This is a genomic window from Hansschlegelia plantiphila (assembly GCF_027922265.1).
GTDB lineage: Bacteria > Pseudomonadota > Alphaproteobacteria > Rhizobiales > Methylopilaceae > Methylopila > Methylopila plantiphila.
Genome location: NZ_BSFI01000008.1, coordinates 362,587 through 417,519, shown reverse-complemented (window position 1 = coordinate 417,519; position 54,933 = coordinate 362,587). Strand labels below are relative to the sequence as shown.

General features: G+C 67.9%; 56 protein-coding genes (2 of these 56 cut by a window edge). 23 read left to right on the top strand and 33 right to left on the bottom strand.

All coding sequences use genetic code 11. The annotated features are described in order from the left end of the window. Positions 1-333, top strand: partial view of a polyhydroxyalkanoate synthesis repressor PhaR gene (gene phaR, locus PKE75_RS11800; RefSeq protein ID WP_271168922.1) — the 3' portion only. The gene continues 255 nt to the left of window position 1, outside the view; the window shows 333 of its 588 coding nt (coding positions 256-588); its start codon lies beyond the left edge, outside the window; it ends in the stop codon at positions 331-333. A gap of 58 nt (positions 334-391) precedes the next feature. On the opposite strand, the gene PKE75_RS11795 is transcribed toward phaR, so the two are convergent. The 10 genes from PKE75_RS11795 to tesB form a co-directional block, all read right to left on the bottom strand. Further along, complete coding sequence (locus PKE75_RS11795) at positions 392-1,321, bottom strand: polyprenyl synthetase family protein (protein ID WP_271168921.1); 930 nt, start codon at positions 1,319-1,321, stop codon at positions 392-394. Positions 1,322-1,329: 8 nt separating this feature from the next. Further along, entirely contained in the window at positions 1,330-2,133 is an 804-nt protein-coding gene (locus tag PKE75_RS11790; protein ID WP_271168920.1) for an exodeoxyribonuclease III, read from the bottom strand. A gap of 280 nt (positions 2,134-2,413) precedes the next feature. Beyond that, on the bottom strand, positions 2,414-3,127 hold the full coding sequence (locus PKE75_RS11785; protein WP_271168919.1) for an outer-membrane lipoprotein carrier protein LolA: 714 nt from the start codon (positions 3,125-3,127) through the stop codon (positions 2,414-2,416). Positions 3,128-4,069: 942 nt separating this feature from the next. Then, positions 4,070-5,899, bottom strand: coding sequence for a hypothetical protein (locus PKE75_RS11780; RefSeq protein ID WP_271168918.1), 1,830 nt, complete (start codon positions 5,897-5,899; stop codon positions 4,070-4,072). Positions 5,900-5,901: 2 nt separating this feature from the next. Then, positions 5,902-6,399, bottom strand: a complete 498-nt coding sequence (locus PKE75_RS11775; RefSeq protein WP_309298813.1) for an ABC-three component system middle component 2 — start codon at positions 6,397-6,399, stop codon at positions 5,902-5,904. After that, positions 6,399-7,397: an ABC-three component system protein gene (locus PKE75_RS11770; protein WP_271168916.1), complete on the bottom strand. Its 999-nt coding sequence runs from the start codon at positions 7,395-7,397 to the stop codon at positions 6,399-6,401. Before PKE75_RS11770 ends, PKE75_RS11775 begins: the two co-directional genes overlap by 1 nt. A gap of 179 nt (positions 7,398-7,576) precedes the next feature. Beyond that, on the bottom strand, positions 7,577-10,156 hold the full coding sequence (locus tag PKE75_RS11765; RefSeq protein ID WP_271169186.1) for a DNA translocase FtsK: 2,580 nt from the start codon (positions 10,154-10,156) through the stop codon (positions 7,577-7,579). Between the two features lie 306 nt (positions 10,157-10,462). Further along, positions 10,463-11,815 (bottom strand): ammonium transporter, encoded by a 1,353-nt coding sequence (locus PKE75_RS11760; RefSeq protein WP_271168915.1) that lies wholly within the window; start codon positions 11,813-11,815, stop codon positions 10,463-10,465. Positions 11,816-11,864: 49 nt separating this feature from the next. Beyond that, positions 11,865-12,203: a P-II family nitrogen regulator gene (locus PKE75_RS11755; RefSeq protein WP_271168914.1), complete on the bottom strand. Its 339-nt coding sequence runs from the start codon at positions 12,201-12,203 to the stop codon at positions 11,865-11,867. 308 nt (positions 12,204-12,511) lie between these two features. Further along, on the bottom strand, positions 12,512-13,369 hold the full coding sequence (gene tesB / locus PKE75_RS11750) for an acyl-CoA thioesterase II (RefSeq protein WP_271168913.1): 858 nt from the start codon (positions 13,367-13,369) through the stop codon (positions 12,512-12,514). A gap of 166 nt (positions 13,370-13,535) precedes the next feature. Here tesB and PKE75_RS11745 point away from each other — a divergent pair, with 166 nt between their 5' ends. Continuing rightward, positions 13,536-13,718 (top strand): hypothetical protein, encoded by a 183-nt coding sequence (locus tag PKE75_RS11745; protein WP_271168912.1) that lies wholly within the window; start codon positions 13,536-13,538, stop codon positions 13,716-13,718. Positions 13,719-13,752: 34 nt separating this feature from the next. Continuing rightward, positions 13,753-14,931 carry an FAD-dependent monooxygenase gene (locus PKE75_RS11740; protein ID WP_271168911.1) on the top strand — a complete coding sequence of 393 codons (1,179 nt, stop codon included), beginning with the start codon at positions 13,753-13,755 and terminating at the stop codon, positions 14,929-14,931. Between the two features lie 3 nt (positions 14,932-14,934). Here PKE75_RS11740 and PKE75_RS11735 read toward each other — a convergent pair whose 3' ends face one another. Genes PKE75_RS11735 through trxA form a run of 3 tightly spaced genes read right to left on the bottom strand, consistent with a single transcriptional unit; the run spans position 14,935 to position 16,719 of the window. Beyond that, positions 14,935-15,141 (bottom strand): Trm112 family protein, encoded by a 207-nt coding sequence (locus tag PKE75_RS11735; RefSeq protein ID WP_271168910.1) that lies wholly within the window; start codon positions 15,139-15,141, stop codon positions 14,935-14,937. Then, a complete protein-coding gene (locus PKE75_RS11730) occupies positions 15,138-15,809 on the bottom strand; it encodes an LON peptidase substrate-binding domain-containing protein (protein WP_271168909.1) in 672 nt (223 codons plus the stop codon). The genes PKE75_RS11735 and PKE75_RS11730 overlap by 4 nt, the downstream gene beginning before the upstream one ends. Positions 15,810-15,819: 10 nt before the next feature. Then, on the bottom strand, positions 15,820-16,719 hold the full coding sequence (gene trxA / locus PKE75_RS11725; RefSeq protein WP_271168908.1) for a thioredoxin: 900 nt from the start codon (positions 16,717-16,719) through the stop codon (positions 15,820-15,822). A 256-nt stretch (positions 16,720-16,975) separates the two neighbouring features. Here trxA and PKE75_RS11720 point away from each other — a divergent pair, with 256 nt between their 5' ends. After that, on the top strand, positions 16,976-18,244 hold the full coding sequence (locus PKE75_RS11720; RefSeq protein WP_271168907.1) for an NAD(P)/FAD-dependent oxidoreductase: 1,269 nt from the start codon (positions 16,976-16,978) through the stop codon (positions 18,242-18,244). 277 nt (positions 18,245-18,521) lie between these two features. On the opposite strand, the gene PKE75_RS11715 is transcribed toward PKE75_RS11720, so the two are convergent. Both PKE75_RS11715 and PKE75_RS11710 read right to left on the bottom strand, forming a co-directional pair. Next, the gene (locus PKE75_RS11715; RefSeq protein ID WP_271168906.1) at positions 18,522-21,140 is read right to left on the bottom strand and encodes an ABC transporter permease; all 2,619 of its coding nucleotides are present in this window, start codon (positions 21,138-21,140) and stop codon (positions 18,522-18,524) included. An 80-nt stretch (positions 21,141-21,220) separates the two neighbouring features. Next, entirely contained in the window at positions 21,221-21,904 is a 684-nt protein-coding gene (locus PKE75_RS11710) for an ABC transporter ATP-binding protein (protein WP_271168905.1), read from the bottom strand. Between PKE75_RS11710 and PKE75_RS11705 the strand changes: the two genes are divergently transcribed. Together PKE75_RS11705 and thpR are read left to right on the top strand one after the other, a co-directional pair. Then, positions 21,903-22,628 (top strand): arylesterase, encoded by a 726-nt coding sequence (locus PKE75_RS11705; RefSeq protein WP_428979135.1) that lies wholly within the window; start codon positions 21,903-21,905, stop codon positions 22,626-22,628. The two genes, PKE75_RS11710 and PKE75_RS11705, sit on opposite strands and share 2 nt — an antisense overlap. Before the next feature lie 141 nt (positions 22,629-22,769). Continuing rightward, positions 22,770-23,303, top strand: a complete 534-nt coding sequence (gene thpR / locus PKE75_RS11700; RefSeq protein ID WP_271168904.1) for an RNA 2',3'-cyclic phosphodiesterase — start codon at positions 22,770-22,772, stop codon at positions 23,301-23,303. Positions 23,304-23,307: 4 nt separating this feature from the next. Here the strand turns inward: thpR and PKE75_RS11695 are convergent, their stop codons facing one another. Next, positions 23,308-24,039, bottom strand: a complete 732-nt coding sequence (locus tag PKE75_RS11695) for a sulfotransferase family protein (RefSeq protein WP_271168903.1) — start codon at positions 24,037-24,039, stop codon at positions 23,308-23,310. Between the two features lie 120 nt (positions 24,040-24,159). Between PKE75_RS11695 and leuD the strand changes: the two genes are divergently transcribed. Further along, positions 24,160-24,765 carry a 3-isopropylmalate dehydratase small subunit gene (gene leuD / locus PKE75_RS11690; protein ID WP_271168902.1) on the top strand — a complete coding sequence of 202 codons (606 nt, stop codon included), beginning with the start codon at positions 24,160-24,162 and terminating at the stop codon, positions 24,763-24,765. Between the two features lie 13 nt (positions 24,766-24,778). On the opposite strand, the gene PKE75_RS11685 is transcribed toward leuD, so the two are convergent. The 4 genes from PKE75_RS11685 to acnA all read right to left on the bottom strand — a co-directional run bounded on the left by PKE75_RS11685 (position 24,779) and on the right by acnA (position 29,779). Further along, entirely contained in the window at positions 24,779-25,147 is a 369-nt protein-coding gene (locus PKE75_RS11685) for a DUF2794 domain-containing protein (RefSeq protein ID WP_271168901.1), read from the bottom strand. 60 nt (positions 25,148-25,207) lie between these two features. Continuing rightward, positions 25,208-26,215: an alpha/beta fold hydrolase gene (locus PKE75_RS11680; protein ID WP_428979134.1), complete on the bottom strand. Its 1,008-nt coding sequence runs from the start codon at positions 26,213-26,215 to the stop codon at positions 25,208-25,210. Then, entirely contained in the window at positions 26,212-26,997 is a 786-nt protein-coding gene (locus tag PKE75_RS11675) for a DUF1223 domain-containing protein (RefSeq protein ID WP_271168900.1), read from the bottom strand. The genes PKE75_RS11680 and PKE75_RS11675 overlap by 4 nt, the downstream gene beginning before the upstream one ends. A 97-nt stretch (positions 26,998-27,094) precedes the next feature. After that, positions 27,095-29,779, bottom strand: coding sequence for an aconitate hydratase AcnA (gene acnA / locus PKE75_RS11670; protein WP_271168899.1), 2,685 nt, complete (start codon positions 29,777-29,779; stop codon positions 27,095-27,097). Positions 29,780-29,962: 183 nt separating this feature from the next. Between acnA and ccmA the strand changes: the two genes are divergently transcribed. The 5 genes from ccmA to PKE75_RS11645 all read left to right on the top strand — a co-directional run bounded on the left by ccmA (position 29,963) and on the right by PKE75_RS11645 (position 32,833). After that, positions 29,963-30,565 carry a heme ABC exporter ATP-binding protein CcmA gene (gene ccmA / locus PKE75_RS11665; protein ID WP_271168898.1) on the top strand — a complete coding sequence of 201 codons (603 nt, stop codon included), beginning with the start codon at positions 29,963-29,965 and terminating at the stop codon, positions 30,563-30,565. A gap of 17 nt (positions 30,566-30,582) precedes the next feature. Next, positions 30,583-31,215, top strand: coding sequence for a heme exporter protein CcmB (gene ccmB / locus PKE75_RS11660; RefSeq protein WP_271169183.1), 633 nt, complete (start codon positions 30,583-30,585; stop codon positions 31,213-31,215). Positions 31,216-31,341: 126 nt separating this feature from the next. After that, entirely contained in the window at positions 31,342-32,109 is a 768-nt protein-coding gene (locus PKE75_RS11655) for a heme ABC transporter permease (RefSeq protein ID WP_271168897.1), read from the top strand. Continuing rightward, positions 32,106-32,264, top strand: coding sequence for a heme exporter protein CcmD (gene ccmD, locus PKE75_RS11650; RefSeq protein WP_271168896.1), 159 nt, complete (start codon positions 32,106-32,108; stop codon positions 32,262-32,264). The genes PKE75_RS11655 and ccmD overlap by 4 nt, the downstream gene beginning before the upstream one ends. Next, on the top strand, positions 32,261-32,833 hold the full coding sequence (locus PKE75_RS11645; RefSeq protein WP_271168895.1) for a DsbE family thiol:disulfide interchange protein: 573 nt from the start codon (positions 32,261-32,263) through the stop codon (positions 32,831-32,833). The genes ccmD and PKE75_RS11645 overlap by 4 nt, the downstream gene beginning before the upstream one ends. 53 nt (positions 32,834-32,886) lie before the next feature. Here PKE75_RS11645 and ribB read toward each other — a convergent pair whose 3' ends face one another. The 4 genes from ribB to PKE75_RS11625 all read right to left on the bottom strand — a co-directional run bounded on the left by ribB (position 32,887) and on the right by PKE75_RS11625 (position 39,365). Continuing rightward, entirely contained in the window at positions 32,887-33,999 is a 1,113-nt protein-coding gene (gene ribB / locus PKE75_RS11640; RefSeq protein ID WP_271168894.1) for a 3,4-dihydroxy-2-butanone-4-phosphate synthase, read from the bottom strand. A gap of 67 nt (positions 34,000-34,066) precedes the next feature. Then, positions 34,067-36,520 carry a response regulator gene (locus PKE75_RS11635; RefSeq protein WP_271168893.1) on the bottom strand — a complete coding sequence of 818 codons (2,454 nt, stop codon included), beginning with the start codon at positions 36,518-36,520 and terminating at the stop codon, positions 34,067-34,069. Positions 36,521-36,664: 144 nt separating this feature from the next. Continuing rightward, on the bottom strand, positions 36,665-39,052 hold the full coding sequence (locus PKE75_RS11630) for a mechanosensitive ion channel domain-containing protein (RefSeq protein ID WP_271169182.1): 2,388 nt from the start codon (positions 39,050-39,052) through the stop codon (positions 36,665-36,667). Positions 39,053-39,146: 94 nt separating this feature from the next. Then, positions 39,147-39,365 (bottom strand): hypervirulence associated TUDOR domain-containing protein, encoded by a 219-nt coding sequence (locus PKE75_RS11625; protein WP_271168892.1) that lies wholly within the window; start codon positions 39,363-39,365, stop codon positions 39,147-39,149. A gap of 129 nt (positions 39,366-39,494) precedes the next feature. Between PKE75_RS11625 and argE the strand changes: the two genes are divergently transcribed. Then, positions 39,495-40,652, top strand: coding sequence for an acetylornithine deacetylase (argE, locus tag PKE75_RS11620; protein ID WP_271168891.1), 1,158 nt, complete (start codon positions 39,495-39,497; stop codon positions 40,650-40,652). 40 nt (positions 40,653-40,692) lie between these two features. On the opposite strand, the gene PKE75_RS11615 is transcribed toward argE, so the two are convergent. Next, positions 40,693-41,661: a diacylglycerol/lipid kinase family protein gene (locus PKE75_RS11615; RefSeq protein ID WP_271168890.1), complete on the bottom strand. Its 969-nt coding sequence runs from the start codon at positions 41,659-41,661 to the stop codon at positions 40,693-40,695. 57 nt (positions 41,662-41,718) lie between these two features. Then, on the bottom strand, positions 41,719-42,450 hold the full coding sequence (locus PKE75_RS11610; RefSeq protein ID WP_271168889.1) for an RluA family pseudouridine synthase: 732 nt from the start codon (positions 42,448-42,450) through the stop codon (positions 41,719-41,721). A 60-nt stretch (positions 42,451-42,510) separates the two neighbouring features. Here PKE75_RS11610 and PKE75_RS11605 point away from each other — a divergent pair, with 60 nt between their 5' ends. The 4 genes from PKE75_RS11605 (at position 42,511) to PKE75_RS11590 (ending at position 44,792) form a co-directional block, all read left to right on the top strand. Continuing rightward, positions 42,511-42,795 carry an antibiotic biosynthesis monooxygenase gene (locus tag PKE75_RS11605; protein WP_271168888.1) on the top strand — a complete coding sequence of 95 codons (285 nt, stop codon included), beginning with the start codon at positions 42,511-42,513 and terminating at the stop codon, positions 42,793-42,795. After that, a complete protein-coding gene (glk, locus tag PKE75_RS11600; protein ID WP_271168887.1) occupies positions 42,795-43,736 on the top strand; it encodes a glucokinase in 942 nt (313 codons plus the stop codon). Before PKE75_RS11605 ends, glk begins: the two co-directional genes overlap by 1 nt. 122 nt (positions 43,737-43,858) lie before the next feature. Next, complete coding sequence (locus PKE75_RS11595) at positions 43,859-44,149, top strand: hypothetical protein (protein ID WP_271168886.1); 291 nt, start codon at positions 43,859-43,861, stop codon at positions 44,147-44,149. A gap of 331 nt (positions 44,150-44,480) precedes the next feature. Further along, on the top strand, positions 44,481-44,792 hold the full coding sequence (locus tag PKE75_RS11590; RefSeq protein WP_271168885.1) for a hypothetical protein: 312 nt from the start codon (positions 44,481-44,483) through the stop codon (positions 44,790-44,792). 62 nt (positions 44,793-44,854) lie between these two features. Here the strand turns inward: PKE75_RS11590 and PKE75_RS11585 are convergent, their stop codons facing one another. Then, on the bottom strand, positions 44,855-45,637 hold the full coding sequence (locus PKE75_RS11585) for a 3-hydroxybutyrate dehydrogenase (RefSeq protein WP_271168884.1): 783 nt from the start codon (positions 45,635-45,637) through the stop codon (positions 44,855-44,857). Between the two features lie 80 nt (positions 45,638-45,717). On the opposite strand from PKE75_RS11585, the gene PKE75_RS11580 reads away from it, so the two are divergent. Both PKE75_RS11580 and ispG read left to right on the top strand, forming a co-directional pair. Further along, a complete protein-coding gene (locus tag PKE75_RS11580) occupies positions 45,718-46,260 on the top strand; it encodes a transcriptional repressor (RefSeq protein ID WP_271168883.1) in 543 nt (180 codons plus the stop codon). Then, entirely contained in the window at positions 46,244-47,530 is a 1,287-nt protein-coding gene (gene ispG, locus PKE75_RS11575; RefSeq protein WP_271168882.1) for a flavodoxin-dependent (E)-4-hydroxy-3-methylbut-2-enyl-diphosphate synthase, read from the top strand. The genes PKE75_RS11580 and ispG overlap by 17 nt, the downstream gene beginning before the upstream one ends. A gap of 63 nt (positions 47,531-47,593) precedes the next feature. Here ispG and PKE75_RS11570 read toward each other — a convergent pair whose 3' ends face one another. Then, complete coding sequence (locus PKE75_RS11570) at positions 47,594-49,300, bottom strand: GGDEF domain-containing protein (RefSeq protein WP_271168881.1); 1,707 nt, start codon at positions 49,298-49,300, stop codon at positions 47,594-47,596. Between the two features lie 263 nt (positions 49,301-49,563). Here PKE75_RS11570 and PKE75_RS11565 point away from each other — a divergent pair, with 263 nt between their 5' ends. Further along, positions 49,564-49,848 carry a hypothetical protein gene (locus PKE75_RS11565; RefSeq protein ID WP_271168880.1) on the top strand — a complete coding sequence of 95 codons (285 nt, stop codon included), beginning with the start codon at positions 49,564-49,566 and terminating at the stop codon, positions 49,846-49,848. A gap of 127 nt (positions 49,849-49,975) precedes the next feature. Here the strand turns inward: PKE75_RS11565 and rpmF are convergent, their stop codons facing one another. From rpmF to PKE75_RS11545, 4 genes are all read right to left on the bottom strand, one after another. Then, positions 49,976-50,161 (bottom strand): 50S ribosomal protein L32, encoded by a 186-nt coding sequence (gene rpmF / locus PKE75_RS11560; RefSeq protein WP_271168879.1) that lies wholly within the window; start codon positions 50,159-50,161, stop codon positions 49,976-49,978. A 132-nt stretch (positions 50,162-50,293) separates the two neighbouring features. Further along, a complete protein-coding gene (mtgA, locus tag PKE75_RS11555; RefSeq protein ID WP_271168878.1) occupies positions 50,294-51,007 on the bottom strand; it encodes a monofunctional biosynthetic peptidoglycan transglycosylase in 714 nt (237 codons plus the stop codon). A 77-nt stretch (positions 51,008-51,084) separates the two neighbouring features. Next, the gene (locus PKE75_RS11550) at positions 51,085-51,525 is read right to left on the bottom strand and encodes a cyclic nucleotide-binding domain-containing protein (RefSeq protein ID WP_271168877.1); all 441 of its coding nucleotides are present in this window, start codon (positions 51,523-51,525) and stop codon (positions 51,085-51,087) included. A 31-nt stretch (positions 51,526-51,556) separates the two neighbouring features. Further along, positions 51,557-52,243 (bottom strand): response regulator transcription factor, encoded by a 687-nt coding sequence (locus PKE75_RS11545; RefSeq protein WP_271168876.1) that lies wholly within the window; start codon positions 52,241-52,243, stop codon positions 51,557-51,559. Between the two features lie 115 nt (positions 52,244-52,358). Between PKE75_RS11545 and PKE75_RS11540 the strand changes: the two genes are divergently transcribed. The 3 genes from PKE75_RS11540 (at position 52,359) to PKE75_RS11530 (ending at position 54,386) form a co-directional block, all read left to right on the top strand. After that, complete coding sequence (locus PKE75_RS11540; protein WP_271168875.1) at positions 52,359-52,919, top strand: L,D-transpeptidase family protein; 561 nt, start codon at positions 52,359-52,361, stop codon at positions 52,917-52,919. A 149-nt stretch (positions 52,920-53,068) separates the two neighbouring features. Continuing rightward, positions 53,069-53,851, top strand: a complete 783-nt coding sequence (locus PKE75_RS11535; RefSeq protein WP_271168874.1) for a Bax inhibitor-1/YccA family protein — start codon at positions 53,069-53,071, stop codon at positions 53,849-53,851. A 139-nt stretch (positions 53,852-53,990) separates the two neighbouring features. Beyond that, positions 53,991-54,386: a VOC family protein gene (locus tag PKE75_RS11530; RefSeq protein ID WP_271168873.1), complete on the top strand. Its 396-nt coding sequence runs from the start codon at positions 53,991-53,993 to the stop codon at positions 54,384-54,386. 6 nt (positions 54,387-54,392) lie between these two features. Here PKE75_RS11530 and PKE75_RS11525 read toward each other — a convergent pair whose 3' ends face one another. Next, positions 54,393-54,933: the 3' portion of a hypothetical protein gene (locus tag PKE75_RS11525; protein WP_271168872.1), read on the bottom strand. Its footprint extends 47 nt past the window's final position; only the last 541 of its 588 coding nucleotides appear in the window; its start codon lies beyond the right edge, outside the window; the stop codon is at positions 54,393-54,395.

Sequence of the window (54,933 nt, the reverse complement as noted above, 5' to 3'; positions counted from 1 at the left end):
GGCGACAGCATCCAGAGCTTCGTGCCGAAGTATCTCGAGCTCTCGATGGGGGCGCTCGCCCGCGAGCAGGACAAGGTTCGCGGCGGCATGGCGAAGACCTTCAGCCCCGTCCCGCTCCATCCCGCTGTGGAGGAGCAGATGCGCAACAACGTCGCGATGATGGAGCGCGCGTTCCGGATGTTCACGATGTTCCCCGGCGGCGAAGCTCCGGACGAGGAGGCCGCGGCCGCCCCCGCCGCGTCGCCCCAGAAGTCCGAGGACCTCGACGATCTGCGCCGCGAGATGGCGGAGATGCGCGCGCGCCTCGACAAGGTCGCACCGTCGAAAGGCTGAGCCGGGGGCTTGAGGCTCCCGCGAGAAGGGCGCTTTTCGGATTGAGCCGGAAGCCGGCTCAGCGATCCCGCATCGCGACGAAGCGAGCGGCGCCGCGGAGCGGTTCCGCGGCCTCGCCGAACGGGGCGAGCGCGACGAGCGCGTCGTCGGTGAGCTGCTCCAGCCGCAGCCGAGCGCCCTCGACGCCGCGGATTCCGACCAGCGTCGCCTTGCCCGCCACGGCGTCCTTGCCCGTGGCCTTCCCGACCGTGCCGGCCGCGCCCTCGACGTCGAGAAGGTCGTCCGCCACCTGGAACGCCGCGCCGAGCGCTTTGGCGTAAGCCTTCAGCGCGGTCCGGGCCGCCGGATCGGCGCGACCAAGGATCGCGCCCATCTCGACGGACGCTTCGAGCAGCGCTCCGGTCTTCATCGCCTGCAACTGCGCTACGTCGTGCTCGGCCATGAGGCCCGCAGCGCCGCCGCCGAAGCGGCCCTCCGCCGCGAGATCCAGCAACTGGCCGCCGGCCATGCCGCCCACCCCGGCTGCGCGGGCGAGCGTCGCGACCAGCGCGATGCGGACGGCGGCGTCGGAATGCGTCCGCTCGTCCGCCAGCACGTCGAAGGCCAGAGTCTGCAGCGCGTCGCCGGCGAGAATCGCTGTCGCCTCGTCGAAGGCGCGGTGAACGGTCGGGCGGCCGCGACGGAGGTCGTCGTCGTCCATCGCCGGCAGGTCGTCGTGGACCAGGCTGTAGCCATGGACGCATTCGATCGCCAGTCCGGCGCGGAGCGGGCCTTCGCCGTCGACCCCGAACAGCCGCGCGGCGGCCGCGACGAGAGCGGGACGCAGGCGCTTGCCGCCGCCGAGCATCGCATGCCGCATCGCCTCGAGCAGCCGGCCGGGCCGCACGGTTTCGCCAGCGGCGGCCTCGGGCGAGAGCAGGAGGTCGAGCGCCGACTCCGTCGCGACGGCGGTTTGAGCGAGCTGGTCCTGAAAGCCGGTCTCCGCCATCGCCGGGATCAGTCGATCGTCACGATCACGGGGACATGGTCGGACGGCCGCTGCCAGCCGCGCGCCTCGCGCAGCACCGCGACCCCGGTGGTGCGGGCCGCCACGTCGGCGCTCGCCCATATGTGGTCGAGCCGGCGGCCGCGGTCGGCCAGCGTCCAGTCCGCGGCCCGGTAGCTCCACCAGGAATAGAGCTTTTCGGGATAGGGGACGTGGGCCCGCACCGCGTCCACCCAGCGCCCGGCCTGGCGCATGGCCTCCATCCCTTCGGTTTCGACCGGCGTGTGGCTCACCACCTTGAGCAGCTGCTTGTGGCTCCACACGTCGTCCGGATGGGGGGCGATGTTGAGGTCGCCGACCATGATGCGCCCGCCGGTGTCCGCGATGCGGGTCGACCACGACGTCAACTCGTCGAGGAACTGGAGCTTGTGCGCGAATTTCGGATTGATCGCGGGGTCGGGCTCGTCGCCGCCGGCCGGCACGTAGAAGTTGTGCAGCGTGACGCCTTCGAGCGGCCCCGCCGCGAAGGTCGTCGCGAGGTGGCGGGCGTCGTCCTTGTCGGCCCAGCGCTCGCGCGCCGTGGTGACGAAGGGCAGCCGCGAGAAGGTGGCCACGCCGTGATAGCCCTTCTGGCCGTGGATCGCGACGTGGCTGTAGCCGAGCTTGCGGACGTCGCCCATTGGGAAACTGTCGTCCGCGCACTTCGTCTCCTGCAGGCAAAGAACATCGGGCGAATGCTCTTCTACGAGCTTCGCGACGAGGCCGATGCGCAAGCGCACGGAATTGATGTTCCAGGTGGCGAGGCGGATCGACATGGATGGCGCTGGGAAACGTCCGAGGGGCGGCCCGCTTTAGGGCATCGGGGGCCCAGACGCAAAGACGCCCGGCCTCCGGGGGAAAGGCCGGGCGTCTGGCGCTTCAGCGCTCCGCCGATCCGAGGAACGGCGGAAACGAGACGCGCACTCCAACGGCTGCGACGGGGGGGACACAGCGCTTGTCGGGGCGACGCCTCGCTCGAGGATGGAGATGGGAATTGGGCTTCCGGCAGTCAAGCGCACGACTGCGTGAGCCATGCAAGGCCGCCATGCGCTGGGCTCAGGGCCGACGTGGGCCGCCCTGGAAGCTCTGGGCCTGGATCCTGAAAAGGTTGGCGTCGAGCTTCGCCTGCGCGTTGACGTCGGTAAGCACGACGGAGGTGTCCATGCCCTGCGCGTCCGTCACCGTCCATTGTTTCAGCTCGTAGTTCTGCCCGCTGAACAGCAGCTGGATCTGCGCGGAGCCGCCGATCGCGTTCTTCTGGACCAGCACGACCGAGACCATCTCAGGCTCCTGATAGACGCCGATCACGTCGGTGTCCCGGAGCAGGTCGATCTTGTCGGCGAGCAGCACGCGCAGCGGCGTCTGGCTGAGCGGATAGATCTCCTGCGTCGAGAGCTTGCGGTTCTTCACGACGACCGAACTGCCGTTGGAGACGATCTCGAGCGGGCTCGGCGGAGCGTACTGGAAGCGGATCTTGCCGGGCCGCGACAGATAGAGCTTGCCGACGCTGCGCGAGCCGTCCGGACCCGTCTGCTCGAAGCTCGCGGTCATGTCCTGGATCGAGTTGAAATAGGCGTTCACCCGCGTGAGCGTCGCGCGCTGGACGGGGTCGAGTTTCGAGACCGGCACGCCCTTGTTGGTCGCCGCAAGCTGGACCTGCGGCGGAGGCGGCACGTCGGCCGGCGTTCCCGAGGCGGACTGGGCCGCCGCGGGCGCGGCGGCGAGCGCTGACAGGATCGCGAAGGCGGCGGCGGAACGGCGAAGCGTCATGACGGGATTTTCGACCTTCCGGAACTCTAAACGGGAACAGGGACCGTAACGCGGCCCCGTGGCCGATTTAAGGGCCTCGCCGCGATTTGCGAGCCCTTCCGACTCGTTAGAAGCTTCGCAAGACGCTCCGCCGTAACCGCCATCCTCCACCGTCATTCCGGGCTTGTCCCGGGATCCATTTGCCGCCGCGCGTTGAGAACAGACCGCCGCGCGCCCGCTCACTCCCCCGCCGTCGCGTTTATGGATCCCGGGACAAGCCCGGGATGACGGCGGCGGGAGGTCTTGCGGACGCGCGAAATTCTCCGGCGAGGTCCGGATCGGCTCAGGCCCGCTTTGGTCAAAGAGCCCCGGCGAAACCTCTTTGGTTTCGCCGCATCGGATGGAAGCGCGGGAGCGCCGGGCCACCGTCAGGAGTCGTTCGGAACGCCGACCGCCCGGCGCTCCACGCGCGACGTCCCGTCTGGCTGCGGACGAAGTCTCGGACATCAATGGTTTCCCGCGGATTTTCGCGTCCGCTTCGGGCGGGTCCCGGGCCGATCCGGCCTTTGGGGCCGGAATCCGGCACCATGCGCCCTTACGTCACAAAAGGCGCGCCCGTCCTAGTGCGGGCGGTTCTCTTCCCCGACAGAAGCCTGCGCGCCCTTGTTCAAGGAACGCGCGAGCCGCGCCGACGCCGCACAGACGCCCCGGGGCCGACACTTCCGGTCATGTCCGCCGCAGGCGCCGCACCTCCCCCGCATGGCCGGCCGGTCCGGACACGGCTTCCGACGGGGAAGGATGTGCGGAAGAGAGCATTGAGAGAGGGCGGGATGTCAAGGATTTTATTCCTTGCAACAGCATTGGGTGGGCATCCGGCGGGTTGTGACCGATTGGCGAAGTTGCCAACGACCGCTTCGGGGCAGGAAGTGTACGATCGAGATCGCGGACTTCGGCAACATCTAGCTACTTCGGAAACAATCCCGCTCGGCCCGTAGAGCTGCTGCCCGTAAAATGCGTAACCTGCGGCTGTCCCACCAGCCAGTCCGGTACATCGACATTCTCGAGAATGATCAGCTGCAGATCGTCGGGGAGCATAGAGAACGCGCGGAAAGCGCGATCCTTAAGCGGTGTGCTCGCGATCGCCGTATCCTCATCATCGGAGGGGTCGCGATAGGTGATGAATAGCGAGTCGAGGATCAGAAAGCCCGGATGGGGGCGGGCACGACCCTTGCAGAACTTCATCAAGCTCAAAGAGAAAGCGCCGTGAAGCAGCGCACGGACACCCTTTCCGTTGGCGCTGCGCGACTTACCTGCGACCGAAATATCCATTTTCGGTAGCTCGAAGAACACGCGCCTAGCTTCAGGGAACTCCCACGCTTGCAGTTCGGCTTCAATAATCTGGCTGAAGGCGTCCAGCGTCGCGCCGTCCAATTGCTGCTGCGCAACGATCGTGCTGCTGTCATACCCCGGACTGACCCCGAGTTCCGCGCGCTGAGCGACCAGACCGTTCCGCCGGCGGACCAGTTCTAGGCTCTTCTGAATCGTCAGCTTCCGGGCGATGACATTGCTGGTTTGCGTACGGATGGTCTGCACGGTGGGCACCTCGCGCAGAATGTTCGCCTGAAGCAAATCTAGTTTCGGAAGCAGCTCGCGCGCCCGGGAGGCAAGCGTCGCTCGCTCCTCTGTTAGGCCGCCGATGGTGACCTGAAGTTCCATGGCGCGCTCGCGCACCCCGACGATTTCGGCTTCAGCCGCTGCCATAATCTCCGAGACGCTTCCCTCGCAAGCATCATCAGGTCGATGATGCTCGGGTGCAGCGCCGCACACCGGGCAGACTGCAGCATCCTCCAACAAAAAGAACGACCCCGCCTCCGCAATTGAGGCCAATCGCTCCTCATCGGACCGATAGTGTTCAGCCAATAGCGCGAAGCGCGCCTTCAGACTGTCAATTTCCCCCATGCGGTCTTGCACCGCTTCATACTCGCGACGCAGTTCCAGCCGGCTCGAGGTAAGCTCCCGGTAGCTCGACTCCGCTGTTTCTTGAACGACGAACGAGCGACTGAGTTCTTCGTCCAGTGCCGAATCCAGCTTGATAAGTTCATCGTGATCCTGATCGGCATCGGCGATCTCGCGCTCGGTGTCTCGGATCTGCCGGTCGAGGAGTTCCAACTGCGCCGCTTGCCTCATCGGTTGTGCAAGGTCGGGCTTCGCGACGTCCAAGGCGGAGTCGTCGACACCGGTCAGCATATATTTGAAGACCGACGTCTCAGCGGTCTTAGTCACGAACTGACCCGAAAGCACCGGGGACGATCCGTCTTGGATTTTGGTCTCGTTCACCAGCGAGTGCCGCTCGAGATCGCGAAAGCTTAGATCGCGAGTCTTTCCGGAGGCATCAACGCGGACGCGCGCGTTTGCTGCCCCGACTTGCGCGAGAAGCAGGCGTGACAACGAGTTCTGAGCGCTATGCTGCGCCGACACGGACACTCCAAGCGCATGGGTGGGCCGATCTCGTATCAGCCCCTCAAGCACCTTGATGTTCCCTCCCTGAAGGGCGCGAACAAAGGTTCGCTCGGAGCCGTCGTCTAATACCGCCCCGAGATGCGCGAGGTCGTACCCAGCTTGCTCGACGATCGGCTCCGGCGGAAATTTCGCTCCGAGCACAAAGTCTATCAGTCGCAAAACATGCGATTTGCCCGTGTTTGACCCGCCATAGATCACGTTCAGACCTGGCCCGAACTCGACGGCCGCCGGTGGGCTGTTTGGGCCCGTTATCAAGAGGAAACGGAGCTGCATGGCTACGTCGAAACGCCGTAGTCGCTCTGGAACTCTGTCGCCCAGCGATCCATCCGATCTTTTACCAGAGCGTCAATCTCGTCATCGGCGAGCGGTACAATAACCGCCGCAAGCCACGCCGCGCGTTCCTTCAACTTGCTTGTATACTCGCTCCGCAAGAGGTCGACGAACGAGCCGGCTTCCTCGCCAGCCTCAAAACGAAAGCCATCGGGCGTTGCGTATCGGATGATCAGCTGCTTCGTTCCCATTAGAGACAAGCCTGCGCTAACAAGTCCGCGGCGCACTAGAAGCTCGGCGGTTCGCGACTCCTCCTGCGGATGCAGGCTCGCGGGCCCATCGACGTCGGCTGTGTGTACCACGAGGTGATCGAGCACGACCAAGCGCCTCAGACCTAACCGGGCGGGGTAACAGGCGGTGAGCAGCACGAGCGATCGTAGACCGCTTTCGAAAGCGGTATTGAAAATGCGCGGCCGAAGCCTCTTTGGCGCTAAGCTGACCATCACAGCTTCCACGTCAATCGATCGTCATTGGCCAACTGGTGACAGACACCCTGCTTGACGCGGACCTTGGCGCGCGGTGCAAGTACGCTGGCGGGCGCAGCTTGGCCAGCCACTGACAGCGCCGCCGTCAATCGAGGATGAGCGCCAACTTCGGCGGCCATGGCGGGATCGATCGCGTCGAAAATCTGATCAGCGAAGTCCTCGATCGTTCCCGGCTCGGTCTGGTCGCGGTAATGCGCCATGAATGCTTCCGCGTCATAAAACCTGACCCTGTGCTTTTGCAGATCCTCCCGCCAGTTGGCGTGCGCCGCCAAGTCGGCGGGCGAGTTCAGGGGGATTCCCGATACTTCAGAATAAACCTCGAGAAGTTTGCCGACATAGACTGTCTCTTTCGGCACTATATCCTTAGGCGCTACACCCGCTGGGGCTGGAGGCAGAGCGCCGTTGAACCGCGCCGCCCAATATGCGGTTCGTCGGTGATCGTCTAGAATCTCATCTAGGGTTGCGTAGCGAAAACTTGTGAAGTCATATGCCTCGACATAGGCAAGCAGTTTTCCAGTCAGATCGTGCTTTTGCCCTGCAATCACCCGCCCGGATACGCGCGTATTCCAAGTGGCGATCACCGAGGCCCGAAACTTAGCTGGGTTCAGCAGCAGATCTCGAAGCTCGGTTGTTGGCCCGCGAGGGGCTACGAAACAACAGGCCCGCGGTGCAGCGAACTCGCCCCGGAAGGCATGGAAGATTATCTTGCCAGCATCCTCGCACGCTTTGGCCGTCGACAGCGGCACCTCGTAGTGCTTGCACTGATAATTGTCCCAGACGCCTTGGCAGGCTTCAGGCCCGCATAGGCCGACGACGTCCCGACCGTGATCACCCGCCCCGCCGAGCCTCTTGACGGAAGCGTAGCCCTGGAGCCCTTTTTGCCATTCGGAGATGAAAATCTCCCACTCCGTGGCGTCATATGCCCGCACGAGCTTAACTATCGGAGCGATGTTCACTGGTTGTCCTGTGTCGCGCCGCGAGCCGCTATCGCGTGTAGCGAGGCCGACCGTTCGCCGACGATCGAAGCACCGTACATGAAGGACGATTGGACCTGAAGGCCGCTTCCCGAAGGGATGCAAACGTCCGCCCGTGGCGCTAACCGGCGGGCAGCCGACTTCCGCTTACCTTGTCACCCTCAAGCCGCGTCCTCGTCCCGCTCGCCGCCTTCCAGTAGGATCTCGCGCTTGCCCGCGTGGTTCGCGGGGCCCACCACGCCTTCCTTCTCCATGCGCTCGACCAGCGACGCGGCGCGGTTGTAGCCGATCTGGAGGCGGCGCTGGATGTAGGAGGTCGAGCACTTCTTGTCGCGTAAGACCACGGCCACCGCCTGGTCGTAGACGTCGGCGTTCTCGTCGCCGAACGAGCCCTTGTCGAACACCGCGCCGTCCTCGGCCGCTTCGCTTTCGTCGTCTTCCGCCAGCACCGCGTCGAGATAGGACGGGCGTCCCTGCTTCTTGAGGTGAGCGACGACGGCCTCGACCTCCTGATCGGAGCAGAACGGCCCGTGCACGCGGGAGATGCGGCCGCCGCCCTGCATGTGCAGCATGTCGCCCTGGCCGAGCAGCTGCTCGGCGCCCATTTCGCCGAGAATGGTGCGGCTGTCGATCTTGGACGTGACCTGGAAGGAGATGCGGGTCGGGAAGTTCGCCTTGATGGTGCCGGTGATGACGTCGACCGAGGGACGTTGCGTCGCCATGATGATGTGGATGCCGGCGGCGCGGGCCATCTGGGCGAGGCGCTGGATCGCGCCCTCGATCTCCTTGCCGGCGACGAGCATCAGATCCGCCATCTCGTCGACGATCACGACGATGTACGGCAGCTTGCCGATCTCCATCACCTCCTGCTCGTAGATCGCCTCGCCGGTTTCGCGATCGAAGCCGGTCTGCACCGTGCGGGTGATCGCTTCGCCCTTCTCGAGCGCTTGGCTGGCGCGGGCGTTGAAGCCGTCGATGTTGCGGACGCCGAGCTTCGACATCTTGCGGTAGCGGTCCTCCATCTCGCGGACCGCCCATTTCAGCGCCACCACAGCCTTCTTCGGGTCGGTGACGACGGGAGTCAGCAGATGCGGGATCTCGTCATAGACCGAAAGCTCGAGCATCTTCGGGTCGATCATGATCAGCCGGCAGTCCTCCGGCTTCAGCCGGTAGAGCAGCGACAGGATCATGGTGTTGATCGCGACCGACTTGCCCGAGCCTGTGGTGCCGGCGATCAGCAGATGCGGCATGCGGGCGAGCTCGGCGATGACCGGTTCGCCGCCGATCGTCTTGCCGAGGCAGAGCGGCAGCCGCATCTTGGCCTTCTCGAAGTCGGCGGAGGCCAGCAGCTCACGCAGGTAGACGGTCTCGCGGCGGGCGTTCGGCAGCTCGATGCCGATCGCGTTGCGGCCGGGGATCACCGCGACGCGGGCGGCGACCGCGCTCATCGAGCGGGCGATGTCGTCGGCGAGGCCGATCACGCGCGATGACTTGATGCCTGGGGCGGGTTCGAGCTCATAGAGCGTGACGACCGGGCCGGGCCGAACATTGATGATCGAACCGCGGACGCCGTAATCCTCGAGCACGCCTTCCAGGAGCCGGGCGTTCTGTTCAAGCGCGTCCTGGCTGACGACCGGGCTCGCGCCCTTCCGCGGCTCGGCCAGCAGCGCGAGCGGCGGCAGCTCGTAGGCGTCCCGATCGAGCAGCGAAGGCTGCGCCTCGCGGGCGGCGCGGCGGCCTGCCCGCAGCGCGCCGGGAACGGGCGCCACGCGGGCGGACGCAGGCTCCGACGGCTCGCCGCGGCCGCCGACGCGAAGCACCGGGTCGCCGTCGAGATTGACATCGTCGCCTGCGCGGAACCCAGGTTCGCGCCGGGCGGGGGGGCGAAAATCATCCGGCTCGCCGCTCGCACGGGCGAGGATCTTCGACAGCGCGCGTTCATCCTCCGGTTCGCCGTCGCGGCTGCGGAACAGCGTCCGAGAAACCGCCGCCTTGGCCGACAGCGCCCAGTGCGTCAGCAGGCCGAGCGAGACCAGCCGGCGGTCGTCGTCCTCCTCCTCATAATCCGGAACCTCCGGGGCCACAGCGGCGGGGGCCGTTCCGCGCGACGCGGCGATGGCGGGTTCGCGCCTGGCCGAGGGCCGGGGCGCCTGAGGGTCGCGTTCGCTCGGCGCGATCGCGCCGATAGAAAGTCCGAACGCGACGAGGCCGAGCAGACCGATCGAAGCGCCCGCGACGCCGCCGCCGACTGCGCCCGTCAGGCCCACCGCCCCGGCCGCGACTGAAAAAAGGTCCCCGAGGACGCCGCCGAGGCCGGTCGGCAGCGGCCAGGAAGCGGGGGCGGGAAACACCCCGGCGACGCCTGCGAGCAGGATAGCGGCGATCGGCCAGGCGATGACCTTCAACTTCTCGCGTTCGACGGCGCGGCGCGTCATGAGCGTCCAGCCCCACACGGCGATCGGCAGGACGAAGCTGCAGGCCGCGAGCCCAAAGGCCTGGGTGAGGACATCGGCGATCACCGCGCCCGGCGCGCCAAGGAGATTGTGCACGGGGCCGTCGGTGGCGTGACTGAGGCTCGGATCCTGCACCGACCACGTCGCGAGCGCGACGCCGGCGAGCGCAGAGAGGCCGACAAGCGCCAAGCCGCCCAGTTCGGTCGCGCGGCGGATCAGCATGGCGCGGACCGCGTCGGGCAGGACGGCGGGCTGAAATCCGCGCGGGCGAGGCCTGATGGCGCGCATGGTCATCGGATACTCCCGGCCGGATCAACGCGGCCGTAACGGCGAACGGCGAACGCGGGGGCGTCCTGGGTTCCGCTCGGTACCTGCATCTGCGACGCCAATCCCTGGTGAGCGCTCGATCGACTCGAGAACGATCGTTGCGAAACCTAGGCGGAAGAGGGTTAAGGCGGGCTTACCCCCGGCGCGAAAGAGTGTCGGTCCGGTGTTTGGCCACCTCGTCGCCGGCTCGCGGAAACGAAAAAGGGCCCCGACATGATCGGGGCCCTCGTCGTTCGCCGGCCGCTCGCGCGGCCGGCGCGTAGCCGTTCAGCTGGCGTGGTAGGCCTGCTCGCCGTGCGAGATGATGTCGAGGCCTTCCTGCTCGGCGTCGACCGTGACCCTGAGACCGACGAGAACGTCGACGATCTTGAACAGGATCAGGCTGCCGACGCCGGTCCAGACGACGGTCACGGCGACCGCCTTGATCTGGGTCAGCACCTGGCCCGCCATCGTGTAGTCGGCGACGCCGACGCCGCCGAGATCGGGGCTGACGACGATGCCGGTGCCGATGGCGCCGATGATGCCGCCGATGCCGTGGATGCCGAAGACGTCGAGGCTGTCGTCATAGCCGAGCGCGTTCTTGACGCTCGTGCAGAAGATGAAGCACACGACCGCCGCGACGCCGCCCAGCACCATCGCGCCCATCGGGCCGGACAGGCCGGCGGCGGGCGTGATGGCGACGAGGCCGGCGACGACGCCGGAGGCCAGGCCAAGCATGCTCGGCTTGCCCTTGGCGCCCCACTCAACGAACATCCAGACGAGGCCGGCGGCCGCAGTGGCGACGAAGGTGTTGAGCAGCGCCAGGGTGGTGACGCCGTTCGCCTCGAGGTTCGAGCCTGCGTTGAAGCCGAACCAGCCGACCCACAGCAGACCGGCGCCGATCAGGGTCATCGGCAGGTTGTGCGGGGCGATGATGTCCTTGCCATAGCCGGTGCGCTTGCCGAGCAGGATCGCGCCGACCAGCGCGGCTACGCCCGAATTGATGTGCACCACGGTGCCGCCGGCGAAGTCGAGGCCGCCCCAGCCGAACACCATTCCGTTCGCCGACCAGACCATGTGGGCGACGGGGAAGTAGACGAAGGTGCCCCAGAGCACGGCGAACAGGATCGCCGCCGAGAACTTGATGCGCTCGGCGAAGCCGCCGATGATCAGGCCCGGGGTGATCGCCGCGAAGGTCATCTGGAAGCAGACGAACACGTATTCCGGGATCGCGACGCCCTTCGTGAAGGTCGCTGAGGTCGAGTCAGGCGTGATGCCCGCCAGGAAGACCTTGGAGAAGTCACCGATGAAGGCGCCGCCGTCGCCGAAGGCGAGGCTGTAGCCGTAGATCACCCAGACGACCATCATCAAACAGGCGATGGTGGAGACCTGCATCAGCACCGACAGCATGTTCTTGGCGCGGACGAGGCCGCCGTAGAACAGCGCGAGGCCAGGAATGGTCATCAGCAGCACGAGCACGCTGGAAATCATCATCCAGGTCGTGTCGCCCTTGTTGACCGTCGGAGCGGCTTCGGCGGCTGCGGCCGGCGCGGCCGCGTCCTGCGCGTAGGCGGTGGCCGCGATCAGGAGGCCTGCGGCCAGGGCCGGCGCTCCCCAGCGTAGTACGGAACCCAGTTTCATCGAGTGAACTCCCGAGGACTTCTAAAGGGAAAAGGGCGTCGGCCGCGCCTTACAGCGCGTCGTTGTCGGTCTCGCCGGTGCGAATGCGAACCGCCTGATCGATGGCGTAGACAAAAATCTTGCCGTCGCCGATCTGGCCGGTCTTGGCCGCGGAGGCGATGGCCTCGATCACGCTGTCGACCGCGCTCGCGACGACCGCGACCTCGATCTTCAGCTTGGGAAGGAAGCTCACCGCGTATTCGGCCCCGCGGTAAATTTCGGTGTGACCCTTCTGGCGACCGTAGCCCTTCACTTCGGTGACGGTCAGGCCGTGGACGCCGATTCCCGTGAGGGCGTCGCGCACCTCGTCCAGCTTGAATGGCTTGATGATGGCCATCACGAGTTTCATGCGTCGGTTTCCCCGTTGGACCACCGCCCGCTCGAAACGCCCGCGCGGACAGTCGACAGTTGACGAAGACAGGAACGCGCCGCTCGGCGGACGCGTCGTGCCGGCGCGCTGCAATCAAGCGCCGTGCCAAGCGTGCAAAGCGTCGCTAAGCCGTTGATTTTGTGGCGGCCGCGTGGCGATGCCTGATGGAGAAACCGGCCATCGATCGGCTTGAGATGAAAAAATAGGCGAAGAGTCTAAAAAAGGCGCAATACCCATCAATGGCCGGCGAGGCGCCTAGAATATGGCGGCTAATTCGGCGGCGCCCGTCACTTTGTGCGGCGCCGGATGAGCCCCTCCTGTGCGACGGACGCCACAAGTTCGCCGCTTTCCGCATAGATCCGGCCCCGCGTGAAACCGCGCGCCCCGCCCGCGAATGGGCTGTCCTGGGTGTAGAGCAGCCAGCCGTCTGCTCGAAACGGTCTGTGGAACCACAGGGCGTGGTCGAGGCTCGCAGCCTGGATGTCGGCTGAGAAAACGCTCTCTCCATGCGCCACGAGCGCCGCGTCGAGCAGAGTCATGTCGGAGGCGTACGCCAGCACGCATTGATGGATCGCTGGGTCGTCCGGCAGCGGGCCGGTCGTCCTGATCCACACGCTCTGGTGCGGATCGCGCGGCTTGCCGTCGATGTAGCGCATCGGATCGACGTGCCGGAGCTCGATGGGCCGCTCCTGCTCGAAATAGCTGCGGATCGCCCGCGGCATCGTCGGCATCAGCGTTTCCTTGAGCGCCTGTTCGGTCGGCAACTGGTCCGGCTGGGGCACGTCCGGCATGTCCATCTGATGCTCGTAGCCCTCCTCGTCGCGGTGGAACGAGGCCGACATCGAGAAGATCGCATGACCGTGCTGGATTGCGACCACCCGGCGGGTGACGAAGCTGCGGCCGTCGCGGATGCGGTCGACCTCATAGATGATCGGCGCCGCCGGATCGCCGGGCCGCATGAAATAGCCGTGCAGCGAATGCGGCGGCGGCCCGTCGACCGTGCGGGTCGCCGCGACCAGAGCCTGGCCCACGACCTGTCCGCCGAACACGCGCTGCCATCCGGTCTGAGGGCTCCGGCCGCGGAAGAGGTTCACCTCGAGCTGCTCGAGCGCGAGAACGCCGAGAAGATTCTCCACGGCCGACATGACGTCTCCTCGAAGCGCTGCGGATCGACGGATTCGCGCCGCGCGGCGGAGGATCGCCGCTGCGCATGCGCCGTCAACCCCGGCCGCCTGTCGAATGGCCGCGCGCGGGTGATCCGCTGTGGCAAAAGGCGCGAAGACAGCGGATCAAGCGGCCGGGAAGCGATCGATGCTGTTCGCCATCGTCATGAACGTCTGTCTGCAAGCCGACGCGGCGCAGTGCCGGCAGGAGCGGATCGAGATCGCGGGTCAGGCCCTCGCCTGCCTCGTAAACGGTCAGCCGGCCGTGGTGGAGTGGGGCCAGGACCACCCGGGCTGGATCGTAAAGTCGTGGAAGTGCCGGCCGGCCTGACCGGCGCGCCGCTTTCCGTGCTAGTCAGGCGGGCATGAGCGGATCGATCTCCCCGGACTTGCTCGACGTCGCCGTGGCCGGCGCAGGCCCGACGGGCCTCGCGCTCGCGCTCGCGCTGAGGCGCGAACTGGGCCCCTCCCTCAGGGTCGCGGTTTTCGACCCGGCTCTCCGCCATCCCGCCCGCTCCGAACCCCGCGCGTCCATGATCGCGGCCGACGGGCGACGTCTGCTGGAGAGTATCGGCGCCTGGCCCGACGATGCGACGCCGGTCGCAGGACTGAGGATTACCGACAGCCGGCTCGACGACGCGATACGCCCGACCTTTCTCGAACTTGCGGAGCCCGCGTCGGACGAACCCTTCGCGCACATGGCGCCCGACGCGGATCTGCGGGCGGCGCTCCGCGATCGCGCGGAGCGTGAAGGCGTAAATCTCGTCGCCGACGCCATCGAGCGCCATGAGCCGCTCGCCGGCCGGGCGGCGCTCACCCTGCGCTCAGGCGCGAACGTCGAGACGCGGCTGCTGGCGGCGGCCGACGGCGCGCGCTCGCCGATCCGGGGCCGCGCGGGGATCGCGACCAGCGAATTCGCCTATGATCAGATCGCGCTCGTGGCGACCGTGTCCCACGAGGCGCCGCATGCCGGCGTCGCCGTCCAGCACTTCCTGCCCGGCGGACCCTTCGCAATGCTGCCGCTCGGAGGCGACAGGTCGTCGCTCGTCTGGAGCGAGAAGCGCGCAGTCGCAGAAGAGATCATCCGCCTCGACGACGCCGCCTTCGTCGCCGAGGTCGCGCGGCGGGCGGGGCCGGACTATGGCGCGATCGGGCTTGTCGGGCCGCGCGGGTCGTTCCCGCTCCGCTTCCTGCTCGCAAGGAGCTTCGTCGCGCCGCGCGTCGTCCTCGTCGGGGACGCCGGTCACGTCGTGCATCCCCTTGCAGGACAGGGCTTCAACGCGGCGCTGCGCGACGTCGCCGCGCTGTCCGCGATCCTCGCGGACGCCGCCCGACGCGGCGAGGATATCGGATCGCAGACGACGCTCGCGACCTATGAGCGGGCGCGCCGCTTCGACGTCGCCAGCCTCGCCGCGACGACGGACGCGCTCTATCGGCTGTTCAGGCCCGAGGCCGCCCGGACCCTGCGCGATGTCGGAATGGGGCTTGTCGACCGGACTCCCGGCCTGAAGCGCAGGATCGTGGCCGCGGCGTCCGGCGGATAACCCTCAGTCCTCGAGCGCGCGCGCCTCGTCCGGCAGCATGATCGGGATGCCGTCGCGGATGGGGTAGGCGAGCTTGGCGGGCTTCGAGATCAGCTCCTGCCGCTCGGCGTCATAGACCAGCGTCGCCTTTGTCAAAGGGCAGACGAGAATCTCGAGAAGCTTGGGGTCCACGCCGCCCGAGCGGCGGCCGTCTTCGGATGAATCTGTCATTGCAGCGACGAACTCGCGTCTCCCTTGGCGCGGGCCAGATCCATTTCAGTCACCGCGACCAGGATCTCGGCTCGTGATTTCAGGTCGGCCGCCTCGAGCAGCGCCTGCTTCTCGCGGGGTCCGAACGGGCTCATCATCGCCAGCGCGTTGACGAGCGCCTCGTTGGGCGCGCGGCGGATGCCGTCCCAGTCCGCCTCCAGATTGTTGGCGGCGAGATAGTCCTTCAGCGTCTTGAGCAGCGCCTCTCGGTCGACGTCGTCCTGGCCCTCGCCGGGCGCGAGGTCCGCGATGAAGTCGTCGAAGGCGGCCCGGACCTGCCGGTAGGGGGTGATCACCGACAGCTCCTCGACCACGCGGAACCGTGCGACGCCCGTCAGCGTCACGAGATAGCGGCCGTCTCCGGTCTCGGCGAAGGCGGTCAGGCGTCCCGCGCAGCCGATACGCACCAGCGCCGGGCGTTCTTCATCCTCGCCGGATTCGGGGTCGGGCTGGATCATGCCGACGATCCGCTGGTTGCGGATCGCGTCGTCGATCAGCGCGAGATAGCGAGGTTCGAAGACGTTGAGCGGCATTTCTCCGCGCGGCAGCAGCAGGGCGGCTCGCAGCGGAAACACCGGGATGACGCCGGGAAGCTCTTCGATCTTATGATAGACGACGTTCGAAGCCATGAGCGTCAGATCACGCGAACAGCAGTGACGACAGCCGCTTGCGGCCGGCCACGGTGTTCTCGTCCTTAGGGCCCCAGGCCTCGAACAGCTTCACGAGCTCCTTGCGGGCGCCGTCGTCGTTCCAGCCCCGGTCGCGGCGAACGATTTCGAGCATATGGCCGACGGCCTCCTTCTTCAGCCCCGCGGCGGCGAGGCCGACGGCGAGGTCGAAGCGGGTCTGGTGATCGGACGGATCGTTCGCGACCTTCGCTTCGAGGGGCGCGAGATCACCGACGGCGGCTGCGCGCTCGGCGATCTCGATTTGCGCCTTGACCGCGGCGATCGCGGCCTCTCCCGCAGGAGCGGAGGCCAGGATTTCCTTGGCGCCCTCCACATCGCCGGCTGCAAGCCGTGTGCGGGCGAGGCCCGCGAGCGCGGGAGCCGATTCGGGCTCCTCGGCGAGCAGCGCGGTGTAGAGGTCCGCTGCGCCTGCGACGTCGCCGGCTTCGAGCGCCGCGTCGGCGTCGGCCAGCAGGTCGCCTGCCTCGTCGGCGATCGGTTCGCCGAGGATTCGCTCCAGGAACGCCTGCACCTGCGCCTCGGGCAGCGCGCCCATGAAGCCGTCGACAGGCTGTCCGCGCGTGAAGGCGATCACCGCCGGAATCGACTGGATGCCGAGCTGACCTGCGATCTCCGGATGCTCGTCGATGTTCATGGTCGCGAGCCTCACCTTACCGCCGGCGGCCTTGACCACCTTCTCGAGGATCGGCGTGAGCTGTTTGCACGGACCGCACCACGGCGCCCAGAAGTCGACGAGCACCGGAGTCGACGACGACGGCTGCACGACGTCCGCCATGAACGTCTTGGTTGTGGTCGCCACGATCAGCCCGTCGGACGCGGCTGCGGCAGGCGTGGTCCCGGCGGCGAGCATGCAGCGTCTCCTGTTGAGCACGCGCGTTCAGGCGCGCCTTTTTCGTCCGGGTCCACACATGGGGGAAGCTGTTGGCGAATGCAATTGCGGCGCCCGGCCGGCGCTGTTCGGTCACAACGCCGCCGCGCGCAAGGGTGGTCTTCCCCTTCAGCCGCTCTTAATGAAAGACGTTCAAGGATAAGGTAACGGAACGCCGCCTGCGCGCGCCTCCTTCTCTGCTGCATGGCGGCGCCTCAGGTCGAAGGAGCCGGAACAGATGGACTTCGCAGCGTCGGGCCGCCCGAAAGTGGTCATCGTCGGGGGAGGCTTCGGCGGTTTGACCGTCGCCATGAAGCTCGCCAAGGCGGATGTCGACGTCACGGTGCTCGATCGCCACAACTATCACTGTTTCCAGCCGCTGCTGTATCAGGTCGCGACAGCCGAGCTGTCGCCCGGCGACATCGCCTGGCCGATACGCCACGTGTTGCGCAAACAGAAGAACGCCCGCGTGCTGCTCGGCAAGGTCACCGAAATCGACGTCGCGGCGAGGAAGGTGATCGCCGACAGCGTGACGCTCGATTACGACGAGCTCGTCCTCGCGACCGGCGCGACGCATTCCTATTTCGGCCATGACGAATGGGAAAAGTCGGCGCCGGGCCTCAAGCGCGTGGAGGACGCCACGATCATCCGCCGCCGCCTGCTGCTCGCCTTCGAGCGCGCGGAGCTCGCGCAGGACGACGCCGAGCGCGAACGGCTGCTGACCTTCGCGATCGTCGGCGCCGGCCCGACCGGGGTCGAGCTCGCCGGATCGATCATCGAGGTCGCGCGGCAGGTCATGCCCTCGGAGTTCCGCTGCATCGACGCCCGCACCACCCGGGTCATCCTGATCGAGGCTGGTCCGCGCGTGCTGCCGTCGTTCCCGCCGCATCTGTCGGACTACACCCAGAAGTCGCTGGAGCGCATGGGCGTCGAGGTTCTCACCAGCACCCGCGTGACGAACTGCGACGACGAGGGGGTCGATCTCGAAAGCGGCCGGCTGCAGGCTGCGACCGTGATCTGGGCTGCGGGCGTCGTTGCGTCGGAAGCCGGGCAGTGGATCGGGGCGGCCTGCGACAACGCCGGGCGGGTCGTCGTCAACGACGACCTCAGCGTGCCAGGGCATCCGGAGATCTTCGTCATCGGCGACACCGCTTCGGCGAAGCGGCCGGACGGCAAACCGGTGCCCGGCATCGCCCCGGCCGCGAAGCAGATGGGGGCGCATGTCGCCGACGTCATCGCGTCGCGCGCCCGCGGCGCCGTCCCGCCACGCGCGTTCCGCTACCGTCACCAGGGCGATTTCGCGACCATCGGCCGTCGATCGGCGGTGATGAAGATGCCCTATCTCGAGATGTCCGGCCTGATGGCCTGGCTCATCTGGTGCGTGGCGCACATCTACTTCCTGATCGGCGCCCGCCACCGACTGATGGTGGCGTTCAAGTGGGTGTGGGATTTCGCGACCTTCCAGCGCGGCGCCCGTCTCATCACCGACCAGCGCGACCAGCTCTGAAGGCTCTGACATACCCGATGGACGCCCTCGCCATTTTTCGCGATCACGGCCGCGCGATCGGAACCCTTTCCTAGGCACAGCGTTGAGTCGCCGATGAAAATGGGAGGCGACTGATGCTTAAGGGTGGACTTCTCTGGCTGATCGGCATTCCGCTGCCGATCATTCTGGTTCTCTGGCTGCTCGGCGTCTTCCACTAAGCCGACTTCGCAGCTCGGAAAACAAAGGCGGCGCGTCGGTATCTTCGGCGCGGCGCCTTTTTACTTGTCCGGCCGACGGCTCACATGCTCCGCAGGTGACGGGCGGGCTTCTCGCCCAGCACCCGCCAGGTGCCGACCAGCCCGAGCGCTATGGTGAGCGCGAGCGCGCCGAGGGCCGCGATTCCTGCGCCGACCGGGTCGAACGCGAAATCGATCCCCATGATCCCGACCGTCACGCCCCAGGCGGCGACCGAGCCGACGGCGAGGCCGAAGACCGCAGTGATGGCGCCGAGCAGCGCGTACTCTGCGGCGAACGCGGCGAGAAGCCGCTTCCGCGTGGCGCCGAGCGTCTTCAGAATCACCGCCTCGTAGACACGCCGACGGTGGCCGGCGGCGAGCGCGCCGGCCAGCACCAGCACGCTCGCGACCAGCGTCACGCCGCTTGCGACCCGGATCGCGATGGCGAGGTTGCCGACCACCGCGCTGATCGATGTCAGCGCGTCCTTCACCCGGATAGCGGTGATCGAGGGAAACGCCTTGGTGGCGTCGCGCATCAGTGCGAACTCCTGCGCATCCCCGCCTCCGCCCGGGAATGTGACAGTGGCGAGGTTCATGTACGGTGCGCCGGCGAAGGTGTTCGGGGAGAACACCATGAAGAAATTGATGCCGATGGTCTCCCAGGCGATCTCGCGGAAGTTCGCCACCTTCGCGGTTATGGTGCGGCCGAGCACGTTGACGCCGATCTCGTCGCCGATCGAAAGCCCCAGCGCCTTGCCCAGCTTGCGGTCGAACGACACCAGAGGGGCGCCGGCGTAATCCGGCGTCCACCATTCTCCCTCGACCACCCGTGAGCCTTCCGGCACGGCGTCCGCGAAGGTCACGCCGCGGTCACCCTTCAGCGCCCATCGCGACTCCGGATTGATCGACGCCTCGTCCGGCGGAGCGCCCTTGATCGACACGAACGACCCCCGGAGCATCGGAACGCTTTCGAGCTTGGCCTCCGGCGCTTTCGAGCGGATGAGGCCGGCGAACGCCTCGCGGTCGGCCCTCGGGATGTCGAGGAAGAAGAACGAGGGCGCGCGCGCCGGCAGCTCGTTCGAAAGCTGCTGGCGGATCGACGAATCGATCAGCGTCAGCGTGACCATCAGAACGAGCCCCAAGCCGAGCGACAGGACGACGGACGGCGTCAGCGCGCCTGGCCGATGGACGTTGGCGAGAGCCAACCGCAATTCGGTCCGGCGCGGCCGGGGCGCGCGGGCGGCGAGCTTCATGATGGCCCAGGCGACAAGGCGCAACGCCACGAAGGTGGCGAGCGTCGCGCCGACGAAGATCGTCGCGATCCGCCGATCGTAGGCCGCGAATACGGCGAGACCTGCGAGCCCCGCCGCCAGCGCCGCGGTCGCCGCGATATAGCCGAACCGCGGCAGACGCCGCTCCGGCGCGACATGCTCGCGGAACAGCGCCGCGACCGGCACGTCATGCGCCCGGCCGAGCGGCCAGAACGCGAAGGCGAGCGCCGCGAGGGCGCCGTAAGCCGCGGCGAGGCCAAGCTCGCGCGGATAGATCGACGGCGCGAGCGGCAGCGGCACGACATCCTTCAGCGCGGCGATCGCGACGAAGGGCAGCGACGCGCCGACGACGAGCCCGACGGCGATGCCAAGCGCCCCGAGCGCCGCGACTTGCGCGAGATGGATGAGAAATACGGTTCCGCCCGACGCGCCGAGGCTCTTCAGCACGGCGATCGTCTCGCGCTTGCGGTCCACGAAGGCGGAGACGGCGTTCGCGACGCCGACGCCTCCCACCACGAGAGCCGCGAGGCCGATGATGGTCAGGAACTGCGTGAAGCGGCCGACATTGCGCTCGAGCTGCGGCGCCGCGTTCAGCCGCGAGCGCGCGTCGAAAGCTGAGTCCGGCGCCTCGCGCTCGACGGCCGCGATTGTGTCCGCAACCGCCGCGTCGCCGCGCGCGCCGTCGGGCAGGACGAGCCGGTAGGTCCACTTCACCAGGCTGCCGGGCTGCACGAGGCCGGAGGCGCGCAACGCCGCCTCGCCGATCACCACGCGTGGACCGAAGCCGACGCCTTCCGAAAGTCGGTCGGGCTCGGCGGTGAGCCTGGCGCGGGCCTCGAACTGGAGCGAGCCGATCCTGAAGCGGTCGCCGAGCTTGAGGTCGAGCCGCGCGAGCAAAGCGGGGTCCGCCACGGCGCCCCAGACGCCGTCTTTCTCTGCAAGCGCGTCTCCCAGCGACAAAGCCGGATCGAGCGTCGCTGCGCCCACCAGCGGCCAGGCGCCGTCGACCGCCTTAAGCTCGACCAGCGCCGCGTCGCCGGAGGCTGCGCGCGCCATCGAACGCAATGTCGCGACCTCCGAGACGCGGCCCTTGGCGTCGAGCGTCGCGCGCGCGGCGGGCGTCGCTTCGTTCGGCGTCAGGGAAAAGGCGGCGTCTCCGCCGAGGATGGTGCGACCCTCGCGGGCGAGGCCTTCGGTCAGTCCGCGCGCAAGCGAGCCCACTCCCGCAATCGCCGCGACCCCGAGAGCAAGGCAGAGCAGGAACACGGTGAAGCCCCGCCCGCCCGCCCGCAGTTCGCGGGCGGCGAGGCGCAGGATGACGCGTCCGCCGGATGGAGCGCCTATCGGTTTAGGTGTGGCCGCCCCTGCATGGGGCAGAGACGAGGACGCTGGAACGCGAGGAGACGCCAATGCTCAGACGCTCCCGATCGAGGCGGCGTCAGCCATTGCGGATAAGAGAGGCCGCCGGCGAGGGGGCGTGCGCGAAGCCGTCACGCCGCAGCTTCCGTCGTGGTCTCGATGCGGCCCGACCGCAACCGGATGGTGCGGCCGCAACGGGCCGCCAGGCTGGGGTCGTGGGTCACGATCACCAGCGTGGCGCCTCGCTCAGCGCTCTTGGCGAACAGCAGATCGGCGATCTGCTTGCCCGTCGCCTCGTCGAGATTTCCGGTCGGCTCGTCGGCGACCAGGATTTCAGGCCGCGCGACCAGCGCGCGGGCGAGAGCGACGCGCTGCTGCTCGCCGCCGGAAAGCTCGGCCGGCCGATGCGACGCGCGGTCGGCGAGCCCCACCGCAGCGAGCTCCGCCCGCGCCCGCTCGAAAGCGTCGGGGGCGCCCGCAAGCTCGAGCGGCGTCGCGACGTTCTCGAGCGCCGTCATCGTCGGGATGAGATGGAAGGACTGGAACACCACTCCTATGTTCCTGCCGCGGAAGCGCGCCAGCCCATCCTCGTCGAGGCGGGTCAGATCCTGGTCGAGCGCGCGGACCGTGCCGGAATCCGGCCTTTCGAGGCCGGCGATCGTCATCAGGAGCGTGGACTTGCCCGAACCCGAGGGACCGACGAGGCCCACCGTCTCGCCCCGCTCGATAAGGAGGCTTACGCCCTTCAGGATATGGACGCGCGCGGCACCTTGCCCGAGCGCCAGATCGACGCCTTGGAGTTCCACCGCCGCCATGAAGGTCCAGATCTCTCACGCTGACGGCGAGGAGCGCCGCGTGGTCGGATATAGCGACGAAAGTCCAACGCGCCACCCGTCGCGGCGCGCCGCGCTGGCCGGCGGAGCCGTCGCTCTCGCAAGCGTGATGATCCGGCCGGGGCGGGCCGCCTCCGGTCCGATCAGGCTGGTGGCGTTCGGCGACAGCCTGACCGCGGGCTATGGGCTTCCGGCGCAGGACGGCTTTACGCCCAAGCTGCAGGCGGCGCTCCGCGCTGCGGGGCGCGACGTCGCAATCGCGAACGCCGGCGTCTCCGGCGACACCTCGACCGGCGGCGCGGACCGTCTCGACTGGTCCATCCCGGACGGGACCGAAGGCGTGATCGTCGAACTCGGCGCCAACGACATGCTGCGCGGCGTCGACCCCAAGGTCACCCGCGAGGCCATGACCCGCATCCTCGACCGGCTGGGCCAGCGCAAGATTCCGACGATGGTCGCGGGCATGAAGGCGTTGCGGAACCTCGGGCCGGACTACGCCGAGGCTTTCGAGGCGATCTACCCGGATCTCGCGTCCGAACGGGGACTGGTGCTCTATCCGTTCTTCCTCGACGGGGTCGCCGGCGACCGATCGCTCAACCAGCCCGACGGCGTTCACCCCAATCCGCGGGGAGTGGACGTGATCGTCGGACGCATGCTGCCGACGGTCGAGAGCTTCCTCGACCGGATCGAATCGAAGCGCGGCTGACCTGAGCGGCCCTCCATTTCGCATGGCGCGACGGCCGAACGCCGAACTTGCTGGGGAGATCGTCGGCGTCGCGCGCATCGCGCCTTGATGTTCGTAGCCCGCCGTTCTCTCGTGGACGTCGAGCTTCACGGGAGTGCTCGCGTGCCGCGGCTGTTCACCGCAATCGAAGTGCCCGACGAGGTCGGGTCCGCGCTCGGCGCCTATCGCGGAGGGCTCAGCGGGGCCCGCTGGATCGACGTCGAGAACTACCATGTGACGCTGCGCTTCCTCGGCGACATCGACGAGGAGACGGCGCAGGAGGCGGCCTATCTGCTCGGCAAGGTGAGGAAAGCGCCGTTCGACGTCGTGATCGACACGCTCGACGCGTTCGGCGGCGAACGGCCACGGGCGCTTTACGCCAGGATCGCGCCGTCGCCGGCCCTCATCGAACTGCAGGCCGAGCAGGAGCGTCTGATCCGCCGCGCCGGGCTCGCCGCCGAGCGTCGCAAGTTCACGCCTCACGTCACGCTCGCCAGATTGCGCGACAGTTCTTCGCGCGCCGTCGCCGAATATCTTGGCCTGCGGGGCGGCCCGGCGCGGCTGTCGTTCCGGGCGGAGCGCTTCGTGCTGTTCTCGTCGCGCGATTCGGTAGGCGGCGGTCCCTATGTCGTGGAGGCCGCCTATCCCCTGAGGTGAGCGCTCAGAGCGCGGCCTTACGGATCAGGCGCCGCACGACCCCGGTGCCCGCGAGAACCGGGCGCGGCGGCATGACGATGCCCTTGGCCGCCGTGACGCGGTCGATCATCAGCCGCGTCGCCTCTCCGTAAAGCTCGATGTCGGCGACGTTGAAGGAGTGAAGCCGCCCCAGTTCCCGGGGCGTGACCGGAACGCGCGCGTCGATCGCGTTGTAGCGCCGGGAGAGGTGGGGCGCCTCGTCACCGAACAGCAGCGCGAGCCCCAGCTCGAAGCGCTCGCTGACGCCGACGAAGGCAAGCTCATCCGGCGAGAAGCCCGAGAGATAGCGCGTCGCAATGTTCCGGATGGCCCGCTTCTTTGCGAAGGCGAGCAACGAGAGCTGGCCCGACTTGATCTCCTGATCGAACGCCCATTTCGTCGGGCGCTCCTTGATGAAGGAGTAATGCGACACGACCCTGTCGATCGGGTCGCGCACCCAGGTGATGACCTGGCGCGAGGGGTCGACGATCGCGGACTTCACCAGCGACAGCGGGTAATGGCCGTGCAGAACCTCGACGCCTGCATCCTCGAGCGCGGGGATGCGGGACGCGAGAGCGTTGCGTCGCACCCTGAGCAGCGGATGGGTGGCCGGATCGTTCGCCCCATAGAAGCAGGCGAGCTTTTCGCCGTACCGTTCCTTGAGCGCGTTGCGGAAGCTGGTGCCGGCGGTCTTCGGGATGTGGACGGAGAAGATCATGCTGGGAAGGCGCCTCAGGATGCGTGGGTCGCTTGGTCTCTATCGATGCGGAGGCAAGCGCGCCCGCGGCTTGACCCCAGTTTCCGGCAGGAGCATGACACCGGCGCTAGGAGAAAGAAGATGCAGAAGTTCAATACGCTGACCGGAGTAGCCGCCCCGCTGCCGATGATCAATATCGACACCGACATGATCATCCCGAAACAGTACCTGAAGACCATCAAGCGGACGGGTCTGGGCGCGGGACTGTTCTCCGAGCTTCGTTATAACGAGGACGGCAGCGAAAATCCGGATTTCGTGCTGAACAAGCCCGCCTACGCCAATGCGGAGATTCTTGTCGCCGGGGACAATTTCGGCTGCGGCTCTTCGCGCGAGCATGCGCCATGGGCGCTCCTCGACAAGGGCATCCGTTGCGTGATCTCGACCTCCTTCGCCGACATCTTCTACAACAACTGCTTCAAGAACGGCATACTGCCGATTGTCGTCTCGCCGGAAGACCACGCCAAACTGTTGGACGACGCAGAGCGCGGCTCGAACGCGCGGCTGACGATCGACCTCGAGGCGCAGTCGATCAGCGGGCCGGACGGCGGCACGGTGCATTTCGAGATCGACCCGTTCCGTAAGCGCTGCCTGCTCGAGGGGCTCGACGATATCGGCCTGACGATGCAGAGAGCCGACGAGATCAAGGGTTTCGAGACCAGGCTCGCGGCCGACCGCCCCTGGGCCTGAAGAGGCCGCAGCCTCAGGTCGTGACGAGGCGCAGCTTGCGGTCCAGCACGTCGAGCACGCGCGGCAGCTCGTGGCCGCGCTTGAGGATCAGTCCTGTCGTGGTGACGACCGCGTAGGCGCCTTGCCGGCGGGCGAGCCGCGGCGTCTTCTCGATGCGGTAGAGCGGCGCCTCGCTCGCCCGGCTGAACACCGAAAACACCGCCTGATCCTTGAGAAAATCGATCGCGTAGTCGCGCCATTCGCCTGCGGCGACCATGCGCCCGTAAAGCGCGAGGATCGCGCCGAGTTCGCGGCTGTCGAAGGAGACGTCCCCCCCGGTGGTCGCTTGCGCAGAGGCCTGCGCGTTCCGGGGCACCAGGCGTATGGGCTGCTCGTCGGTCATCCCGCCTCCAGCGTCGCTCCGGTCATGATCGCGGACGAGGGCGCAGGGCGCAAGCGGGGGTCACCGGTCGAGCGCCTTCAGCAGCGCGGCGTCGAAGGCTGCGGGATCCTCGACCTGCGGCGCATGGCCGAGGCCGGGAAACTCGACGAGCTTCGCGCCGGGGATCGCCGCCGCGGCGCGCCTGCCCAGCGCGGGATAATCGCCGAGCCGCTTGGCGATCTCCGCCGGAGCGCGGTTCGCGCCGGGCGCGGTCCGGTCGGTCTGGCCGATCATCAGGGTGGTCGGGACCTCGATCTTCGGGAATTCGTAGACCACCGGCTGCGTGTAGATCATCTCGGAGGTGCGCGCTCCGATCCAGGCGACCTGCTCGCGGCCCGAGCCGGTGTAGAGCCCGGCGTTCATCTCAGCCCAGCGATCGTATTCCGGCTTCCATCGTCCGTCGTAATAGAACTTCAGCTGGTAGGCGCGGACCGTGTCGTAGGTCGTCTTGAGTTCGCTCTGATAAAGCTGGTCGATCGTGGCGTAGGGCACGCCTTCGGCCTTCCAGTCCTCCAGCCCGAGCGGGTTCACCATCACGAGCTGTTCGGTCGCCGCCGGGTAGGTCAGCGCGTAGCGCGCGGCGAGCATGCCGCCCATCGAATGGCCGAGGATCGTGGCGCGCCCGACGCCAAGGCCCTCCAGCAGCGCATGCGTGTTCGCGGCGAGCTGCCCGAAGCTGAACTGGTAGCCCGCGGGCTTCGAGGATTTGCAGAAGCCGATCTGGTCGACGGCCACCACACGGTAGCCCGCCTTCGCCAGCGTCCCGATCACGCCTTCAAAGGTCGCCGCGCAGAAGTTCTTGCCGTGGAGCAGCACGACCGTCCGGCCATTCGGCTTCTCGGGCGCCACGTCGAGATAGGCCATCGAGAGCTGCTCGCCCTGCGAGGCGAAGGCGAAGCGCTTGACCTCGTAAGGGTAGTCGAAGCCCTCGAGTTCGGGACCATAGGACGGATGACCGGCCGCAGCCGCGGGCGAGGCTGCGAGCAGGCAGGCGGCGATGAGCGCCGTCGCGGCGCGGAGAAGGATCAAAACGGCTCGCGGGCGAGCTGAGCGGCCGTGGTCGCCGCGCCGAAGCGCGGCGGGTCGGCTTGCGCGGCGCCGAGGATCGGGCCCGGCTGTCCGCCGGTGCCGGACTGCACCAGGACCGCGACGCCGTCGTTCTCGGGCTGCAGCACCTCGTCGGCTGCGATCTCGAACTTGGCCGGCGCGCCGTCCCATGCGCCGAGGCGCGTCATGTGGCGGACGACATTCGCATAGGTCGCCATGCGGCCGGCGTTCTCGCCGCGGCCGATCTGAACGGTGCGCTCGCGCTCCAGCGCGAACACCCAGACCTCGGCGTGCGTCGTCTCGATCTTGCGGCGGAGCGCCGCAACCGAGACCTCGATGCGGCCGTCCTCGACGGAGACCGACACGGGCAGCGCCAGACCGCCCGCGCTCTCGGCGCGGGCGAGGGCGCCCAGCACCGCCGGTCCGTCGCCGCCGACCGTGGCTTCGCCGCCGTTCACCACGATCTGCGGGGTGTAGACCTTGCGATCGCCGCGGGCGCGCGAATAGGCCTGCTGACGGGCGGTGTTGCCGGGGCTCGCCAGCGTGTCCTTCCAGCCGAGATAATCCCAATAGTCGACCGGCAGCGTCAGCACGAGGGTGCGGCGGTCGTGGGACAACTCGTTCGCCAGCCTGTCGGCAGGCGGGCAGGACGAACAGCCCTGGCTGGTGAACAGCTCGACGACGCCGCGCGGAGGCGCCTCCTGCGCCGCCGCGGGGGCGGCGACTAGGGCGACGACTGCGGAAGCGAGGAAAGCGAGACGCATCAGAACAAGCTCGGGACTGCGGTGCCGGTATTGTGGGGAGGCGGCGCCCTAGGCGCCACTCACATCAGGGTGACGCCCAAGGACGTGATCGGCCGCCTCACGCCGCCAGGCTGCGCAGCACGTAGTGCAGGATGCCGCCGTTCTTGTAGTAATCGAGCTCGTCCAGCGTATCGATCCGGCAGAGCAGCGGCACGACCCGCTTGGAGCCGTCCGCGGAGACGATCTCGGCGTGCATCGTCATGCGGGGCCGCAATCCCTCGGCGATGCCGTGGATCGTGACGGTCTCGTCGCCCTTCAGCCCGAGCGTCTGCCAGGACGAGCCCTCCTCGAAGGTCAGCGGCACGATGCCCATCCCCACCAGGTTGGACCGATGGATACGCTCGAAGGACTGCGCAACCACGGCCCGTACGCCGAGCAGATTGGTGCCCTTGGCCGCCCAGTCGCGCGACGAGCCGGTGCCGTATTCTTTGCCGGCGAACACCACGAGCGGCACCCCCTCGGACTTGTAGAGCATCGCGGCGTCGTAGATCGGCATCTGCCGGCCGTCCGGATAGTGGATCGTGACGCCGCCTTCAACGCCCGGGACCATCTGGTTCTTGATGCGGATGTTGGCGAAGGTGCCGCGCATCATGACCTGGTGATTGCCGCGGCGCGTGCCGTACTGGTTAAAGTCCTGCGGGCGGACCTGATGGTCGCGCAGGTATTCGCCGGCCGGCGACGCCTGCTTGATCGAGCCCGCCGGCGAGATGTGGTCGGTGGTGATCGAGTCGAGGAACAGGCCAAGGATGCGTGCGCCGTCGATGTCCGTGATCGGCTCCGGCTCGCGGTGCATGCCCTCGAAATAGGGCGGGTTCTGAACGTAGGTCGACGAGTCCTCCCAGGCGTAGGTCTCGCCCTGGGGGACCGCGATCTTTTGCCAGTTCTCGTCGCCCTTGAAGACGTCGGCGTATTTCTCCTGGAACATCGCCTTCGTGACGTTCTCTCGGATGAACCGCTGGACCTCCATGTTCGAGGGCCAGATGTCCCTGAGGTAGACCGGCTGGCCGTCGGAGCCCGTCCCGAGCGGCTCGGTCACGAGGTCGATCTGCAGCGAGCCGGCGAGCGCGTAGGCGACGACCAGCGGCGGCGAGGCGAGGTAGTTCGCCTTCACGTCCGGGTTGACGCGGCCTTCGAAGTTGCGGTTTCCGGAAATGACGGCGCCGGCGACGAGATCATGCGCGTTGATCGCCTCCGAGATGTCCTCCGGCAGCGGGCCGGAATTGCCGATGCAGGTCGTGCAACCGAAGCCGACGAGATTGAAGCCGATCGCGTCGAGGTCCTTCTGCAGGTCGGCGGCGTTGAGATAGCCTTCCACGACCTGGCTGCCCGGCGCGAGCGAAGTCTTCACCCACGGCTTGGACTTCAGGCCCTTGGCGACCGCGTTGCGGGCGAGCAGGCCGGCCGCGATCAGCACGCTTGGGTTCGACGTATTGGTGCACGAGGTGATGGCGGCGATCGTCACGTCGCCATGGCCGAGGTCGAAGTCGGAATTCGCGACGGGCACGCGCTTCGACGCCTCGCCCGGCTTCTTGAACTCGCCCTCGAGCGCTGCGAGGAAGCCGGCCTTGGTCTCCTTCAGCAGCACCCGATCCTGCGGGCGCTTGGGGCCGGCGAGCGAGGGCTCGACGGTTGTGATGTCGAGCTCGAGCAGGTCGGTGAAGAGCGGATCGGGCGAGCCGGCCTCGCGCCACATCCCTTGCGCCTTGCAATAGGCCTCGACCAGCGCCAGCCGTTCCGGGTCGCGGCCGGTCTCGTCGAGATAGGCGAGCGTTTCGGCGTCGACGGGGAAGAAGCCGCAGGTCGCGCCGTATTCCGGGGCCATGTTGCCGATGGTCGCGCGGTCGGCAAGCGACAGGTGGTCGAGCCCGTCGCCGAAGAACTCGACGAATTTGCCGACCACGCCCTTCTTGCGCAGCATCTGGGTGACGGTGAGCACGAGGTCCGTCGCGGTGATGCCCTCGTTCAGCCTGCCCGTCAGCTTGAAGCCGATGACTTCGGGGATCAGCATCGACACCGGCTGGCCGAGCATCGCGGCCTCCGCCTCGATGCCGCCGACGCCCCATCCCAGCACGCCGAGGCCGTTCACCATCGTGGTGTGGCTGTCGGTGCCGACGCAGGTGTCGGGATAGGCGACGGTCTCGCCGTTCTCCTCCTTCGTCCAGACGGTCTGGGCGAGGTATTCGAGGTTCACCTGATGGCAGATGCCGGTGCCGGGCGGCACGACGCGGAAATTGTCGAAGGCCATCTGGCCCCATTTCAGGAAGCGGTAGCGCTCCTGGTTCTGCCGGTACTCCTCGTCGACGTTCTTGCCGAAGGCGGCGTTGTCGCCGAAGAAGTTGACGATCACGGAGTGGTCGATGACGAGGTCGACCGGCACAAGCGGGTTGATCCGCTTGGGGTCGCCGCCGAGGTGAACCATGGCGTCGCGCATCGCCGCGAGGTCGACGACGGCCGGCACGCCCGTGAAGTCCTGCATCAGCACGCGCGACGGGCGGTAGGCGATCTCGCGGCCCGCCTTGCCCCGGTCGTCGAGCCACTGCTTGATCGCGGTGATGTCGTCCGCCTTGACGGTGCGGCCGTCCTCGAAACGCAGCAGGTTTTCGAGCAGCACCTTCATCGAGAACGGCAGGCGCGACACGCCCTCCAGCCCGTTCGCCTCGGCGTCCGGGATGCTGTAGTAGCGATACGCCTTCGCCCCCACCGACAGGGTTTTCACAGAACGGAAGCTGTCGGGATGGGACAAGGGGACCTGCTCCTTGGAAGGGCTTGGCGGCGCGGCCGCGAAACCGATCCGCGCGTGCGCCGCACAAGATGACGCTGTCCTTATAGGGGAAACCGTGCCGTCGTTGAAGCCGCTTCAGACCAACATGCGCCTGATGAAAACGCGCATCCCTCGAAGCGTTCCAGCATCGGCGGAAGGCCCGCGGTGAGGCTCGTCGCAGAGGCCTTGAGCGTCGTGCGCGGCGGGCGGCCGGTGCTGGAGGGCGTGAGCTTTTCGGTCGGCGCCGGCGGCGCGTTGGCCATCGTCGGCCCGAATGGCGCCGGCAAGTCGACGCTGCTCCGCGCGATCGCCGGACTGCTCCCGCCCGCCTCCGGAAGCGTGCGGCTCGAAGGCGTCGATGACGAGATTCCTGCGCGCGAGAGCATGCACATGCTCGGCCACCTCGATGCGGTGAAGTCCGGCCTCAGCGTGATCCGCAACCTCGCCTTCGCCCGCGATGTGCTGGGCGGCGAGGGCGAACTGCTCCCGGCGCTCGAACGCGTCGGTCTCGCTCGCCTCGCGGACCTTCCGGGCGGCGTGCTTTCGGCCGGCCAGCGGCGCCGTCTGGCGCTTGCGCGCCTGCTTGCAGCGCCGCGGCCGATCTGGCTGCTGGACGAGCCGACAGCCGCTCTAGACGCCGGCGGCCAAGCAGCGCTTGCAGGCCTGGTCGCCGACCACCGGGCCAAAGGCGGCATGGTCGTCGCCGCGACCCACGCCGAGCTCGGCTTCAAGGACGGCGACACGCTCGATCTGGAGCCCAGGACGTGATCGGTCCGTTGCGCGCCATGCTGATGCGCGACCTCGCGCTCGCAAGCGGCGGAAGCGCCGGGCTTGGGCTGGTGTTCTTCCTGCTGGTGGTGACGCTCACCCCCTTCGCGGTCGGGCCCGACCTGGCGCTCCTCGCGCGCATCGGCCCGGCCATTCTCTGGCTGGGCGCGCTGCTCGCGACGCTGCTCGGCCTCGACCGGCTGCTGCAGGCCGACCATGAGGACGGCGGGCTCGACCTGATGTATCTCGCCTCCGCGCCGCTGGAGCTGATGGTCGGCGCCAAGATCCTCGCGCACTGGCTCACCACCTGCCTGCCGCTGGTCATCGCCGCGCCTCTGTTCGGTGCGATGCTCGACGTCGGACCCACGACCTCGCTGCGCGTCGCGCTCGCGCTGCTGATCGGAACGCCTGCGCTCGCTTGCCTTGGCGCGGTCGGGGCTGCGCTGACGGTCGGCCTCAGACGCGGCGGCCTGCTCGCGCCGGTGCTGATCCTGCCGCTTGCGATTCCGGTGCTTATCTTCGGCGTCGCCGCCTGCGACGCGACCCGCGACGACTTCGCGCCCCTCGGCGTACTCGGCGGCCTTGCGTTGGGTTACGCTGTTCTCGGGCCGGTCGCCGCCGCCGGCGCCCTCAAGCTGCTGCGGGACTGAGATGTGACGGGCGTGCGACCGATGGCGTGTTTCGCTTTTTCTGCGGACACTCTAGGTGTCGCTCTGACGAGAGGCGGCGGTCCGGCCGCCGCCGTCCAGAACGACGACCGAAACGTATAGGCGGCCATGGGCATTTTTTCTCCCATAACAGCGCTTGCGAACCCGGCGCGTTTCTCGGCGTTTTCGGCGCGCGCGCTTCCCTGGCTCTCGGGCGTGACGGCGCTGATGATGGCGCTCGGGCTCTATCTCGGCCTCGTCGTCGCCCCGGCCGACTACCAGCAGGGCGAGACCGTGCGCATCATGTTCCTGCATGTGCCTTCGGCCTGGCTCGGGATGATGGGCTATACGGTGATGGCGGCGGCGAGCCTCGGCGTGCTGATCTGGCGCCATCCGCTCGCCGACGTCGCGGCCAAGGCCGCGGCTCCGCTCGGGGCCGCCTTCACCTTCCTCGCGCTCGCCACCGGCTCGCTCTGGGGCAAGCCGATGTGGGGAACCTACTGGGTGTGGGACGCCCGGCTCACCTCGTTCCTCATCCTGTTCCTGATGTATCTCGGGCTGATGGCGCTGCGCTCGGCGATCGACGAGCCGTCGCGCGCGGCCAAGGCCTGCGCGATCCTGACCCTGGTCGGCTCGATCAACATTCCGATCATCAAATTCTCGGTCGAGTGGTGGAACACGCTGCACCAGCCCGCCTCGGTCCTGAAGATGGGCAAGCCCGCGATGGACCCCTCGATCCTAACGCCGCTGCTCGTCAACGCGCTCGCCTTCACGCTGCTGTTCGTGACGCTGCACCTCGCCGCCATGCGGACTGAGCTGGTCCGCCGCCGTCTGCGGACGCTCAGGATCACGACAGCCTCAGCTGCGCCCGCTTTCGCGCCGGAGCCCGCCGAATGAACGATCCCCATCTCGGCTTCATCGTCGCGTCCTACGCGATCGGCCTCGTCGTGGTGGCCGGCGCGATCGCCTGGACGGTGATCGACCACCGCATCCAGTCGCGCGCGCTGGCGGAGCTCGAGGCGCGCAGCGGCCGCAGACGGTCGCCGCGTTGAGCGGCCGGTTCGCCGGCCGGAAGCTGCTGCTCGTCCCGGTCGTCCTGTTCGCCGCTCTGGCCGCGCTGCTCTACGCCCGGCTCTACAGCGGCGACCCGGCCGCGCTGCCATCCGCGCTGATCGGCCGGCCCGCCCCGGACGTCGCGCTGCCGGCGCTCGAGGGCCTTCGCACGGACGCAGGTCCCGTGCCCGGCTTCTCCCGCGCCGACCTCGTGGCCGGCCACGTCACCGTCGTCAATGTCTTCGCATCGTGGTGCGCGCCCTGCCGCCAGGAGCATCCGCTGCTGATGAAGCTGAGGGACAGCGGCGTCGCGATGGTCGGGATCAACTACAAGGACGACGCCGAGAACGCCCGGCGCTTCCTCGGCGGACTCGGCAACCCGTTCGGCAAGGTCGGGGTCGATACCAGCGGCCGAGCGGGAGTTGAATGGGGAGTCTATGGCGTGCCGGAGACATTCGTGGTCTCGGGCGACGGCCGCATCGCCTATAAGTTCGTCGGGCCCCTGACGCCCGAGACGCTCGAGACAGTGCTCAAGCCGCAGATCGAGAAGGTGAAGGCCGCGAGATAGCGCGCTCGTTCTCTTCGCCCGCAAGGGAGGAGAGTCCGTTGGCGCCGGGCCAATTATTCGTCGACGATCTCGGTGCTCTGGATGGACACGCCGAAACCTGCGAGGCCGACGAACTGGCGTTCGTGGCCGGCGAGCAGCGAGATCTTGCGCGCGCCGAGGTCACGCAGAATCTGCGCGCCGACGCCGATCTCGCGCCAGCGGGCGCGGCGCTGCCGGGCCGACATGTGCTTTTCGCCCTCCGGATCGCTCGGATCGGTCAGGTCGGCTGCGTCGCGCAGCACGGCTGGATCGCGGATCAGCACGAACACGCCGCGCTGGTTCTCGTTGAAGCGGGCGAGCGCGTTGTCCAGCCAGCCCTTCGACGTCGCGGCGCCAAGCAGCAGGTCGGTCAGGAGATGCTCGCGGTGGATGCGGCACGGCACGGCGACCTCGCCGCCGACCTCGCCGACCGTGATCGCGAGGTGTTGGGTCTGCTCGAACGGCGTGTCGTAGATGGTGATGGTCGCGTCGCAGCCGCCGATGCGACGCTCGAAGCGGTCGATGCGGCGCACGAAGGTCTCGCGGCGCGAGCGGTGGTCGATCAGGTCCTCGATCGAGACGATCCTGAGCTTGTGCTGCCTGGCGAACTCGATCAATTCGGGCAGGCGCTTCACGGTGCCGTCGTCGTTGACGACCTCCGCGAGCACGCCGACTGCTGGAAGTCCGGCGAGCGCCGCAAGGTCGGTCGCGGCCTCGGTGTGGCCTGAGCGGGTCAGCACGCCGCCCTCGCGGGCGATCAGCGGGAAGACGTGGCCGGGTCGCAGGAAATCGCCGGCGATGGCGTTGTCGGAGGCGAGCGCGCGCGTGGTGTTGGCGCGCTCCTCGGCCGAGATGCCGGTGGTGAGGCCGATCTTGTAGTCGACCGAGACGGTGAAGGCCGTCCGCATCGGGTCGCGGTTGTTCGCGACCATAGGGGCGAGGTTCAGCGCGTCGGCGCGGTCGGCGGTCATCGGGGCGCAGATGATGCCGCTGGTGTGGCGGATCATGAAGGCCAGCGTCTCCTGCGTCGCTTTCGACGCAGCCATGATCAGGTCGCCTTCGTTCTCGCGGTCGGTGTCGTCGACGACGACGACGAGTTCCCCCGCGGCGATCGCGGCGATCGCCTCATCGATGCTGTCGAGTTCCATGAAATCCGCTCGGTACGCGCGGGACCGGCCCCGCCGGGGCGGAAATGCACCCGCGAGGTCACATGGGTCAAGCCGCGACAGGCGCGCAGGCGTCCAGCGTCCGGCGCAGGGTTTGGCTGTCGAACGGCTTGGTGACGACGAACACCGGCCCGCCCGCCGTGAGCAGCGGAGGAGCCTGGAAGTCGTTCCGGCCGGTCGAGAACACGATCGGAATGCCAGGCTTGCGCCCGCGGATCCATTCGGCGAGCGCTTCGCCGTCCATGTCGGGCAGGCCGAGATCCGTCAGCACGACGTCGATCGGCTCCGGTTGCTCGAGGGCCGCCTTGGCCCTCGCCGCGTTCGCCGCCTCGATGACCTCGTAGCCGAAGCTTGCGAGCAAGTCAGCGATGCCCATCGCGATCAACGGCTCGTCTTCGACGACGAGCACACGGGGCGGCCTGCCCGCCGCCGTCGCGCGCGGCCTGCCGTCCAGCAACTGGCGAAGCTTCAGCGCGAGCGCCTCCTTGCGGTAGGGTTTTTCGATCAGATGCACGTCAGGGTCGACCCGGCCATGATGGACGATCGCGTCCTCGGCGTAGCCGGACATGAACAGAACCTTGAGCTCAGGCCGCGCCAGCCGAGCCGAGAGCGCGAGATCCGGCGGCGTCGGCGTTCCCGGCATCACCACGTCGGAGAGCAGCAGGTCGAAAGGTTCGCCGCTGTCGAGCAATCGAGCCGCTTCCGTGGTGTCGGCCGCCGAGACGACGGCGTAGCCGAGCGTTGCGAGCAGATCGGCGACCGCGCTCCGGACCGCGTCGTCGTCTTCGACCACGAGTATGCGCTCGCCCCGCCCGCGGGTCTCCGCCAGCTGCGGAAGCTCGTCTTCCGCCGGGGCCGCGGCCGCCTCGCTGCGCGGCAGGCTGAGGCGGACGGTGGTGCCCTCGCCCGGCGCGCTTTCGATTGCGATGCCGCCGTTCGACTGCTCGATGAAACCCTGCACCTGCGGAAGGCCGAGCCCCGTGCCGCGGCCTTCCGGCTTCGTCGAGAAAAACGGTTCGAAGACGCGCGCCAGCACGGCGGGGGTCATGCCCGCGCCGCGATCGGAGACGGCGATCTCGATGACGTCGCCGGCGCCGCTCGCGACGTTGCGCACCGCGATCGCAAGCGCCCCGCCTTCCGGCATGGCGTCGCGCGCGTTGATCGCAAGGTTGAGCACGGCGTTTTCGAGCTGGGCGGGGTCGACCAGGGCGCACCAATCGCCCTCTTCGCGCTCGATCGTGACCTCGATCGTCTCTCCGAGCGTGCGGTCGAGCAGGTCGGTCATGGAGACAACGAGCGCGCCCACGTCGGTTGGCTTCGGCGCCAGCGGCTGACGGCGGGAGAAGGCGAGCAGCTGGCGGGTGAGCTTCGCGCCGCGCTCAGCGCCCGCCATCGCGTCGCGTAGCCGCTTTTCGATCGCCGGCGTCGCGGTGGTCCCGAGCTCGTGGCGAAGCAGGTCGAGATTGCCCTTCACGACCTGCAACAGGTTGTTGAAGTCGTGCGCGATGCCGCCGGTCAGTTGCCCGACCGCCTCCATCTTCTGGGCCTGTCGAAGCTGTTGTTCGGCTTCCCGCCGCTCGGTCAGGTCGCGCGCCGACCCGACGACGCGGATTCCGACGCCGTCCATGGCGGCTACCGGCGCCAGCGTCACCTCGAACACGCGGGAGGCGCCCCCGATCTCGGCCGTCTCCTCGTAGCGAAGCGGCGCGCCGGACGAGACGCATTCTGCGATCTTCTCGCAAAGCGTCCGCGCCATGTCGGTCGGGATGAAGTCACCGAGCTTAAGGCCCTGCACCCGCTCGCGCCGGACCTCGAGAGCTGCCTCCAGGACGCGGTTCAGGGTCTCGGCGACGATCTGCCCGCGGGGCGAGACGGAGACCACGAACACGCCGTCCGGCGTGTTGTCGATATAGGCGGCGTAGAGCGCATCGACGTCGCGCCGGGCCGACGCCTCGTCGCGCCGGCCGGCCGCCTCGGCGGCGACGCGCTGGTTCGCCCGGTCGAGATCTGCGGTGCGCTGGGCCACCAGGCGTTCGAGCTCGACGCCGTGCCGCGCAACGTCGTCGATATCGGTCGCGACCCCGAACCAGCGCTCGACGGCGCCGCTTGCGTCGCGCCGCGGCCAAGCCTGGCCGAGGAACCAGCGCCAGGTGCGCCCGCGTCCGCGAAGCCGGTATTCCATCGCGAAGGGCTCGCCGGTCGCGATGGAACGGTTCCAGCGGGCGAGAGTCTCCGGGAGGTCGTCCGGATGGATATAGGCCATCCAGGCGTCGCCCGCGGCCTCTTCAGGCGCCATGCCCGTATAGGCGCGCCACCGCGCGTTGAAATAGTCGGGCGCGCCGTCGGAGCGGGCCGACCACACGATCTGTGGGGAGGCTTCGCTCAGCGCCTCCAGCCAGCTCCCGCTTTCAGCGAGCTGGCTGCGGAGATCAGCCTCGCCGTCCCCGTGCGCCCGCGCCGCGTCGTCTCCGGGTCGCGTGATCGCAGGGCTCGCGCTGCTCATACTCGTTTTCCGTAAGCCGGCCGCACGCCGACGGACCGCTTGGAAAACTCAAGGCGACCCGCCGACGAAGGACCGGAACGCTAGCATGAAAGCGGGGGAGCGTCGCGAGCCCATGGCCGCAAAGGCTGCGTCCAGAGAGCCGGCTCACCCGTTCTCGGCGGTTCCGCCCTCCTCGTCCGGTCCGTCATGGCCTTCGATGACCGACTCGACCGATAGAGCCTCGGCCCGCGGCCGGGGATCGGAGCGCGTCTCGGCGACGAGCGTCTCCACGTCAGCCATCACCCGCAGCGGCGGGGCTTTGCCCTGCTTGTCCTCGCCCATGTAGAGCGTCAGATGTGGGTACGGCATCTCGATGCCGCGCTCGTCGAAGATCTCCTTCACGATCTCGTTGTAGGCGCGGCCCACGACCCACTGCTTGCCGGGCTCCGTCTTGATGCGCGCGCGCACCGTGATCGCGCTGTCGCCGAATTTGGTGAGCCCGTGCAGTTCGAAGGGACCGATGATCGAGGGTCCGTGCAGTTCGGTCGCGAACAGGCGGTCGAACGCCTCCTGCATCGCCTGCTTCACCTCCGGGATGTTCTCGCGGTACGCGACCCCGATCTCGGCCATGTGGTAGCTGAAGATCTTGGTGGCGTTAGAGACGCTGTCGACGGACGAGAACGGGATCAGATGGTAGACGCCGTCGATCGAGCGGATTCCGACCGAGCGGATCGTCAGGTGCTCGACTGTGCCCTGCACGCCGCCGACCTTGACGTTGTCGCCGGTGTTCATCGCGTTCTCGAACTGGATGAAGGCGCCGGTGATGATGTCCTTCACCAGCGTCTGCGCGCCGAAGCCGATCGCGAGGCCCAGCACGCCGGCGCCGGCGAGCAGCGGCGCGATGTCGACGCCGATCTCCGATAAGGCGAGCATCGCGACCAGAACCAGCAGCGCGATGGTGAAGGCGTTGCGGAACAGCGCAAGCAACGTCCTTTCCCGGGCCGTCGGCACGTGGCCGAACTCGGGGTTGAGCCGGTACTCCACCCAGGACGCAACGCCGAGATAGACGCCGACGCCGACCAGCACGATGACGCCTGCGGTCAGCGTCGAGGTCGCGAACCGCGCGCCGGCTTCTGTCGACAGCCAGCCGATCAGGTCGACGACGGCCCAGCTCTGGGCGATCGCCAGCAGCACGACGATCAGCACGACGAAACGCACGACCTTCAGGATCGCCGGCACGAAGGCGTTGAGCCTGCCCTCGAGCGCCGGCAGCCGCGCGTGCATCTCCGCCGGAAGCTTCATGCCGCCCGCGATGAGACGGGAGATCACTGCGGTGACGAGACCACCGACCGCCATCGCCACGAGCGTCTCCGCGGTCGCCTGCGCCATGAAGGGCAGCGCCTCGCCGGGATTCGCCAGCCAGACGACGAACAGCGCGAACAGCCACGCGAGCGCGGCCCAGTGCCAGAACCGCGCAAGGAAGCCGTAAAACGCCGAAAGCGCGTCGCTCTGAGTCTCCTGAGTCCGTCCCGCCAGCCGTTCGCGCACCCGCTCGCGGTTCTGCAGCACGATGGCGACGGCCATCATCAAAGTCGCGAAGGCGACCACGACCCGCACGGCCTGCGCGGCCCCCGGCGAGATCGCGGCGGCGATGATCGGGGCGATGAACAGAAAGGCGTAGCCGAGCGTCGAGACGATCCGGCTGCCCCAGAAATACCAGTAGGCCGCGGCCTCGTCCTCGATCGGCAGGGCGCGCAGCGAGGCGTGCCGCGGAGAGGTCGCGGCGCGCAGCGCGACCTTTGAGAGTTCGATGACGAAGAAGGCGTTGAGGTAGAGCGTCTGGTGGATGTTCATGACGCCGAACGCCCCGAACTGGAGGGCGAAAATGTAGCCGCCGGCCCAGGCGAGCGCGATCATCAGCGCGTCGACGACGACGCTCGACAGCAGCAGCGCCGAGCGGCCGAAGAAGCCCGCGACCGCGGCTCGCCGGCCGATCCAGCTGAAGAACGGGATGCCGAGCGCCCGGAGGGCGAAGAAGACGCCGAAGGTGACGCCGATCGTAAACAGCAGCGCGACGATCTGGCCCCAGTCGACACCCTCGCCCCGGCCGAGGCCCGAGACGACGCTGGCGAGATCGCCGAACAGGCTCGTGCTTGACGCCGCGAGCGCCGCGCCGCGTTCGGCGGCCGCGCGGGTGTATTCCGCCATCCGACGGGCGAGCGTCGGCTCGGCCGCCCCCTCCGCGGCTTTTGCGGCCCCGGTCGCCGCCGCGGCGTCGGGGCCGGCGACAGAGCCGTCGCGGGTCGCCTTGTCGGTTTCGCTCGGAGCGTTGGGACGCTCCGGCCCGGAAGCCGGCGTCTCCCGCGGAGATTTGAGCCGCTCGATCAACGCGGCGCGGGCGCGGTCGTCCTGAAGGATGCGGATCAGCGCGTCGACGTCGGACTGCCGCGCCTCGACCGGCGCCGGCGCGTCCTGCGTCAAACCCGTTCCAGCGCCGGCAAGCGCGAGCAGGGCGAACAGGAGCGCGAAAACGATGCGACGCGGGATGATCATGAACAGCAAGGGGCGACGCCGGTGGCGGGCGCGCTCAACTAGGCCGCCATGGGGCCCGCGACACCCCGACAATCGACTGGCTCGAGGGAAGGCGTCAGGCGCTCTCGAGCTCGGAGTGCGATTTCAGGGCCCGGCCGCCACCCTCCTGCTCGACGAGATAGGCGGGATTCTCCTCAGTCGCCCTGCGCGTGATCTTGGCGCCCTTGATGGTCCGCTGGACCCGCCTGGTGAAGACCTGGGCGACCTTGCCCGCGGCCTCGCCCTTTCCCCATGTCCAAGTCACGCTCGCGCCAACCGCGTAAGGCTTCGCCATCTTGTTCTCCGCTCGGTTTTCGAGCGAACGCGCGCCTGCGCGGGGCTGTTCCCATCCAAGCCCACTGGATCGGGCGCCGCGATCCCTTCTATGGTCCCGCGGCCCCTCTCAGCCCGCAAAGCGAGCGCCATGGTTTCGCAAGCGACGATCGACATGCTCTCCCGGCTCGTCGCCTTCGACACGACGAGCCGCAATCCGAACATCGCTCTGATCGAGCATGTCGAGGCCTATCTCGACGGGCTGGGGATCGCGCATGAGCGCGTCGAGAACGCCCACGGCGACAAATCCAACCTGTTCGCGACGATCGGCCCCTCCGATCGTCCGGGGATCGTGCTGTCCGGCCATACCGACACGGTGCCGGTCGACGGCCAGCTCTGGACGAGCGACCCGTTCGGCCTCTCCCGCCGCGACGGCCGGCTCTATGCGCGAGGCGCCTGCGACATGAAGGGCTTCATCGCGGTCTGCCTCGCGCTCGCGCCCGAAATGGTCGCGGCGCAGCTGAAGGTCCCGATCCATTTCGCCTTCTCCTACGACGAGGAGATCGGCTGTCTCGGCGTGCGCGAACTGCTGGAGATGCTCAGCCGTCGCCCGGTGCTTCCGCTCGGCTGCATCGTCGGCGAGCCGACCGGCATGCAGGTGGTGATCGCCCACAAGTCGAAGCGGTCCTTCGCAGTCGCCGTGCGCGGCGTCGGCGGCCATTCCGCGCGTGCGACAGAGGCGGTCAACGCCGTCGAGTACGCCGCGCGTCTCGTGACCAAGGTGACCGAGATCGCCTCCCGGCTCGCGGCGACCGGCCTGCGCGACCCGCTCTACGACGTCGTGCACTCGACCGCCCATGTCGGCGTGTTTCAGGGCGGAACCGCCCTCAACATCGTGCCGGATCTTGCGAGGCTCGAATTCGAGTTCCGCGTGCTGCCGGAGGAGGACTCCGACGCGCTCGTCGCCGAGATCGAGCAGACGGCGCGCGAGATCGAGGCCGAGATGCGCGCGCGCGATCCTCGGGCGGCGATAGAGATCGCCCTGAAGTCGGAGATCCCGGGCCTCAACGTCTCGCCCGACGCCGACATCGTGACGCTGGTGAAGCGGCTCGCCGGCCGCAACGACCACGCCAAGGTCGCCTACGGCACCGAGGCCGGCCTGTTCGTGGAGACGGCGGGCGTCCCGACGGTGATCTGCGGTCCCGGTTCGATCGGCGAGGCGCACAAGCCCGACGAGTTCGTCGAGGAGACGCAGCTCGCCGCCTGCGAAGCCTTCATGCGCCGCCTGATCGCGCATTGCTCGGCGTAAGCCGCGTCATGGCCCGGCCTAAGTCGGACCATGACGCGCTCTATCGGGTTGCGACGCCGCCCGTCACGGCCACCGGGGCCTCCGCCGCACGTCCTGCGGGGATGACCGGCGTCAGCATCACCGCGGCGCCCGGCATCGCCTCGTAGCGGATCGGGCAGCGCTCGCGGGAGAGTTCGCCGTCGGTCGCGACCCAGACGCGGTTCCGGCGGAGCTTGTCGACCACCACGCTCTGCGCGCGGAACGACTCGATCAGCGGGTTCTTGCGCCAGCCGCCCCGCACCACATCGAAGGCGAGCCGCATACGCTGGCTCATCGTGCCGGCATGGGCCACGACGACCTCGACCAGGCCTTCGTCAAGCCGGGGGCGCCGCCAGGCGCCGTCGGCGAAGGCGTTGTTGGTGACGAGCACCGCCGTGGCCTCGACCCGGCGCGGGGCGCCGTCGATCACAAGCTCGTAGCGCGACCGGCCCGAGCGGAAGAAGGCGCGGAACGCGGCCATCGCGAACCCCGCGTAACGCCCGAAGCCCCTGACGCCCCGCACCGCCTCGCGCGCCTGGGCCATCTGCGCGAAGAAGCCGAGGCCGGAGATCGAGTGAAACGGCCGTCCGTTGATCGAGGCGAGGTCGATACGGCGGGGCTCGGCGCGGGCTAATGAGGCGATCGCCTCCTTCATCTCCTGCGGCACGCCGAGATCGCGTGCGAGCAGGTTCAGCGTTCCGAAGGGCAGCACGCCGAAGGTCTTGCCTGAGGCGAGCAGCCGGCCGAGCGAGCGCGACAGCGAGCCGTCGCCGCCGCCGACGATGATCTCGTCATGGCTGTCCGCGGCCCGGATCTCGTCCAGCACCAGGCCAAGGTCCCGCGGCGGCGCCATGCGCACATCGACCTCCTTGCCGGCGGAGGCGAACGCGTCGGCGATCAGCGCGGCGGGCGTTTCACCTCCGACGGCGGTCCGCCTCAAATCCTTGAGCGTGCCGGCTCGAGGGTTGAGCAGCACGAGGCATCGGGCCATGCGGACTTACCTTTCGGGGAGGGAGCGGCATGGCGCTGGAGCGGCCGGGACCGTCCTTCAGGCTGATATAGGGCGCTTGAGCGGAGATGGGGCCTCAGCGTCCCATCCCATCGCCGTGAACGTCGCCGCCATGTGCGGGGGCAGGGGCGCCTCGACCTCGATCGGGGGCCGCTTTTCGCTGAACGGGATCGAGACCGCCCGGGCGTGCAGATGGAGCGCCGCGCCGCCGGCGGAGCCCGCGCCATAGATCGGGTCGCCCAGCAACGGCATGCCGACATGGGCTGCGTGCACGCGGATCTGATGGGTGCGGCCGGTGAGCGGGGTGAACTCCACGAAGGCGAGGCCGCCCCCGCGCGCCATCACCCGCCATTCGGTCGCCGAAGGCTGACCGGCGGGGTCGACCGCCATCCACCAGCCCCGCTCCGGGCTGCGCTTGGCGAGCGGCGCCTCGATCAGCCCGGACTCAGCCTCCGGCGAGCCGCGCACCACAGCCCAGTAGGTCTTGCCGATGCGGCCGTTCGAAAACAGCTTGCCGAGCCGCGCCAGCGCCTTGCGGTGGCGGCCGAGCACGAGGCAGCCGCTGGTGTCCTTGTCCAGCCGGTGGGCGAGCGCGGGATCGCGCGGCAGGCCGAAGCGGAGCGAGCCGAACATCTGCTCGAGATTGATCCCGCCCTTCGGTCCGGCATGGACGGGCACGCCGGCCGGCTTGTCGATCACCAGCATCATCCCGTCGCGATGCAGGACGCGGTCGGCGAGGCTGTCGGTTTCGATGGGAAGGCGTGCGGACATCGGGACCAGGCGTTCGTGAAAACCTATGGGCGGCACAGGCGGGCGCACTATGTCGCGGCGATGAAGCTCGTTTCTACCGTGTTCGAGGTCGATCCCCAGCACGCGTCGGCTTTCCGCGCCGCCGTATTCGCGAACGCGAACGCCGCGGAGCGGGGGGAGGCGGGTTGTCGCGGAGTCGCGATCGCCGAGGATCCGTCCGCGCCCGGCTTCTTTCTGACCTCGGCGCTCTACGATAGCGACGAGGCCGCCGCGGCGCGCCATGCGAGCGCCGCCGGACGCGCCTTCGACGAAGCCGTGCGCGCCTTCGTCAAGCTGCAGCGCGTGCGACTGCTCGATCTCGACTGATGTCCCTTCTGGTCGGCGACATCGGCGGCACCAACTGTCGCTTCGGTCTGGTGTCCGGCGCGAGCCTGCGCCCGCGAGCCGTCGCCGTCGAGCACGGCGACGACCATAAGGCCTTCGACGACGCCGTCGCCGCCTATCTCGAAAAGTCCGGAACGCGGCCGCGGCGCGCCGCCTTCGCGATCGCAGGTCCGGTGCAAGGAAGGCGGGCCCAGCTCACCAACCGGGCGGCCTGGGCCTTCGACGCCGACAGCCTCGCGCGCCGCTTCGGCTTCGAGCAGGTCGACCTGATCAACGACTTCGTCGCCCAGGCCGCCAGTCTGCCGCATCTCGAACCGGACGAACTCATCGCCATCGGCCCGGCGGTCCCGATGGACGAGACCAAGGCGGCTCTCGGCCCTGGAACAGGGCTCGGCGTCGCGGCGCTGATCCGTGACGGCGACCGTTGGCTGCCGATGCCGAGCGAGGCCGGCCATGTCGAGCTTGCCTCCATCGACGCGCGGGAGGCGGAGATCTTCGCTCTCGTCCGTGAGGATTTCGGGAGGGTCTCGGCGGAGGCCGTGCTCTCGGGGCTCGGCTTGCCACGGCTTCACCGCGCGATCGCGCTGGTCGACGGCCGGACGCCGGACGACGCCTTGTCCCCCGAGATCACGGCGGCCGCCATCGCCGGCGAGCCCGTGGCCGCGGAGACTATCGGCCAGTTCCTGGTTTTGCTGGCGCGGTTCTCGGGCGACGTTGCGCTCGCCTTCGGGGCGCGTGGCGGCGTCTATCTCTGCGGGGGGATCATGCCCCGGCTGGTCGGCCTGGTCGATGCGGACGCGTTCCGGGCGGGCTTCGAGACGAAGCGCCCTCATGAGGCGATGCTGCGTCAGATCGCGACGGTCGTGGTTTCCTCGGATGTCTCGGGCCTTGTCGGCTGCGCCGCCGCCGCGCAGGCGCGTTAACCGTTTCTGCCCCGAACTCCACGCTGACTTATAAGTGATCCTCCGCCAGGTTCTTCGGAACGATACGCAAAGCAACGCGTTCATCGCGCGGGGGCAGCGGATAACTGCCTGTGGAGAAAACAATGTCATTCAAAACACTTCGCGTCATCACGCTCGCTGTAGCTTTTTCCGGCGCGGCGTTCGCCGCTCAGGCCGCCGGGACTGAGATGCGGAAAGAAAAGATGGCGACGACCGCCGCCGGCATGTCGCACCACAAGTCGACGCACAAGCCGATGCATAAGACGTCGTCCATGAAGTCTCATAGATCGATGGCGATGCACAAAAAGCGTAGCATGCACAAGAACAGCATGATGATGAAGAAGCCGGGAGGTCCGGGAGAGATGAAGGGCGAAGGGATGAAGAATCCCACCTGACAAGCTGAACGCCGTTCGATTCCTCAGATCCGCGTGGCCCGACCCGGGCCGCGCGGATTTTGTGTTTTGGAACGCGGCTGCATCCGCATATTTAATACGACGCCAAGATGTCATTGGATCACATAGGAATATAGATTTTGAAAATCTTGTGAAATTTAAGTGAAGTCAATTTATCTCCGGAACAATCACTGCTTCAGCTTCGTATATCAGCACGATCCGTCAAATCGCAGAGATCAGAAGGGTCTTATGCGGGCGTGGTTATAGGTCGGACGGTGAGTCACCGTCGGACCAGCGAAGACATCGTTCAAAAGATTGATCCAGGGAGACACTCATGACCAACAAATTTTACGCCATCGGCCTTTCGGCCGCGCTTCTCGCCGGCTCGCCGGCTGTCGCGTTCGCCCAGGCGAACTCCTCGGACTCGGCCCAGCCGAACTCCGCCGACACCCAGATGAAGAACAGCGCCGGCACGATGGCGCCGAGCACGGGCTCGCAAATGAGCACCGGAGCCGCCGGTTCGGAGGGGACGGCTGCGGAGAAGCTTCCCGGCCATACGCCTTCGGGCGACGCCGGCGGAAATCCGAGCGCAACCGATCTGCGCGGGCATACGGAGACGCCGGCCGGCGATCTGAAGCCGCGCTGAACCTTATCGGGTCAGAGACACGCGCGGTCCTTCCCGGGCCGCGCGTTTTCTGTTCCGGCCGGTCAGGCGGCGGTCCAGCCGCCGTCCATGGTGAGCAGCGCGCCTGTGATCTGGGCCGCGGCGTCTGAGCACAGGAAAACGGCGAGCGCCGCGACCTGATCAGGAGTGACGAACTCCTTGGTCGGCTGGGCTGCGAGCAGGACGTCGCGTTTGACCTCATCCTCGGTCATGCCGCGCGCCTTCATGGTGTCTGGGATCTGCTTCTCGACCAGCGGCGTCCAGACATAGCCGGGGCAGATCGCGTTGACCGTGATCTTCTGCTGCGCGACCTCGAGCGCCGCCGATTTTGTGAAGCCCGCAATGCCATGCTTGGCGGCCACATAGGCCGACTTGAACGGCGAGGCGACCAGAGCATGCGCCGACGCCGTGTTGACGATGCGGCCCCATCCCTTGCGCTTCATGCCCGGCAGCGCCGCCTTCGTGGCGTGGAACGCGGCCGACAGATTGATCGCGATGATCTGGTCCCACTTGTCGTCGGGGAACTCGTCGACCGGTGAGACGTGCTGGATCCCGGCGTTGTTCACGAGGATGTCGACTGCGCCGAACCGCTCCTCGGCGTCTTGGATCATGCGGGCGATCTCGCGCGGCTTGAGCATGTCGGCGGCGTCGTAGATGACCGGCTTTCCATGGTCGGCCTCGATCCCGGCCCGCGTCGCCTCGATCTCCACCTTGTCGCCGAAGCCGTTGATGACGACATTCGCCCCGGCCTTGGCGAGCGCGCGCGCCACCGCGAGGCCGATGCCGCTGGTGGATCCGGTGACGACGGCGGTCTTGGCGTCGAGCATGCGAGGTCTCCCTTGAGGTCGGCTGCGCAAGCGGCGTCGCCGAGATAACTTCCGCGCATCATGCTATGAGATCGGGCGAGATGACGCACGCACACCGAGCTGAAGACCGCGCCTTCGCAGCCCCTGGACACGACCACCGCGCCTGCGCGCGGGACGTGCTGGACCGCGCCGAGCGGGTCTGCGCCGAGCGCGGCGCACGGCTCACCGATATCCGTCGCCGGGTGCTCGAGGCGCTGGCGGCCGACCATGCGCCGGCCGGGGCTTATGAGGTGATCGAGCGGCTGACGCACGCGGGCGAGAAGCCGCCGGCGCCGATCACCGTCTACCGGGCGCTCGATTTTCTTCTGGAGCAGGGCCTCGTTCATCGCATCGAGAGCCGTAACGCTTTCGTCGCCTGCAGCAGTGATCATGCAGGCGCCGAGGGAGCGCCGGTCGTGTTCCTGATCTGCGAGCGCTGCGGCGCGGTTGGCGAGGCCGCTACGCCGGCCTTCGCCGACGCGCTCCGCGCGCTTGCGCGCGCCTCCGGCTTCCGGCCGCGCGCACCGGTGATTGAGGTTTCCGGCGAATGCGCGCATTGCCGGACCAAGCTCAAGCTGAGAGAGCCCGATGCCGTCGACGCCTGAAACCGCAGTCCAGCCCGTCGACTGTCCCGGAGCGCTCGCGGCCCGGCGCGGCTCGCGCGGCGTGATGGTCGGCTCCGTCATGGTCGGCGGCGGCGCGCCGGTCGTCGTGCAGTCGATGACCAACACCGACACCGCCGACATCGCGAAGACGATCGACCAGGTCGCGGCGCTCGCCCGCGCCGGCTCGGAGCTCGTGCGGATCACGGTCGACCGGGCGGAGGCCGCCGCAGCGGTGCCACACATCCGCGACGGCCTGGCGAAGCGAGGACTGGCGACGCCGCTGGTCGGCGATTTCCACTACATCGGCCACACTCTGCTCGCCGAGCATCCGGCCTGTGCGGAAGCGCTCGCGAAATATCGCATCAACCCCGGCAATGTCGGCTTCGGCGCCAAGAGGGACCGGCATTTCTCGCAGATCATCGAGATCGCCGCGCGGCACGACAGGCCGGTTCGGATCGGCGGCAACTGGGGCTCGCTCGACAACGAGCTGATGACCCGGCTGATGGACGAGAACGCGGCGTCCTCCGCGCCGAAGCAGGCGCGCGAGGTCACCCGCGAGGCGCTGATCCGCTCCGTGCTGCTGTCCGCGGCCCGCGCCGAAGAGCTCGGGTTGCCGCGGGAAAGGATCATCCTGTCGGCCAAGGTCTCCGCGGTGCAGGACCTGATCTCGGTCTACGCCGAACTCTCCCGCCGCGCGGACTACGCCCTCCACCTCGGCCTGACAGAGGCCGGCATGGGCTCGAAGGGCGTCGTGGCGTCGGCTGCGGCGCTCGGCGTGCTGCTGCAGCAGGGAATTGGCGACACCATCCGCGTCTCGCTGACGCCCGAACCCGGCGGCGATCGCACGCTTGAGGTCAAGGTCGCGCAGGAGATCCTGCAGACCATGGGCTTCCGCACCTTCGTGCCGCTGGTCGCGGCGTGCCCCGGCTGCGGGCGCACCACATCGACGGTTTTCCAGGAGCTCGCCCGCGACGTCCAGAACCACATCGTCGCGCGCATGCCGGAGTGGAAGGCCATTTATCCGGGCGTCGAGGCGCTCAACGTCGCGGTGATGGGCTGCATCGTGAACGGGCCGGGCGAGTCCAAGCACGCCGACATCGGCATTTCGCTGCCGGGCACCGGCGAGGTCCCGAGCGCGCCGGTGTTCGTCGACGGCAAGAAGGTCGCCACGCTGCGGGGGCCGAATATCGTCGGAGACTTCAAGGCGATGGTGGAGGACTATGTCGCCCGCCGCTACGGCCGGGCCGGCGACCAGGCCGCCGCTGAATGAGGCGGACGTACGCTTCAGCGCCATGCCCGCGAACCGTTCGGATCGAAAACTGAAGATCCCTCGTCAAATCGCTTGGACCGAGGGGTCGTCCTCGATCGGCGCGAGCGCCGGCGCGGCGAGCAGACGACCCTGGAGATAGGTCGCGCCCCAGGCCTTCAGCAGATCGGCGACACCCTGGGTCTCCACCTGCTCGGCGACCGTTTCGAAGCCGAGTTCGCGGGCGAGCGCGAGCAGCGCGCGCACGAAGGCGCCTGCTTCGGGCGAACTTTCGAGGTCGCGCACGAATGACCCGTCGATCTTCACGAGATCGATCGAGAGCTCCTTCAGCGCCTTGAACGAGGTGTGCCCGGTTCCGAAATCGTCGATCGCGACCTTGATCCCCCGGCGCCGCAGGTCTCCGATGAAGCGCGACGTTACTTCGAGGTCGGCGATCGCCGCGGTTTCCGTGATCTCGACCATCAGCCGTTCCGCCACATCCGGGCGTAGCGCGAGCCATGCGTAGAGCGCCTCGAGCCATGTCTCGTCCGCCGTCGTCGCGGCCGAAACGTTGATGGCGACATAAGCATCCGGCCGTCGGCTGAGATGGGCGACCGCCAGATCCAGCACGCGCCGGTCGAGCATGTGGATGAGGCCGACCTCCTCGGCGGCGGCGGCGAGCGGGCCGCCGGAAATAATCTCGCCGTCGGGAAGGACGACGCGCACCAGCGCTTCGCTCCACACCGCCTCGCCCGTCGAGACCGCGAACACAGGCTGGAGCGCGAGGCGGACCCGTCCGTCGTTCAACGCGGCGACGAGTTGGTCTGCGAGGCGCATGTTGGCGCGCCGCGCCGCTTCCCGCTCGGGGTCCGGCGCGTAGATGCAGACCGCGGCCGGCCGCGCTGCGGCCTGGGCGAGCGAAAGCCGCGCCCGCGCGACCATTTCGGAGGTGTCGCGAGCGTGCCTGGGCGCGACCACGGCGCCGATCGCGACCCGCACGGCGACGGAGCCGGCCGGCGTCGCGATGGGCGCGGCGTGGACGGCGTCGGCGAGCCGCCGGATGACGACCTCGAGATCCCCGCGATCGCACTCCTGAAGCGTGAAACCGAAGGTCGACGTCGAGAAGCGGCCGAGCGTGTCGCCGCCTCGCATCGCGCCGCGAAACCGGCGCGAGACCTCGACGATCGCGAGATCGCCCACGTCGTAGCCATAGGCGTCGTTGATCGCGCCGAGATTGGTGAGCGAGGCGAGCGCGAAGGAGCACGGCGTCCGCATCCGCGTTCCGGCGGCGAGGGCGGCGCCCGCCACCTCGATCAGCCGCGCCCGGCTGAGCTGGCCGGTGAGCGGGTCGAACCGGGCGAGCGTCGCGGCCTGCTGGGCCGTCTCGTACCTGGCGCCGAGTCGGCGCACGACGCCGACGACCGTCTTCGGACGTCCGTCCTCGTCGGCTCGCCAGCGGCCCCGGTCCTGGACCCATAGCCGCTGGGCGCGTGGACCCTGGTTCAGCGGATACTCGACCTCGAACGGGACGCCTTCGCCGAGATCCTGGCTGGTCGAACCGAACACCGCCTCGCGCCGCGTGGTGAGCGCGTCGGGGTCGAGCAGCGCTGCGAAGCGGCTGGCGGTGTCGATCGCCACGTTGGGGGAGAGCCCGAGCGCGTCGGCGGCGCCCGGGGACCAATGCAGCGCGTCGGTGTCGACATTCCAGACATAGGCGGCTTCGCCGACCGCTGCGAGCACGTCGTCGAGCGTCCAAGCGTCGGGTAAAGATCCCTGGGCCGTTTCTAGCGGCATGGTCACCGACATCTGTCCTTGAGCCAGTCGAGAAAGTTCGAATCGGCAGTCCGGACTCTACGAAAAAACTCCTTAGAACTCTTAAGAGAGAATGTGAAGGCCCGTGCGGCCCTATACTTGGTTAATAGGGCGTTCGAGTGTGAAAGCGGAAGCAACGCCTCTTCCATAAGGAGGGTCTCATCGTGCTTATGCTACCTCCAGTTGGTAAAGTAGGGCGGGCTGAGCGCACGGTCGGTCGCGTCACGAGGCCGAACACGCCGGCCATGGGAGCGCCCGTCCCCGCCGAAGCCAGGGTCGATCCGGTCAGCCGTATCGAGGCGAAGGTCGATGTGAGCTCGACGCCAGAGCATGAGGCTGAGAGGCCGGACCCGCCTCGCGCGATATTCGCGAGGGCGGGGGGGGGGGGCTATGCGCCGCTCGTCGCACAGCTCGCAACCGCGATCGGCCTGTCGCAGACGCAAGATCGGCGTCGCGCCAGCGTCAAGGAGGCGCTCGACGCCTATCGCTCGGGTCGCGACAAGCCGAAGCGGTCGCACGGCGTGGCGTAGGCGGTTCAAACGCGAAAAGCCGGCTCCTGGGAGCCGGCTTCGACGTCTGCCATTTCATTCGACGAGACCAACGCTGGAGCGCCCGGAAGCGCGGTCGGCTGCGGCTTTCGCCGCGACGTCGGAGGCCTTACGCGTCGACCTTGGGCGACAGGATCTGCCGGCCGCGATACATGCCGGTCTTCAGGTCGAGGTGGTGCGGGCGGCGCAGCTCGCCGGAGTCCTTGTCCTCGACATAGGTCGGGGCCTTGAGCGCGTCCGCCGAGCGGCGGTGCCCACGCTTCATGGGGGAGGTCTTGCGCTTCGGAACGGCCATTTCGAAAACTCCGTCAGTCAGTCTGCGCCAGGCGCTTTCGCGCGCGCGAAAAAGCGGGCGGAGCCGTAGTCGCCGCCTCGTCGGGCGGGCTTATAGCGGCATAGCCCGCCCGACGCCAGCGAAAACCGGCCGTCACTTCAGGCAGGAGACCAGGTCTCCGGCGCCCTTCGCCCGCGCGGCGATGATCGCGGCGTGCGAACTCGCACGCCGGCTGGGGCGCTTGGGGTCGCGCAGCACGGGGTTCGGCAGCGCCGCGGCCATCAGCGCCGCCTCTCGGGGGCCGAGCGCCGAGGCGTCCCGGCCGAAGGCGCGCCGCGCGCCGGCCTGGGCGCCGAACACGCCGTTCGGGCCCCATTCGGCGATATTGAGATAGACCTCCATCACCCGGCGCTTGGTCCACACCAGGTCGATCCAGTGGGCGAGCACGATCTCGAGCGGCTTTCGGATGTAGGCCCCGCCCTGCCAGAGAAACAGATTCTTCGCGACCTGCATCGCGATCGTCGACGCCCCTCGGCCGGGGCCGGTGTCGCCGCTCTGGCGCATCACCTCCCGGATCGCGCCCCAGTCGACGCCGTGATGGCGGCAGAAGCGAGCGTCTTCGGAGACGAGCACGGCGCGTGGCAGCGCCGGCGAGATCCGGTCGAGCGGCGTCCATGTCCGCGTCACGGGCCGCGCGGTCAGCCAGCGCGCCAGCATCGGCGTCGAGACCGGCGGGACGACGGCGTAGATCGGCACGAGGATGATCGGGATCGCGAGGATCGCGAGCAGGACGCGCAGCGCCGTTCCCGCAAGCGAGGTCCTCGGCCGCAGCAGCCGGGCCGTGGACGGCCGCGCCAAGAACGCCATCGACCCCCCAGACGCCCGCGCTTCCATCCGTTCCGCCCGTTCGAGCGCACATTAGCAGAGCGGGCCGCGGCGGCGACTCACTTCCTGAGCAGCGTCTCGATTGTCCTGAGCTCGGCGATGTCGCCCTGCAGCCGGGCGGCGAGCCGGGCGTGCAGCTTGCGCGCGAGGTCGGGATACTCGTCGAACAGCCGGCCGAACAAGCCGCGTGCGATCTTGAGCACCTGCGAGGATTCAGTCGCGGTCGCCGTCGCCGGGCGTCGCATGTCGCAAATCAGCGCCAATTCGCCGATCAGCGCGCCGCGGCCGACGATCTTCTCGGAATTCGGCCGTTTGAGCGAAAGAGCGCCGGAAACCAGGACATATCCGGAATCGGCCGCGTCGCCCTCGCGGAACAGCACGTCGCCGGCGCCAAGGCGGATGCGGTCCGCCGAGAAGGCGATCAGACGCAGGGCGTCGCGTCCGAGCTCATCGAGCAGCGGCGTTTCGCTCAGCGTTCTGATGTCGTCTTCGAGCGCCACGCGCCCCCGCTTTACACGTCAAACACGCCCCTCACGGAACGAGCTTGTACCCCCCGGCTTCTGTGACGAGCAGACGCGCATTCGACGGGTCGGCTTCGATTTTCTGGCGCAGCCGGTAGACATGCGTTTCGAGCGTGTGAGTCGTCACGCCCGAATTATAGCCCCAGACTTCCTGAAGAAGCGTTTCTCGGCCGACGACGGCCGCGCCGGCGCGATAGAGATAGCGCAGGATCGATGTTTCCTTCTCGGTCAGGCGGATCTTGGCGCTCTTCTCGGTGACGAGCAGCTTCGCGCCAGGCTTGAACGTGTAGGGGCCGATCGAAAAGACCGCGTCCTCGCTGGCCTCGTGGCTGCGCAACTGGGCGCGGATGCGGGCGAGCAGGACCGCGAATCGCACGGGCTTGGCGATGTAGTCGTTGGCGCCGGCTTCCAGCCCGAGAATCGTGTCCGCGTCGGAATCCTGTGCCGTCAGCATGATCACCGGGCCGCGATAGCCGTCCCGCCGCATGATCCGGACGGCCTCGCGGCCGTCCATGTCGGGCAGGCCGACGTCCATCAGCACCAGATCGACGTGCTCGCCCCGCACCTGCGTCACGCCGTCGGTGGCGGACGGCGCCTGCATGGATTCGAATTCGTCATGGAGGTCGAGCTGATCGGCGAGTTCGCCGCGGAGGTCAGGATCGTCCTCGACGATTAGGATCTTGCGCTTGGCGGCCATTCAAGGGTCTCTGGAGCCCGTGCCCGGGCGGCGACCGAGAGTTAAGGCGCCACCCCCTCATTCGACAAGGCGGGGATGGTATTATGGGGCGCGCGTGGGTCTGAAGCGTCGTTTTTTGGGTCGAATCGACGTCCGCGCGCGGATTTGTGATCGGGCGAAGGGCCGGCTGACGGCCGGCGGGGCCAGCTTCGTCTGCGCTCTCGGCCGTTCGGGAATCACCGCCCACAAGCGCGAAGGCGACGGCGCCACGCCGCGCGCGGCCCTGAAGATAAGGCGCGTCTGGCGGCGGCCGGATCGGGCGGCGAGGCCGGCTGCGGGGCTTGGCGTCAGGCTGACCCGCCCGGACGACGGCTGGTGCGACGCGGCCGGTCATCCTCGCTACAACCGTCCAGTGCGGCTGCCGTTCGCGGCGTCCCACGAACGGATGTGGCGCGACGACCGGCTCTACGATCTGGTGGGCGAACTCGGCTGGAACGACAGGCCGGCCCGGCCGGGCCGCGGAAGCGCGATCTTCCTGCACGCAGCGCGTCCGGGCTTCACGCCGACCGAGGGCTGCGTCGCGCTCGCTCCTCTTCCGCTGAGGCGGCTGATCGCCCGTCTCGGACCCGAGACGACGCTGGCGATCGGACTTCCGCCCCGGAAGATAAAAACGCCGCGTCGCGGGAAATTCCGTTAAGCATGAGGCCATCTGACGAAGATGTCAGAACCGCAAGCGGGTCTCGAACTTGTGCGGATCAGGGCCATGCCCATATCATCCAGGTCCAAAGGGATCGTCGCGCTCTGCGACGACTGCTTCCAGCACCAGTTCTTGAGGGAACGCTGACGATGTCCGAACTTCCACGCAACGCTTATGGCCGGCCTGGGATCGGCGGCGTCTCGGTTCCGAGCGCTTCGATCGACCAGGGTCTCCGGACCTACATGCTGAGCGTCTACAACTACATGTCGCTCGGCCTCGCGATCACCGGCCTCGCCGCGATCGGCGCCTTCATGCTCGCGGTGACCAGCGACGCGAACTCCGCCGTCGCCACCGCGCGCGGCATGCACCTCACCCAGTTCGGCTATCTGCTGTTCGCAAGCCCGCTGAAGTGGGTTGTGCTGCTCGCGCCGCTCGGCATGGTGTTCTTCCTGTCGGCCCGCCTGAACAGCCTCAGCGCCTCCGGCGCGCAGATCGCCTTCTACGTGTTCGCCGGCCTGATGGGCCTGTCGCTCTCGTCGATCTTCCTGGTCTACACGGGCGCTTCCATCAGCCGCGTGTTCTTCATCACCGCCGCGACCTTCGGCGCGCTGAGCCTCTGGGGCTACACGACGAAGCGCGACCTTTCGGCGATGGGCACCTTCCTGATGATGGGCCTGATCGGCATCGTCATCGCGAGCCTGGTGAACCTGTTCATCGGTTCGACCATGGTGCAGTTCGTCGTGTCGGTGCTCGGCGTGCTGATCTTCTCGGGCCTCACCGCCTACGACACGCAGCGCATCAAGGAGATGTATCTCGAGGGCGACGACCGCGACACGATGGGCCGCAAGGCGATCTTCGGGGCGCTGTCGCTCTATCTCGACTTCATCAACCTGTTCACGTCGCTGCTGTCGATCTTCGGCAACCGCAACTGAGAACCCAATTCCGGCTCCGGCCGGAGGTTGCGAGAAGGCCCCGGCGGCGACGCCGGGGCCTTTTTCGTTTCGCGGCCTTGCCTAAACGGCACCGTCCGGCATCTTCCGGCGCCTTGAGCGGCGACCGGGAGAATGAGACATGGCGAAGACTATCCACTCGATGATCCGCGTGGCGGATGAACACCGCTCGGTCGCATTCTACAGGACCGCTTTTGGCCTCGAGGTCGCGAACCGCTATCCGTTCGAAGGCTTCACGCTGATCTATCTCAGCAACCCGGAGCAGGAGTTCGAGCTCGAGCTCACGGTCAATGAAGGCCGGGACAAGCCATACGACCTCGGGGACGGTTACGGCCATCTCGCGGTGTCGGTCGATGATCTCGCCGCAGAGCACGCGCGCTTCGAGGCCGCCGGGCTCAATCCCGGCGCGTTGAAGCAGATGGACCGAGACGGTCAGCCGTTTGGCCGCTTCTTCTTCGTCACCGACCCGGACGGCTACAAGATCGAGGTGCTGCAGCGCGGCGGGCGGTTCCTCTGAACCCGGTCAGAGCGTGTCGAACAGCCTGAGGATCCAGCTCGCCTGGTAAGCGAGCGCCGCGACGACGAACACCACGTGGAATCGCGGATTCCGGATTATGGCGGCCGCCGCGAAAGCGGCTGCGTATCCGAGGTTGCGGAGCGGATATTCGAGGCCGAAGGAGTGGAAATAGGCGCCCCCCTTCAGGCTGGTGTCGGCGAGGTCCACCAGAAAGATCAGCGCGAGCAGGCCGAAGAACCATGCGCGCCGCGACATGAAGTAGTCCCGGTACCCTGCATACTCGTCCATCTTGTCGGGAAACAGCAGGGCGCTCGAGAGGAACAGCAGGCAGGCGTAGAAAATCACGAACAGGTAGAACTCGAAGAACCATTGCGGCACCTCGGCGAGCCGGAACTCGAACCACCAGAAATGGATGATGAGCAGGAAGACGAACAGCGCCCAGCCGAGGTGGACCGGGTAGATCTTGTCGCCTGAGGGATGCTGCACGAACCGGGCGAGCCCGGTGAGCAGCCGCGAGATCGAGAGGCCCACCACGATCCCGATGATG

What these genes read in the sequence shown, in the direction of transcription:
- PKE75_RS11795 (WP_271168921.1), bottom strand. Translation starts at nt 1,321, where the DNA reads ATGGCGGAGACCGGCTTTCAGGACCAGCTCGCTCAAACCGCCGTCGCG.
- PKE75_RS11790 (WP_271168920.1), bottom strand. Translation starts at nt 2,133, where the DNA reads ATGTCGATCCGCCTCGCCACCTGGAACATCAATTCCGTGCGCTTGCGC.
- PKE75_RS11785 (WP_271168919.1), bottom strand. Translation starts at nt 3,127, where the DNA reads ATGACGCTTCGCCGTTCCGCCGCCGCCTTCGCGATCCTGTCAGCGCTC.
- PKE75_RS11780 (WP_271168918.1), bottom strand. Translation starts at nt 5,899, where the DNA reads ATGCAGCTCCGTTTCCTCTTGATAACGGGCCCAAACAGCCCACCGGCG.
- PKE75_RS11775 (WP_309298813.1), bottom strand. Translation starts at nt 6,399, where the DNA reads ATGGTCAGCTTAGCGCCAAAGAGGCTTCGGCCGCGCATTTTCAATACC.
- PKE75_RS11765 (WP_271169186.1), bottom strand. Translation starts at nt 10,156, where the DNA reads ATGCGCGCCATCAGGCCTCGCCCGCGCGGATTTCAGCCCGCCGTCCTG.
- PKE75_RS11760 (WP_271168915.1), bottom strand. Translation starts at nt 11,815, where the DNA reads ATGAAACTGGGTTCCGTACTACGCTGGGGAGCGCCGGCCCTGGCCGCA.
- PKE75_RS11755 (WP_271168914.1), bottom strand. Translation starts at nt 12,203, where the DNA reads ATGAAACTCGTGATGGCCATCATCAAGCCATTCAAGCTGGACGAGGTG.
- tesB (WP_271168913.1), bottom strand. Translation starts at nt 13,369, where the DNA reads ATGTCGGCCGTGGAGAATCTTCTCGGCGTTCTCGCGCTCGAGCAGCTC.
- PKE75_RS11745 (WP_271168912.1), top strand. Translation starts at nt 13,536, where the DNA reads ATGCTGTTCGCCATCGTCATGAACGTCTGTCTGCAAGCCGACGCGGCG.
- PKE75_RS11740 (WP_271168911.1), top strand. Translation starts at nt 13,753, where the DNA reads ATGAGCGGATCGATCTCCCCGGACTTGCTCGACGTCGCCGTGGCCGGC.
- PKE75_RS11735 (WP_271168910.1), bottom strand. Translation starts at nt 15,141, where the DNA reads ATGACAGATTCATCCGAAGACGGCCGCCGCTCGGGCGGCGTGGACCCC.
- PKE75_RS11730 (WP_271168909.1), bottom strand. Translation starts at nt 15,809, where the DNA reads ATGGCTTCGAACGTCGTCTATCATAAGATCGAAGAGCTTCCCGGCGTC.
- trxA (WP_271168908.1), bottom strand. Translation starts at nt 16,719, where the DNA reads ATGCTCGCCGCCGGGACCACGCCTGCCGCAGCCGCGTCCGACGGGCTG.
- PKE75_RS11720 (WP_271168907.1), top strand. Translation starts at nt 16,976, where the DNA reads ATGGACTTCGCAGCGTCGGGCCGCCCGAAAGTGGTCATCGTCGGGGGA.
- PKE75_RS11705 (WP_428979135.1), top strand. Translation starts at nt 21,903, where the DNA reads ATGAAGGTCCAGATCTCTCACGCTGACGGCGAGGAGCGCCGCGTGGTC.
- PKE75_RS11710 (WP_271168905.1), bottom strand. Translation starts at nt 21,904, where the DNA reads ATGGCGGCGGTGGAACTCCAAGGCGTCGATCTGGCGCTCGGGCAAGGT.
- PKE75_RS11695 (WP_271168903.1), bottom strand. Translation starts at nt 24,039, where the DNA reads ATGATCTTCTCCGTCCACATCCCGAAGACCGCCGGCACCAGCTTCCGC.
- leuD (WP_271168902.1), top strand. Translation starts at nt 24,160, where the DNA reads ATGCAGAAGTTCAATACGCTGACCGGAGTAGCCGCCCCGCTGCCGATG.
- PKE75_RS11685 (WP_271168901.1), bottom strand. Translation starts at nt 25,147, where the DNA reads ATGACCGACGAGCAGCCCATACGCCTGGTGCCCCGGAACGCGCAGGCC.
- PKE75_RS11675 (WP_271168900.1), bottom strand. Translation starts at nt 26,997, where the DNA reads ATGCGTCTCGCTTTCCTCGCTTCCGCAGTCGTCGCCCTAGTCGCCGCC.
- ccmB (WP_271169183.1), top strand. Translation starts at nt 30,583, where the DNA reads ATGCTGATGCGCGACCTCGCGCTCGCAAGCGGCGGAAGCGCCGGGCTT.
- PKE75_RS11655 (WP_271168897.1), top strand. Translation starts at nt 31,342, where the DNA reads ATGGGCATTTTTTCTCCCATAACAGCGCTTGCGAACCCGGCGCGTTTC.
- ccmD (WP_271168896.1), top strand. Translation starts at nt 32,106, where the DNA reads ATGAACGATCCCCATCTCGGCTTCATCGTCGCGTCCTACGCGATCGGC.
- ribB (WP_271168894.1), bottom strand. Translation starts at nt 33,999, where the DNA reads ATGGAACTCGACAGCATCGATGAGGCGATCGCCGCGATCGCCGCGGGG.
- PKE75_RS11635 (WP_271168893.1), bottom strand. Translation starts at nt 36,520, where the DNA reads ATGAGCAGCGCGAGCCCTGCGATCACGCGACCCGGAGACGACGCGGCG.
- PKE75_RS11630 (WP_271169182.1), bottom strand. Translation starts at nt 39,052, where the DNA reads ATGATCATCCCGCGTCGCATCGTTTTCGCGCTCCTGTTCGCCCTGCTC.
- PKE75_RS11625 (WP_271168892.1), bottom strand. Translation starts at nt 39,365, where the DNA reads ATGGCGAAGCCTTACGCGGTTGGCGCGAGCGTGACTTGGACATGGGGA.
- argE (WP_271168891.1), top strand. Translation starts at nt 39,495, where the DNA reads ATGGTTTCGCAAGCGACGATCGACATGCTCTCCCGGCTCGTCGCCTTC.
- PKE75_RS11615 (WP_271168890.1), bottom strand. Translation starts at nt 41,661, where the DNA reads ATGGCCCGATGCCTCGTGCTGCTCAACCCTCGAGCCGGCACGCTCAAG.
- PKE75_RS11610 (WP_271168889.1), bottom strand. Translation starts at nt 42,450, where the DNA reads ATGTCCGCACGCCTTCCCATCGAAACCGACAGCCTCGCCGACCGCGTC.
- PKE75_RS11605 (WP_271168888.1), top strand. Translation starts at nt 42,511, where the DNA reads ATGAAGCTCGTTTCTACCGTGTTCGAGGTCGATCCCCAGCACGCGTCG.
- glk (WP_271168887.1), top strand. Translation starts at nt 42,795, where the DNA reads ATGTCCCTTCTGGTCGGCGACATCGGCGGCACCAACTGTCGCTTCGGT.
- PKE75_RS11595 (WP_271168886.1), top strand. Translation starts at nt 43,859, where the DNA reads ATGTCATTCAAAACACTTCGCGTCATCACGCTCGCTGTAGCTTTTTCC.
- PKE75_RS11590 (WP_271168885.1), top strand. Translation starts at nt 44,481, where the DNA reads ATGACCAACAAATTTTACGCCATCGGCCTTTCGGCCGCGCTTCTCGCC.
- PKE75_RS11585 (WP_271168884.1), bottom strand. Translation starts at nt 45,637, where the DNA reads ATGCTCGACGCCAAGACCGCCGTCGTCACCGGATCCACCAGCGGCATC.
- PKE75_RS11580 (WP_271168883.1), top strand. Translation starts at nt 45,718, where the DNA reads ATGACGCACGCACACCGAGCTGAAGACCGCGCCTTCGCAGCCCCTGGA.
- ispG (WP_271168882.1), top strand. Translation starts at nt 46,244, where the DNA reads ATGCCGTCGACGCCTGAAACCGCAGTCCAGCCCGTCGACTGTCCCGGA.
- PKE75_RS11570 (WP_271168881.1), bottom strand. Translation starts at nt 49,300, where the DNA reads ATGCCGCTAGAAACGGCCCAGGGATCTTTACCCGACGCTTGGACGCTC.
- PKE75_RS11565 (WP_271168880.1), top strand. Translation starts at nt 49,564, where the DNA reads ATGGGAGCGCCCGTCCCCGCCGAAGCCAGGGTCGATCCGGTCAGCCGT.
- rpmF (WP_271168879.1), bottom strand. Translation starts at nt 50,161, where the DNA reads ATGGCCGTTCCGAAGCGCAAGACCTCCCCCATGAAGCGTGGGCACCGC.
- mtgA (WP_271168878.1), bottom strand. Translation starts at nt 51,007, where the DNA reads ATGGCGTTCTTGGCGCGGCCGTCCACGGCCCGGCTGCTGCGGCCGAGG.
- PKE75_RS11545 (WP_271168876.1), bottom strand. Translation starts at nt 52,243, where the DNA reads ATGGCCGCCAAGCGCAAGATCCTAATCGTCGAGGACGATCCTGACCTC.
- PKE75_RS11535 (WP_271168874.1), top strand. Translation starts at nt 53,069, where the DNA reads ATGTCCGAACTTCCACGCAACGCTTATGGCCGGCCTGGGATCGGCGGC.
- PKE75_RS11530 (WP_271168873.1), top strand. Translation starts at nt 53,991, where the DNA reads ATGGCGAAGACTATCCACTCGATGATCCGCGTGGCGGATGAACACCGC.